Origin of the sequence: Pseudidiomarina aquimaris (genome assembly GCF_003987395.1) — a bacterium.
Classification (GTDB): domain Bacteria; phylum Pseudomonadota; class Gammaproteobacteria; order Enterobacterales; family Alteromonadaceae; genus Pseudidiomarina; species Pseudidiomarina aquimaris.
Map to the genome: position 1 here is coordinate 172,124 of NZ_PIPT01000004.1, position 57,671 is coordinate 229,794.

Consider the following 57,671-nt stretch of genomic DNA (forward strand, 5'->3'; position numbering starts at 1 on the left):
GCCACCAAATGAGCCGCCAATGAGCCCATGTAACCGCATCACTCCCAGTTCTCGCAGCGCATATGCCAGCAGCTCAGCATGGGCTTCCACTGTGGCCGGAACTTCGTCACAATGACTCGCGCCCATGCCACCAAAATAGTCGACGGCAAGTAAGCGGTAGCATTGCAATTCAGCGTCTTCCACCAAGCCTTGCCACCAGCCCCGTCCCGCATGCTGCGGCTCCGCCTGATAAATGTTGCGGCCGCCGGAAATGCCACCCAAGATCAGCACCACAGGAGCATCGTCGCGGCCATAACTCCGCAACGCCAACTCGCCCTGCGGGAGTCTGACAGAGATATCTTGATAAGAAAAAGGCATGTCGACGGACGAACTCAGATTAATGGGCTGTGACAGCGAATGTACTGAGCCAAACAACACTTGTCAATATAGACGGCTATACTTCCAAATAACATTAGGGGCTTGGGACGAAATCAGTTACTGGCAACACACATTTTCTTGTGATAACAACATTTATTAATGATAATAAAACATACGTTTACGAAAAGAAGCCAAAAGGCGGTCCTAATGCCAACATTTGATATAGTTTCAGAGATCGATCGTGTCGAACTAAAAAACGCCGTAGATAATGCCAATCGTGAACTTGATTCGCGCTTTGATTTTCGCGGCGTCGAAGCCCGTATTGAACTCAATGAGTTCACGGTAACTCTGGCGTCCGAGTCAGACTTCCAAGTGCAGCAGCTGTACGATATTTTCGCTAACCACTGTGCCAAACGAAACCTCAGTATGGCGGGTACAGAAACACCGCAAGAGCTCAATCACAGCGGCAAAACCTACAGTACAACTGTCACCTTTAAGCAAGGCATTGACCAGCCTTTAGCGAAGCAAATCGTTAAACTTGTCAAAGATAGTAAGCTGAAAGTTCAGGCCTCAATTCAAGGTGAGAAAGTCCGTGTATCGGGTAAGAAAAGAGATGATCTGCAGCAAACCATGGCGTTGTTGCGTGCGTCGGATATCGAATTACCCTTGCAATTTGAGAACTTTCGCGACTAATACTTAGTTAGTATTCAGCTATTACTCGAAGCGTAGGCGAAAAATGGACTGGCAACGTTTTCTCGATAAGATGCCCGGCCTCACGTACCAAATCATACGTGAGCCGAGCGGTCATTTTCGCTTCACTCACATAAGTGCAAATGTCGAGGAGATGCTTGGGTTCTCGCCGCAACTATTGACCGAAGACGCCCGCCCACTCCTCGACGCTATTCACCCAGAAGATGTCGAAGAAGTCATCGAAGCGAGTATTCTCTCAGCTCAACAACACAGAGAATGGCATCATCCGTTTCGCTTTATCCGCCCTGATGGCAAACAGTTATGGCTTGATGCACACGATAGCGGCGAAGAGCTCGATGATGGAACCTTGGTCTGGACCGGTTATATCGTTGAAGCAACCCATCGCAAACAACTCGAACTTGACCTTATTGCAAGTGAACAACGCTTCCAAACTTTGGTCAAGAATGCCTCGGATATTATTTTCACGTTAGATGCCAATGGCACGATTGGCTATCTTTCGCCTAATTGGCGACGGATTGTTGGCGATGAACAAAGCGATCCACTTTATCAGTCCTATACGACAGTTGTGCATCAAGACGATTTGGCCAACTGTAATGCGTTTATTCAATCGCTACTCAACGATGGTCCTCTGGTTGAAGACCTCGAATTCAGGGTACGTCACAATGATGGCGAATGGCACTGGTATACCTGTCGCGCAGCGAAGGTAGACGGGCGTGAGAATGATAGCGACTATCTGCTCGGTATTGCTCGCGAAATTACTGAACAGCGGGAACAGCGAGAAAAGATGGCGCGCCTTGCCCGACAAGATATGCTCACCAATTTGCCGAACCGAGCCTCCTTTGATGAAGCATTCGAACTAGCGCTGCGTCATTGTGAGCAACGCCAACGTGCGCTCGCTGTTTTATTTATCGACCTCGACAACTTTAAGCCCGTCAATGACCAATACGGCCATAGTGTTGGCGACCAGTTGCTGATTCACGTTGCGCGGCGTATCAAAGCGTGTTTGCGTGATAGTGATTTGGCGTGTCGCATCGGCGGCGATGAATTTTTGGTGTTAACCGAAGCTCACCCTCAGGTGGACAGCGCCAAGTCCACCGCGCTAGCGATTGCCGAGCGGCTGCGCGATGAACTGGCCAAACCCTTTGCCGTCGAGCATCTGCAGTTAGAAATTTCAGCGAGTATTGGCGTCGCCATTTATCCTACCCATGCCACCGGCACAGGAGAGCTCGTGCGTTGCGCCGATCGCGCCATGTATGAAGCCAAACTACAGGGGCGTAACTGCGTTGTCTTCAGCCAATGCTGAGTAAGCCGCCAATCACCAACCACGCTGCCGCAAGTGCGGACAAGATTTGCATGATGCGCGTACCGAGCGACGCTCCCCCATGGTTATGATCATGGCTATGATCATGGCCCGCATGGTCATGTTGCTGAGCGCGCCAGCGTTGATACAGAAGCGCTCCTGTCACCAGCAGGCCGAGCAGATTTAAGTAAAAACCGTAGTTGATTTTAAAGTGATCACGCTCCGTGATATTTTCGATTTGGCTGGCATCAGGTAATAAGTCAAAGGCAGCAAGACCGTAATGCATAAGCAGTGAGGCCACCACCAAGCAGGTAAATAACATCGCAGAAATATACAGCGCCATTTTCCAACCATAGTACTGCGCATTAATCCGTAATACCGGCAACACAACCAAATCAGAAAAGATAAAGGCCATGACGCCGGCAAAAGCAACCCCTTCACCAAATAGCACTGCAGCAAGTGGAATATTGCCCATCGAGCCAATAAAGGTAAAAAAGGCGGCAATAGGACCGATCACCGTTTGCTGTAACACTTGCCCAAAGCTGAGTTCGCTGGCATTAGCGCCTGCACCTTGGAATAGCCAGGTGAAAAACTCCGAGGGTACAAACGCCGAAATAAGGCCCGCCACCGTGAAACCGATGAGGATGTCTTTCCAGACCATTTGCCATTCCATGACATAGCGATTAGCAACCATCTGCCAAAGCTCTGGGTCGGTTAGGTCGCCCCAGTGGCGCACGTCATAACCGTTTTCTTCGCCGTCGTCCTGTTCTTCGTCACGCGCCTCTTTGATTAACTTTTTCGGGCGTGTCAGTTTGACAAATAACCAGGCGAATAAAATGAGTAGGAAGCCGCCTAGATATTCGCCGACGACAAATTGCCAACTCAAGAAAACAGCGATAACAAAGCCTAGCTCAATGACCAAGTTCGTCGAGGCAAGCATAAATGCCATTGCAGCCGAGAACGCCGCACCTTTGTTGAAAAGTGCTCGCGTGGTGGCCAGCGCAGCAAAACTACAGGAACTAGAAATAAAGCCAAAAAAAGTACCCAGCGCAATAGATTTAGCTCCATCGTCACCCATCACTGCGCGCATTTGTCGTCGCGTTACCAAAACCTGAATGACGCTACTGATAAAGTAGCCAAGAATAAACGCCCACAACGCCATCCAAAAAAAACCTAGACTGGTCATTGCGGCACTCTGCCATTGCGCTAAAAAATCATTCATTCCATGGGTCCTTTGAATTTGTCAGCTATCTTATTGTTCCTATTCATTATTGGTATCTCACTGTAAACATAGCATACTATGAACAGACACATGTGCAAGAACCTGCAGCAGACTAGGAGTAGCTATGAACGAGTATTGGCAAGCCCGACGATCAGGCCCTTCCGCGCAACGCCCCGGCGATCGACGCACCCCATGGCAACGTGATCGCGCTCGCGTACTGCATTCTGCTGCCTTTCGGCGTTTGCAATCAAAAACTCAAATCATGAATGTCGGGGAAAATGATTTTTACCGTACACGCCTGACGCATTCACTTGAAGCCGCGCAAATCGGCACATCGCTGATCAATCAGTTGCACCATGTCGGCAGTAGCGAAGAGCGCCAACTGTTACCCGATCTAAACTTGATGGAAACGCTGTGTCTCGCTCATGACATTGGTCACCCACCCTTTGGCCACGGCGGTGAAACCGCCTTGAACTATAAGATGCTCGCGTCCGGAGGCTTCGAGGGCAACGGCCAAACTTTCCGTATTGTTGGCAAACTTGAAGCGTATCATGCCGAGCATGGCATGGATCTGACGCGGCGCTCATTGTTAGGTTTATTAAAATACCCTGTTCTGATGCCAGATTGGCCGGTCCCTGACACGCTCGCGAACCCCGGAAGCCTAGCTGAGTGGCGACCGGCAAAAGCGTTGTTTGCCTGTGACGCAGACTTACTCGACTGGGTGCTTGAGCCGCTCAGCGCAGCCGATCGGCAACGCTTTCAAGAAGTTGAGAAACTTGAACGCTCGCCCTGGCAACGCTCACTCCACAAGAGTTTCGATGCCTCACTCATGGAGCTGGCCGACGACATTGCTTACGGCGTGCATGATCTCGAAGATGCAGTGGTCACAGGCACCTTGTCAGAAAACCAGTGGCATACCCATATCGACCATGTGGTGAGTAGTCTTGATGGTGACTTAAGCACGTTAATGCGCCAGCTTGGGACGCAGCTTTTCTCGCGCGAACACAGCGTACGCAAAGACGCCATAGGTGCCTTAGTGAATATTTTCGTCACCGCCGTGCGTATCAAAGAGGTGTTACCCGACGTCAGCGAAGAACTAATACGTTTCAATGCTGTGCTGCCTGATCCGCAACGCTTTTTGCTTGATAGCCTTAAAGCAGTGGTATTTGAACATGTCATCAATCAACCCTCTATTCAGCAATTACGCTATCGCAGCCAAACCATGCTGCTCAATCTGTTTAGTGCTTTTCACAACGAGCCATTACGGCTTTTACCGCACAACACCCGAGCGCGTTGGCAAGCAGCCTATGAACAAGAGGGTCAAGCCGGCGCCGACCGTATCCTCTGTGATTATATTGCCGGCATGACCGACGATTACGCCGAACGCATGTATAAGAATCTTTTTGTGATCTGAGCCATTGCAAATGCGAATAGTTTGCATTTATAATCTCCCCCGATTTTTCGCGACACGAATTTTGGGGGAAACATGCGTTATTCACTTCTGGCCGGTGCAATCACATTAGCACTCACCAGCACAACAACTTCTGCAGAAGAAGTTGCCACGACGACAGCTGACGCTACTGAAGTCATCCAGATCATTGGTGACAAACAAGCTGCGCGCACCGTGGCAGGCTCAAGTGCCGTGGTGGCACCAGAGCAACTTGAGGTTGAAGTTAATACCGACATCAACCAAGTGCTGAAAACCGTTCCAGGCGTCTACATTCGTGAAGAAGACGGCCAGGGCCTGCGCCCCAACATTGGTATTCGTGCGGCAGCAGGTGGCCGTTCAAGTAAAGTTACCTTGCTCGAAGACGGCGTGATGATTGCGCCAGCACCTTACTCAAACCCAGCGGCTTATTACTTTCCTGAAGCTTACCGTATGCACACCATCGAAGTGCTTAAAGGCGCGCCGTTGCTGCGCTACGGACCACAAACCACCGGTGGTGTCATTAATCTCGTGACCACGCCGATTCCACAACAACGCCAAGGGCAAGTTACCTTGCGTATGGGGGAAAACAACAGCCGCGATATTCATGCTTATTATGGCGGTACAGAGGGTGCTTGGGGCTGGTTGATTGATACCGTGCAACGCGACAGTGATGGCTTTAAAGAAATTGATCGCAGCAACCGCGACGCTGGTCACGATATCGAAGACTACTTGGTCAAGCTGCGTTGGTCCGGCGTTAATCAGAGCTTAACTGCAAAAGCGCAGTACTCTGAGCAAGTTTCGAACGAAACCTACGCAGGGTTAACTGACGTAGACTTTGCACGCAACCCAAACCGCCGTTATGGCTTAACCGCTATCGACCAAATGGATAACCAACACACCGGTCTGAGCCTTACTTACGAAGCCGATTTAGCTGACAACCTGAACCTGTCTGTGGTGGGCTACCGCAATGAATACAAGCGCGATTGGTTCAAAGGCAGTCCAAGCAGCCTCATTAATGCTGCCAACGCTGGCGATACCGAGGCACAAGCCATTCTTGACGGCACTCGCGATGTACAGGACCTTGAGTACACGCACAACAACCGCGCATACGAGTCTTATGGTATTGAAGCGCGTATACAAAGCTCTTGGGGCGACCACCAAGTTGAAGTCGGCGTGCGTGACCATAGCGACCGCATGGATCGCTTCCAACCGGTAGAGGTTTACGATCAGGTCAATGGCAGCTTGGTTTATCAAGAAACTATTCAGCCAACGGGTGGTGATAATCGTCTTGAAGGCGCTGATGCCATGGCATTTTGGCTCGCTGACGCTTGGCAAGCAACAGCCAACTTGAAGGTACAAGCGACCTTGCGCTACGAAGATGTCGATACTTTCCGTGAGCAATTTGCCAGTGTTGATCGCAGTGACGCGCCTAGCGCACGCAGCAGCACAGCGCAAGAATGGTTGCCAGGTCTTTCATTCACGTACGACTTAAATGATTCAGTACAGTTGCTAGCTGGTGTGCATCGTGGCTTTGCCCCTCTCGGTGGCGGCGCAACCGAAACCGATGAACCAGAAACCAGCACCAACTACGAGTTTGGCGCACGTTACCAGGCACAAAGCCTATTTGCTGAAGCCATTTTCTTCCGTAGTGACTTCAATAATCAGGCGGAGAGCTGCTCAGTGGCAAGCCCATGTAGCAATGGTGCTACGTCAGGGAGCTACGTGACAGGTGAAGCACTAGTGCAAGGTATCGAACTGCAATTAGGTAATGAGTGGCAGCTTGAAGGCGCACGCCTCCCAGTCAGTTTCAACTATACCTACACCAGTGCTGAGATTAGCGAGGATAATGCACTGACAGGCGTGCAGGACGGCGATACCTTGGCAGACATTCCAGAGCAAATCTTCAGTGCACAAATCGGTTTGTTGCTGGACAACGGTTGGGACAATCACGCAGTTGTAAAATACATGGACGAGACTTGTGTGAGCGTGGGTTGCCAGCGTGACGATAGTGCCTTTGCCACCACTGAATCGCTGTTTACCGTCGACTGGATCAGCCGCTATCCGTTAAGCGCACAAACCACCGTGTTCTTAAAAGTTGAGAACATCTTTGACGAGCAAGTGATTATTTCACGCTTACCTTACGGCGCACGGCCGAACAAACCACAAACGGTTTCTATTGGTTTGGACTACCGTTTCTAAGCTAGAAAGCCATTGCCGCGCAAGTGAGTTATCGCTTACTCTGCGCGGCTATCCAAGCTAACACCTCATCAAGTGGCTGTGGGCGACAGAATAAATAGCCCTGTAACAGGTCGCTACCATGCGCAATAACAAATTCACGTTCGCCTTCTGTCTCTACGCCTTCGGCAATTGTTTTCACGCCAAGCTCTTTGGCTATCATCAATACCCCTCGGGTTATGGCGGAATTCCGTTGCGCATTGTCGACACCGGAAATAAACGTACGGTCAATTTTGATGACATCCACAGGGAGTTGATTTAAGTAACTTAAGCTAGCAAAGCCGGTACCGAAATCATCGATAGATATTTTCAGGCCGAGCTCACGCAATTTGTGCAAGAGCGCAATCATGTGCGCACTATCGCGTACGAAGACGTTTTCGGTGATCTCGATGACCAACTGTCCCGGTTCAATGGCATAGTCATGCACCGTTGCAGCAACGTTTTCAATAAAATCGTCACGGTAAAACTGCAGCGGTGAAAAGTTGACACTTACACTCTCAAGCCCTGCGCCAATCAGTGCTTTGGTATCACGGCAGGCACGCGCAAAAACCCAATCGGCAATAGCAATAATCTGCCCCGTTGCTTCCGCCAATGGAATAAAATCGTTAGGTGGAATATAACCGCGCTCAGGATGCTTCCAACGCACCAATGCTTCGACCGCTCGTGGTGTTCCATTACGGTCAACAATCGGTTGGTAAAACAGTTCGAACTGCTCTTTTTGAATCGCTTCTTGCAAGTGTGTGCGTAATTCAACTTGCTGCTGCATACCGGCATCAAGATCCGAACTGTACCAGTGCCACGAGCTGCCACCACGACGTTTCGCTTCATACATGGCAACATCGGCACGCTGAATCAGCTCAACCGGGTAATTAAATTCGCCACTGTTATCGGCAATACCTATTGTTGCTGATAACGATACTTCTAAGTCATCAAAGCGATAGGGATTGTTAAACTGCGCCAATAACCGCCCCACTAATAAGGTCACCTGCTCGCGCTCCCGCGCACTCGTAACCACCGCGACAAACTCATCACCACCAAAGCGCGCCAACAGGTCGTTTGGCCCGATTTGCTGCTGCAAGCGTTCAGCTGTTTCAGTGAGAATACGGTCACCTACTGCATGCCCAAGACTGTCATTGATCGGCTTGAAGCCGTCTAGGTCGATAAATAAGACGAAAACCTGCGCTGGATTCTCGCCAGTTTGGGCCAATGCACGGGCAAGGTGGTTTTCCAGCGCATTTCGATTTGGCAGGTGAGTCAGCACATCATGCTGCGCCATAAACGCGAGTGCCTCTTCGCGTTCAACCCGCTCGGTAATATCGCTTTGCAGACCAATAAAGTGGGTTACTTTTTCGCCGTCGCGCACTGGGGAAATCAGCAAATCGTTCCAAAACGGCGTGCCATCTTTACGGTAATTGCGAATGGTGACGCGAACCTCGCTGCGGGTGTGCAGCGCATGGCGGATTTTCTCAACTGCCTCAGGATCGGTTTCTGCGCCCTGCAGAAAGCTACAACTACGGCCCAAAAGTTCGTTGTCTTCGTGATACCCGGTAATTTCTTTGAAAGCTGGGTTCACATAAATAATTGGAAACGCTTTCTGGTTTGCGTCACTAATGATCACGCCATTATTGCTGGACTCCACGCTTCGCTCGAAAATTTTCAGTCGCGACTCATTGCGACGTTGCACGGTCATATCTTTGGCAATACCGTGTATCCCGGTAATTTCACCGTTGATGATAATTGGCATATTGGTTACATCGAGATCACGCAGCTCACCTTTGCGGTTAAAGATTTTGATCTCGTAACGTTGCGGCTTGCCCGTTTTTGTTGCCTCAAAGTGCGCAAGGGTGCGCTCGCGGTCAGGCTCTGCCACCACCATTTCATAGTTTTGTCCGAGCACTTCAAGCTCGTCATAACCAATCAAATCGGCCCCGGCGCGGTTGAGGCTCATAAAATTACCCTCAAGGTCGAGGGTGAACACCGCTTCAGGGTTATAGCTAAACAGTGAGCGATTATGCTGCTCACTACGTTCCCGCTGCACGCGATCATTGTGTTGATCAATCACCAGCGCAACGAGGTCGCGGCTACGCTGCAATAAATCAAGTTCTCGCAAGGTCGGTTCGCGACGCTTACGAAAATAAACAGCAAATGTGCCGATTACATTTTTATGGGCGGGTGACAGCACTGGGTAAGACCAACAGGCACGTAATTTAAATTCAGCGATGATTTCGCGAAAGGCATCAAAGCGTGCATCGTGGGTCATATCAGAGACAATAATTGGCACTCGGCGGTAGGCAGCCGTGCCGCATGCGCCGACGCCGTCCGCGATGGGCAAGCCTTGAAGCTTAGCGACAAATTCAGACGGCAGACTCAGAGCACTGGCAGCATTGAGCTCACGCTTGCGATCATCAACCAACATAACTGAGCACAGGGCGTCATCAATTTGGTCTTCGATCAATGCACAGATATCGGTTAACTTTTCTTCCAGAGACTTATTCTGGGCAAGCGATGCTAAGGTCCGAAATTTTGCTGCAACTAAGCGCGCCAAACGCACGCGTTCGCGATGCCCTATCCACCAACCAAGCGCAAGCGACGCTAAAGCCAAAAGAAGGCCATAGACTAGTAACTGATGTTCCCACGCAAGCTGTTGAAACGCCAAGTGAATTCCTTAATTACGTAAGGCTCGATAACGGTAACGATGCCAAGCTAAACCGAGTATCAAGAGCACCAACCCAATAAACACAGTGCCAACATGCAACATAACTGCCAGACTGACACAGCCGACAAGACCAAGCAAGGGCCATGTTTTTGCGATAAACCGTTGCTCACGCTGCACTTTTAGTGCGGCTAAATTAGTAATTGAATAGTAGATAAGTACGGTAAATGCGCTAAACGTCCAAGCTAAGCGAATTCCACCCAAAGCTGCAATCGCGATCATTACCGCTGCCGTTACCCAGGTCGCCGTGGGCGCTGAAGTCCGCGTGCTATTGAGTGTCGCCCAAGCATGGGGTAAATCGCCCCGCCGTGCCATGGCCAAAACCACCCGCGAAACGCCCAGTATCAAATTCAAGGTGACACCCAACATCGCCAGGATGGCTCCAATAAAAACAAAATCGCGCGCCAGTCCAGGTGCCATTAACTGAGTCAAAATAAAGTCTTCGCCAATGAACAGTGGATTGCGCTGCATCAACGCCCATGCCACCGCACCATAGAGTACAGTCACTACCACCATTGTGGCGATAATTGCGCGCGGGATTACGCGCCGAGGCTCTTGCACCTCTTCCCCCATGGTGGCGATACGTCCATATCCAGTATAGGCAACAAACAACAATCCTGCGGCCGCCAAAAAGTCGCGCAGCGAGAATTCTGCCGAATCACGTACGAAGGCGGCTGGTCGTGGCGCTTGTGCTGACCAAACCACAAAAACAATGAGGCTGGCGATGGCCAGACCCACCAACAAAGCATTCACTTGGTTGGAGCGGCGCAAACCGGCCAGTACCAACGCGGTAAGAAACACAATAAAGCCGATCGCGATACTTGTGACCGCCCATTCTGGCCAACCGAGGTACTGGTTCATCAGCCATGCGCTGGCAAGCGCTGCTGCGGCCGCCGAGGCACTTTTTGCGGCGATAAAAAACCAGCCGGCTACGAACCCTAGGTCATGATTTAAAAATTTATAGCCGTACTCATAAGTGCCGCCGCTCACTGGGTGCACAGCAGCTAATTGAGCACTCGATAGGCCATTACAAAGAGCCACAAAAGCAGCCAGCAAGATGGCGTAGAGCAGCCATTCACCGGCCAAAGCATAACCGAAGCCAATACTCACAAAGGCGCCCGTTCCAACAATTGAGCCTAAACCTAGAATGACCGCGCCAAACAATGCTGTTGAACGCACCAATTGCTGTGTCATGCGACCCCCGGGAAGCGATGTGCTGATAAATGACAGTGCCTTAATAAATAGAGTATCGAGCTGCCGGCAACGCAGCCGACCGATCTAGATAAGCATTTGTTACGTTATAGTAGTCACTTTACAGCAATGATGACAGTCTAAGATGTATCGAATCGGTCTCGTTTGGTTACAAGATGATCTGCGGCTTGATGACAATCCGCTCATCCACCGTGCGGCAGACGAATGTGAGCAGTTGCTTTTCGTCTACTGCGTGAACCCGAAGTGGTTCCAGCATAATCGCTATGGCCTGGTCACCGTTGGCGCTCATCGCTGGCGATTTTTACTCGAGTCGCTCACCGAGCTACGCAAACAACTGCAAGCGTTAGGCCAGGATCTGATTGTGAGCTACCAGAGTCCATTGCATACTCTGGCTGAGCTCTTTGGCCAATTTCCAATCGATGCGCTCTACAGTAGCGAGCATGCGGGGCAGTACGAACGCACTTATCAGCGCTTACTGCAGCAACGCTATCCACTCATCAAGCACCAGCAAGTGAACAACAATACGCTGTTTAACAGCAACCAGTTACCTTTTTCACTTGCCGAGTTACCCGATAGTTTCTCGAAGTTTCGCCGCAAACTCGAGCAGCAAGATCTGCGTCAAGCTATCGCTACGCCGCTGGCGATGCCGCGACAGTTACCACCACCGCCAAACTTCGTTGGGGCGCTGTTAGAACACCATGCGGCGGGTCTGCCAGCGATAACGACCCCGCATCATGCTGAGTTTAACGGCGGAGAGTTGGCGGCTCAGCAACATCTCAACAGCTACTTTGCGAGCACTGCCGCCAGTACCTATAAAGCAACGCGCAATGCACTCGATGAATGGTCGGCGTCGACCAAGTTTTCCGCTTGGCTCGCCAACGGCAGTCTCAGCGCGCGACGCATTCACGCGCAATTGTGCGCCTATGAAGCGCAACAGGGTGCCAACGAAAGCAGTTATTGGATTTTCTTCGAACTACTCTGGCGCGAGTATTTTCATTGGTATGCGCGCCACCACCAGCAACGCCTATTCAAGTTTACGGGGATCCAGGATAAACGCCCACAAACGAGTTTTTATTCATCGCGCTGGCAGCAATGGTGCAGTGGCACCACCGCATACCCCATCGTCAATGCTTGTATGAACCAGCTCAACGCCACTGGTTACATGTCCAATCGAGGCCGCCAGTTAGTCGCGAGTTGCTTTGTGCATGAACTCGAACTCGACTGGCGTTATGGCGCAGCATTTTTTGAGCAACAACTGATCGACTATGACGTCGCTTCAAACTGGGGCAACTGGCAATATCTCGCTGGGGTGGGTGCTGACCCGCGTGGCCATCGGCGTTTTGACCTCGCCAAGCAAACCCAACAGTACGATCCAAAGGGCGAATTTATCGAACGTTGGCAAGGTGATGTAGCTGCGCAACCGGAGTGGATTGATGCCGCCGACTGGCCGATACAGAACTAACGAATGAAGGGCTAATAAATGCAAAATCAGCAGCCGCTCGCCGTCGTTTGGCTCAAGCGCGACTTGAGGCTGCGCGATCACGAGCCTTTGCAACGTGCCATTGCCAGCGGCCACCCAGTGCTGCTGCTCTACTGCTTTGAACCCAGCATTGTTGTTGACGAACATTATTCTGAGCGGCATTGGCGCTTTGTGTGGCAGAGCCTCGAAGCGCTGCAGCAGGGCTTAGAAAAGCGCGTGCCTTTGCCGCTCTTGGTGCGCTACGACGAAGTGCTGGCAAGTCTGCAAGCCATTCAGCAGCAACAACCGATAGCAGCACTCTATAGCCACGAGGAAGTTGGCTTGGAGCTGACCTATAAGCGTGACCAAGAGGTTCAGCAATGGTGTCGCAGCCATACAATTGCTTGGCATGAGAGCCCGACTGGCGCAGTACAACGTGGTAAAACCCAACGCCACGACTGGGACAAACAATGGCAAAATGTGATGCGTGCCCCGCTCGCTCGACCAAACTGGGAGCAGGCGATGGCTTGGCAACCCCATTGGCTCAGTGAACTCGAACAAAGCGCACAAATACCCACCGCTTGGCGCACTGCCGACGAGCACTTTCAGCAGGGCGGGCTATTCGCAGCGCACGCCACGATGGCCAGCTTCTTCTCGACCCGCGGTAAAGATTACCGTTTTGCTATTTCGAAACCAGAGGCCAGTCGCACGGCCTGTTCGCGCCTCTCCGCATATCTCGCTTGGGGTAACCTTAGTTTGCGGGAAGTCTACCAACAGCTCCTCAAACACTGGCAGCAACCCGGTTGGCGCATGTCGTTGCGGGCGTTTGCGTCGCGTTTGCACTGGCACTGCCATTTTATCCAGAAGTTTGAAAGCGAACATGAAATGGAATGGCGTCCCGTGAACCGTGGCTATCAATCCTTTCCTTACCGTAACGACGAGCAAGTAAGCGAGCACTTACATGCATGGCAACAAGGACTCACTGGGTACCCCTTAGTTGATGCCTGCATGCGCTGTTTGCAAGCGACCGGTTACATTAATTTCCGTATGCGCGCCATGCTAGTCAGCTTTCTCTGTCACCATCTCCTCATTGATTGGCGTGAAGGCGTGCACCATTTAGCCCAGCTTTTTCTCGACTTTGAGCCTGGGATTCACTACCCGCAATTTCAAATGCAAGCTGGCGTCACCGGCACCAACACCATACGCATTTATAATCCGGTCAAGCAGAGCGAAGAACATGACCCCGAAGGGAGTTTTATTAAACAATGGTGCCCAGAACTAAGCGAAGTGCCGCCAGAGCTGATCCATAGCCCCTGGCAGTTAAGCATGCTTGAGCAGCAGCTCTACGGCTGCCACCTTGGCCGCGACTATCCATTCCCGATTGTGGATCTCAAAGCAAGCGGTAAACGGGCGCGCGACTTACTGTGGGGCTGGCGTAAAGAAGCGCAGGTGCAAGCCGAAAAAAAACGCATTTTAGCGCGTCATGTGCGCCCCAACCAACGCAAGAGCAACTCTGCTAAACGCAAGCGTAGCGAATAAGCATTGCCTCGACCGGCGAAACACCGCTACTATCGAAGCATAATCACAAAAGCAGCTTCAACATTAGAACTTCAAGGTAGCGTTATGAAAACACTAATAAAAACGCTCGTCGCTCTGGCTTTGACAAGCACTCAAGCAGGCGCTTGGGCGCAGCCAGCCGAGCAAGGGCGTGTCATTGCTAATGCCGACAACTACAGCGTGCTCAGCTATCAAGACCGCATCGGTCCAGAGAACCGCATGCTGACCACCCGATTAACCGAGTTATTGCCACAGCTCATGGCAGAAACTGAGCTCGATATGTGGCTGGTTATCAACCGCGAATATGCGGAGGATCCAGTCTATTACACGCTGGTACCACAACCGACTTTTGCGGCACGGCGCACCACCATGCTGGTGTTTAACCGCTTAGCCGACGGCACCATCGAGCGCCTGTCGGTCAACCGCTATCCATTGGGTGAACCCTATGAGTCGGCCTGGGCTGGCGGCGAACTCGATGCACAGTGGCAAGCTTTGGCTGACCTGATTGCTGACAAAGACCCGCAACGAATTGGCATAAACGTCTCGCGCGATTGGCCCGTCGCTGATGGTCTTAGCCACGGTTTGCACCAGCGTTTACAAGAAGCGTTACCTGAGCCACTCGAACAACGCCTCGTGTCCGCTGAAGATCTCATTGTGCGCTGGGTCGAGACCCGTACAGCAGAAGAAATTGAAATCTACCCTCAGGTGGTAAGCTTGGCACGCGGGGTTATCGCCGAAGCCTTCAGCAACCGTGTGATCACACCCGGTATAACAACCACCCAAGACGTAGCATGGTATATCCGCGAACGCTTTGCCGAACTGCAGTTGCCGGTGTGGTTCATGCCTTATGTAACCCTACAACGTAAGGGCCAAGGCTGTACCGACGAACAGCCTTTCTGTGGACAAAGTGACAAAACCATTCAAAGAGGCGACGTTATTCACACAGATGTGGGTATTTGTTACCTGAAACTGTGTACAGATACCCAAGAGCTGGGCTATGTGCTTAATTTTGGCGAAACCGACGTGCCGGCTGAATTAAAAGCTGCGATGGCGGTGGGCAACAAGTGGCAAGACCATTTAACTGACGCCTTTACGGTGGGTCGCACAGGCAACGAAGTGCTAGAAGCGACTATCGCGAAAACCACCGCGGAAAGCATGATCACCAGCACCTACACCCATCCACTTGGCTTCTACGGGCACGCCCCTGGGCCAACGATTGGCATGTGGGATAACCAAGGTCCCACACCTATCCGTGGCGACTGGCCTTTGTATGCCAATACCGCCTATGCGATTGAAGGAAATGCCAAAGTGCCACTAGCCATGTGGGACGGCCAAAATGTGCAGATTATGCTCGAGCAAAGTGCGCTATTTGACGGTGAGAAGGTGACTTACATAGCGGGTCGCCAGACGCAATGGCATGTGATTCGTTAGTCGTTATTCGTTATTCGTTATTCGTTATTCGTTATTCGTTAATGGAGTAGATTATGGCGCATTCGTTTCAGAGCATATGTGTGTATTGTGGGGCGAATCCGGGATTCAGCCCAGTCTATAAAGATGCCGCTTTGCAACTCGCCGATGAGCTTTGTCGCGCCGGTATCACTCTCGTCTATGGTGGCTCCAGCGTTGGCCTCATGGGTATCCTTGCCGACCGAGTATTAAGTAACGGCGGCAAGGTCATTGGTGTGATTCCCCAAGCCCTCGTTGATAAAGAGCTAGCACATGAGGACCTCACCGAGCTACATATCGTTGCTTCGATGCATGCTCGCAAAGCGAAAATGGCCGAACTCGCTGACGGCTTTATTGCCTTGCCTGGCGGCATGGGCACACTGGAAGAACTGTTCGAAATGCTCACCTGGGCGCAACTGGGTTTTCACCAGAAGAGTTGCGCGGTGCTCAATGTCGACGGCTATTACGAGGGCTTGTTAAGCTTCTTGGAGGGGGCTGTATCGCAAGGTTTTATTCGCGATGAGCATCGCCATTTACTTCTCAACCACGACAACCCAGCGACCTTGCTCGAACTTATGGCGGCTTATGAACCGCCACAACAACCGAAATGGATAACGGCGAGCGAAACTTAATTAGGAGTCCTCATGCGTTTAATTCTTATTATTTTGCTATTCATTAGTAGTGTTGCACATGCACAAGAAGCTCGGCCGATAAGCGATGCCGAACAGTTTGCCGTCACGAGTGCGGTTGAGGATTTCCTTTACGGGGCGTCGGTCAATGACGTGCAAGCCCATGACAAGTTCTGGGCTCCGGAGCTGACCTACACAAGTTCATCTGGTGTCCGCTTCGGCAAAGCGGAACTTATGGAAGGTATGAGCAACGCTAAAATGCTGCCCAAAAGCGAGGTAACCGCGTGGTATACGGCGGAAGATATTGAGCTAAAAGCCTTCGGCCCAAGCATCATTATCAACTTTACTTTGGTTTCGACAGATGTCGCCAGCGGCGCCCGCGAGACATTTTTGAATACGGGAGTGATGGTTGAACGTCAAGGCCAGTGGCAGGCGGTAAACTGGAACGCCACCCGCACCGCCACGCCGAGCACCGAGTAATTACCAATAATTGATCCGCGGCCAGAACACCAGTTCGTCGGCAGTCGGCACGACATAGCCTTCAAACTGGCTGGCTGTCGCGCACGCATGGTTCGGTAAAATTCGCACTTGCTGGCCGACTTCAAGCTTAGGCAGCTTGGCTTTGCTGCCTTTTCTTACCGACACAATGCCATGCTCTTGGCTGGTACTCGAAACAATCAAATCCTGATACGGCGTGCCATCCATTGCACAGACTAGCCCGTAGCCCTGATCGACCTCTTGCTGCGCCGTACCGCGGTCGCGCGATAACGCCATCCAGCCCGCATCGGTCATGATCCAGCCTTTTTCGGGGCGATGCCCAATCACGGTAGCAACTACACTTATCGCAATGTCTTGCAGCTCACATACATGCAAACCAGCCATGACCAGATCTTGGAATACGTACACACCGGCGCGCATTTCAGTAACGCCGGTGAGATCTTCTGCGAAATGCGCAGTAGGCGTTGAGCCGACACTTACGATGGGGCATGGCACCCCCGCCGCTACAAGCTGGTCACGAACCGCCACCGCAGTCGCACGTTCATGCTCAGCGGCCGCCTCTTTGGCAGCCTTATCGGGACAATGGTACGAACCACCTGCATGCATTAAAATTCCACAAAATTCGCCATTTTCGTGCAAATAACGCCCAATTTCGACGATTTTAGGGTCATTCTTACTGAGTCCGGCGCGTTCACCGTCACAGTCAATTTCAATCAGCGCAGGAATCTTATGACCCAATTGCGCAGCAGCTTTAACCACGGCTTGTGCCTGCGCCATACTGTCGACTAACACCCGCAGCGTAACTCCCATCCGCAGCAACTCAACAACGCGCGGCAACTTGTCGGGACTGATACCTACCGCGTAAGTGATATCGGTAAAACCATGCTCGGCAAAATACTCTGCCTCTTTCAACGTCGAAACGGTTATCGGCCCTTTCCCATCAGCAAAAAGTCGACGCACTACGTCAATCGATTTAGCCGTCTTCACATGCGGTCGCAATGTGACGCCGAGCTTATCCATGTGTTTTTGCAGACGCGCAATATTGCGCTCCATTTTCACTGGATCGAGCAATAAATACGGCGTGGTGAGTTCGGCGAGGTTAAGCATGGTGATGATCCTTACAATCTGCCGAGAGTTAGAGCTCTAACTCCGCGTAGGCCGGTTCATGGAGGCTGCTGAGAAAGAGTTTACCCTCGCTCTCGGCAGCTCCAGTAACATGCGCAAAAGCGCCACTTGGGTCTTGCAAGCTGCGCAACACGTTACCATTGCTATCAATGGCAATAAGATGGCTGTAACGCTGGGCTTGCGGACGCATAAAGCTTGGTAACCGCTGAACTATTTTGCGCACAAACGGATAATTCGATAGCGCATCTAAAGAACCACTACGCGGGCTCACTAAGCCCACCCAAAACTTACCGTCGGGTGCATCGTTAATATTGTCTGGAAAGCCCGGAAGGTTTTCCATAATGGCTTCAATTTGGCCATTGTTCTGGTCGCCGATGCCGATACGCAAAATACGGTAACTACCGGTTTCTGCCACTAACACCCAGTTATTGTCATGACTTACCGCAACGCCGTTGGCAAAATGCAGACCGCCGAGCACGGTGTAGGTAAGCCCTGTTTCTGGCACATAGGCAAGTAGCCGACCGTTGCCCGCATGCTCCATAATATCCAATAAACTCGCTTGGTAGGTGCCATATTGGTCCGCCGCAAAACGTGACGAGGCATCCGAGAAATAGACCGTGCCATCCGCGGCAATATCAACGTCATCGGCATAACGTACCGCACGTCCATCAACTTCCGTTACCACCAGCTCGAGACCGGTATCACGGGACCAACGCATCAAGCCCAAATAAGCATCGGCAATCCATAACGTGCCGTCGGGGCCAAATTCTAAGCCAAGTGGGCGCCCACCCGTCGTTGTTAAGATAGAAAAGTCACCGTCATGTTCACGCCGCACGATATCGCCGTTGAGCAAGCCAAATACCGGTCGCCCTTCACTATCCAAGGTAATATCTTCCGGACCTTCAGAATTCACTAGCTGTTGGCGTTCGGCGCTTTGCAAAGCTGTGTTGGGCGCATAGGCACCGACAAAACCCTGATCACGCGGCGCATTCCATGCCCGCGGCTCAATAGCGACAGGCCAAAACAACAGGTAGGCAATTGCGGCAAGCACAATTATAACCGCGCTTGGTGCGAGCGCATGGCGTTTTGACATGATCTTAAATCCCTATTGTTATTCTAATGGGCTTGTTAAAAATTCCATTACACGCTCGGCGGTCTGCGCCGGGCGCTCAACCATTGGCATATGACCAACGCCCTCATAAATCTCTAATTCGGCATTGGGAATACCTTTATACCACACTGCCGCAGCACTCACATCGAGCAACTGATCACGGCTACCCCAGATGATTAAGGTTGGCACCGAAATTTCAGCAAGGCGGCCGTCGAGCTGGTCAAGATTACGAAAGTCTTCAGCGATCTGAATGTATTCGGCTTTGTGCTGTTGATAGCGCTCGGCCATACTCCGCAACACAAACTCTGGAACATAAGGCGGTTCCGCCATGGTCATGGCATAAAACTCCTGAAAGTCGTTCCAGTTATCAATTTCGAAAGGTGACTGACCTTGTTGGAACAGTTTTTCCGCGCGGCTTGCCACAGGTGCGGTTACACCTGCAGGGTCAATGACCACGATGCCAGCGGTGCGTTGCGGATACTGTAAGGCAAAATTGGCGGCAATCAAGCCACCCATCGAATTCCCAATAACCGTCGCACGCTCCACATTTAGGGCATCGAGCAAACGCTGTAAACGTGTTGCTTGGGCGCTAGGGCTATAACTCCATTGTGGGTCAAAGCCGGTTTCACCGTGGCCCGCAAGATCGGGAATAATGATGTTGTAACGCTCATCTATTTGATTGCCAAAGCGCAACCAGAGTTCTTTCGAGGCCGTGTAGCCATGCAAGAGCAACAACGTCGGAGCGTTAGCACTTTCCGCACTGCGGCGGTACAGCGAAAAGGTAATATCACCTAGGTCTACTTGGCCTTTGTCAAAACCATACAGTGCCGCTTCAACACGTTGTGTGCTTTGATAGACCACTTGCCCAGTAAGCGGATGCCACGTAGTGGCGTACAAGAGGATAAAAACCGCTGCTAATCCGATAAGCCACTTTTTCATGATTGTGCTCCGCTTTTAAAGCAATGATCTTGCGGCCGAAAACGCCAAGCCAAGTAACGATAGACAAAACTAAAGCCGGGGAACATTGCCGTGACCTTACCACTTTTGCTCTGATACCAGCTGTGACAACCGCCGGTTTGCCATACGGTACGAGCCATTTCGTGATGAATCTTATCGGTATAGCGCTGCTCTGCCTCAGCGGTGACCGCAACGCTGGTCGCTCCGCGCCGTTCCAATTCGGCTAACACACGCATGATATAAATCATCTGTGATTCAATCACAAAAATTGCGGAAGTATGCCCAATGCCAGTATTCGGCCCCGTAACCAAAAACAAATTCGGAAAATTCGGCATCATGGTGCCTAGATAAGCCCGCGGATAATCTTCCCAAACATCATCCAAACGCACTTCGTCTTGCCCAACCACATTGAAACCTAGCGCGCCATCAGTCGCTTTGAAGCCTGTCGAGTACACAACTAAGTCTAATTCGAGCTCTTGGCCCTGTTGGGTCACGAGTCCTTTTTCGGTGAACTCCCGAATCCCATCATCGCGATCATGTAAGGTAACATGGTCGAGTGCTAACGCTGGGTAGAGCGTATTTGAGACAATAATGCGCTTACATCCAATAGTGTAATCGGGCGTGAGCTTTTGCCGTAAATCTTCATCGGGTATTTGCTTACGTAAGTGTCCTCGCGCCTCGCGTTCGGCAAAAACTTTCAATAAGGTCGACGAGTATTTAAACGCTAGCACCCGCCACTCTAGCGCCCAATAGATAGTTTTGCGTAACAACTGATAGAACGGTTTGATACCCAACAGCTTACGAAACCACGGAGCAAACTTACGATCAGGGCGCGGCATCACCCAATGCGGCGTGCGCTGAAACACGTGCAGCTCGGCAACTTTATCTGCAATCGCAGGAATCACCTGTGCTGCACTTGCGCCACTGCCAATAATCGCGACGCGTTTGCCTGTGTAATCATAACTATGATCCCACGCGTTGGTGTGAAAGCTTTTGCCCTGATAGCGCTCCCGCCCAGGGAAGTCTGGGATCAACGGATTGCTTAATGGTCCTTGCGCACTAATCACTGTACGTGCAAAGAATACGCCGGCACTGGTGGTTATCTGCCACTGTTGCTCATGCTCTAACCAGCGCAACTCGGTCACATTGGTGTTCAGCAATGCTTTGTCGGCCAAACGATGTTTTTCGAGGACCTGCTTAGTATATGACTCCAGTTCAGGTTGCTCAGCAAACATTTGTGACCATGGGTACGGCTCACTGGCCAACGAATAAAGGGGCGACTGCACATCGACTTGGGCGCCAGGGTATGAGTTTTGACACCATGTGCCGCCCATGAAGCTGCGACGTTCCAACATAACGAAGTCCGTCACCCCTCGTTTTAGCAACCGCAATGCTGCGGATTGTCCGCCAAAGCCAGTACCAACAATAATGACTTGGTATGTATGTTGTTTCGTCGCCAATGCTTCGTTTCCAGAAAGTGAAAATATCACTAACAAATTAACGGTTTTATCAATCATATTCTACACTTGTAGTCATTTATAACCGCTAATCTTCAATTCAAAACAATAGCGAGTAGACATGACTGATGACCGCGACAAGCAAATCAGCGAGGCACGGTTCCATAAGCTCTTTGACGATACCCAAGCGATGTCTATTCAAGGCTACCGAGCTGATGGTACTGTGGTTTACTGGAATGCTGCCTCAGAAAAAATTTATGGCTATACGACCGCAGAAGCATTGGGGCAAAGTTTATATGATTTAATTATCCCCAGCGAAATGCGGGATGACGTGCAAAAAGCAGTGGCCTGGATGTTCGAGCATGAGCAAGGGATTCCTTCTGCACGATTGAACCTTAAACATAAAAACGGCACGACGGTTCCTGTCTTTTCTAGCCATACGGTGGTCGCGCTCCCCAATGACGAACCCATCATGTTTTGCATGGATGCCGACATGCGCGCTTTGGAAATTGCTGAAAACCAAGTGCAGCGGCTCTCCTATTTTGACCCACTGACCGATTTGCCAAACCGTCGACTTTTACTTGAGCGTCTGGCGAGCATTCTTCGCCCCAATAACGGTGATAGCCCCGTTGCTGCGCTCATGATCGTTGATATTGATAACTTTCACAGTATTAATGAAAGTCTGGGCTATGCCAGTGGCGATCGTGTGCTCATGCACTGCGCACAATGTCTACAGCAGTTTGCGCCAGCACTCGACGATATTGCCCGACTGGTTAAAGATGAGTTTGTCTTGCTGCTCGCCAGCGCAGGGAACTCGTCGGCAGCGGTTGCAACGAACGCCGAGCAAACCGCCAAGCAGCTAATAGCGGCTCTTGAGGCGCCCTTGCAACTCGACAATAGCACCCACAAGTTAAGTGCTTGTATTGGTATTACACTGTTTGATTGTCCGAGTGAACAGCTCGGTGATGAACTTTTACGGCAAGCCGATATCGCCCTCAAGTCAGCAAAAAAGTCAAACGACGCGCAAATCTGCTTTTTCGATACCGACATGGAAAATGCGGTCAAAGAAAGGCTAAAAATCGCACAAGCTTTGGCGCATGCCGTTGATAAAAAAGAGTTTAAACTGGCGTTTCAACCACAAGTCAACAGGCATGGGCAACTGATTGGTTTTGAGGCTTTACTACGTTGGAGTCACCCAGAATTCGGGGCTATTTCTCCCGAACAGTTCATTCCAATAGCGGAGACAACGAACGCAATTTTGCCCATCGGTGACTGGGTGCTCGAGCAGAGCTGTTTACAGCTAGTGCAATGGGCGTCACAGGCGGATACCAAGCGCCTAAACTTATCAGTGAATGTCAGTTCCGAACAATTTAGGCGGGGCGACTTTGTTTCCCGCGTCCAGCAAATTTTGCTCAATTCAGGAGCCAACCCTAAAAATTTACGCTTGGAGTTAACCGAAAGTTTGATGGCCGAAGACATTGAGTTTGTCGTCAGTCAAATGCACAACTTACGTGAGCTTGGCGTTTCGATTTCATTAGATGACTTTGGCACGGGCTATGCGTCACTTGCATACCTATCACAGCTTCCGCTCGACGAGCTCAAAATTGACCGCGCCTTCGTAAAAGATCTGAACAAGCAGGGTAAAGGTGAGCTCTTAACGGAGACCCTAATCAGCCTTGGTCGCAGTATGAATTTGACAGTTATTGCTGAGGGCGTGGAAACTCACGAGCAATTTGAGCGTCTACAAGAACTAGGTTGTGAGTTTTTCCAAGGCTACCTATTCGGTAAGCCAAGAACTGACATTGAATCTTATCTAAACCAGAAGAGTTAAGCCATGCGTGAATTGACCGCCGTCATTTTAGGGGTTGCCTTGATTATTGCTGCGGCGACCGCCGCCATTGTGGTAAGTGATGCCGTTACCGAGGTAAAGGCGTTGGAGCGAAGCGTTACGGTCAAAGGGCTCTCTGAACGCGAATACCTTGCCGACACCGTGATTTGGCCGATTCAATTTACTAGTGCTAGCAATGACTTAGCGGCGATTTATCAGGAAATTGAAGCCTCTAAAGCAAAAATCGTGGCATTTTTACTACTACAAGGAATTGCTGCCGAAGAAATATCCACATCGGCGCCTAACATTGTGGATAAATCAGCTCAGCGTTATGGTGGTGACGCAAGCGCACCATTCCGTTATACCGCTACGCAAACGATTACCGTTTACTCAGAAAAAGTTGAGGCCGTACGCGAAGTGATGAGCTCACTTTCCGAACTTGGTAAGCAAGGCATCGTGCTCAATACCGACGACTACAATGCTCAGCCCGAATACTTGTTTACCCGTTTGAATGAAATCAAACCCGAAATGATCGAAGAAGCAACTCTTAAAGCACGCGAAGTCGCGCAAAAGTTTGCCGAGGACTCCGACAGCGAGCTAGGCAAGATAAAGCGCGCCAGCCAAGGCCAATTCAGTATCAGCCCGCGTGATCGCCATAACCCGCATTTAAAAACCATTCGGGTGGTGTCGACGATTGACTATTATCTCTCGGATTGAAGTTGCTCGCGTTGTGGCAGACCACTGATCACTAGCGTTGAGAGTATTAATAGAGCCGTCGAGACCGCAAGGCATACCAATAGTCCAAAACTTTGGTAGAGCCAACCTGACAATACTGTGCCCAAAAGACGGCCTGCCGCATTGGCCATATAGTAAAAACCGACATCAAGGGACACGCCGTCAGCGCGCGCATAAGAAACGATTAAATAACTGTGCAAGCTCGAATTAATTGCGAACAACACACCGAAGATGCCAAGTCCGACGATTAAGCTAGCCGCAACTGGCGCTTGTTGCCACAGCGCCATTGCGAGCAACAACGGACTCAAACATAGCAGTGCGCCCCAAAGTATTGCCTGACGCTGCGGTGCAGTTTGCGCGCTACCGGTGAAGCGCGGTGCAACCCCCTGCACTACACCGTAACCGATGACCCAAGCCGCCAGGAAACTGCCAACTTGCCAATGGTCCCAGTTGAGCTGGCTGGCAAGAAACACTGGCAAGGCCACCACAAACCAAACATCGCGCGCTCCAAACAAAAAGAAGCGTGCCGCCGAAAGTCGATTAATGGCCGGACTCTTTGAGACTAGCTCTTTGAATTTTGGTTTGTTTTTGGCGACACCTGCGTCGTTTCGCAAAAACACTAAGCTAAACACCCAGACCACGAGCAGCATCACCGCGAGAGCCAATACCGCCCCTTGAAAACCGAGTACAGTCAGCAGCAGCCCCCCGAGAAAGAAGCCGACACCTTTAAGGGTGTTTTTGGAGCCTGTCAGCAGCGCTACCCATTTATAAAGCTGCCCCTGTTGCTGTTCCGGCACCAATAGCTTGATGGTACTCTTCGCACTCATCTTATTGAGATCTTTGGCTATCCCCGATAACGCTTGCGCCGCCATCACCCAGAGCACAGTGAGCCACGCCGATGGCACCAATAACATCGCAAGGGCCACGACTTGCAGACCTAGCCCGATATTCATCGTGCGATTCAGGCCCCAGCGCGCGCCGAGCCAGCCGCCAAAGAGATTCGTTACTACGCCAAAAAACTCGTAGAACAAAAACAGCATGGCGACTTCAAGCCCGCTGTATCCCAATTGATGGAAATACAACACCACCAACATGCGTAATGCGCCGTCAGTAAGCGTAAATGCCCAATAGTTGCCGGTAACAATAAAATACTGGCGTAATGCGGGCGAAAACCGCGCTAGCATGCGCCGACCTTCGCCACCAATTCTACCGCACGGTTGGCATAACCCCACTCGTTGTCGTACCACGCATACACTTTTACCTGCGAGCCATTAATAACGCGAGTCGACAGCGCGTCAATAATGCTTGAGCGCGGGTCAGTACGGTAATCAATCGATACTAGCGGACGTTTCTCGTAGCCGAGAATACCTTTCAGGTCGCCAGCTGCTGCTTCGGCAAATAGACCATTGACTTCATCGACACTGGTTTCGCGCTCGACTTCAAAGACACAGTCGGTCAAAGAAGCGTTGGCCAACGGTACGCGCACTGCGTGCCCATCAAGCCGCCCTTTTAGTTCGGGGAAAATTTCAATAATCGCAGTAGCTGAACCCGTCGAGGTAGGAATCAAGCTTTCACCGCAGGCACGCGCGCGGCGCAGATCTTTATGCGGAGCATCTAAAATCGTTTGTGTGTTGGTGATCGAGTGAATCGTGGTGATGGAACCATGCTTGATGCCGATTTTTTCATGCAATACTTTCACCACTGGCGCCAAACAGTTGGTTGTACAAGAAGCAGCAGTGACAATGCGATGCTGACTCGGATCGAACAAGTTATCATTGACACCCATGACAATATTCAGCGCACCCACCTCTTTAACCGGCGCCGATACCACCACGCGCTTTACTCCCTGCGCTAAGTAGTCATTCAATACCGCAACTGTTTTCATCTTGCCCGATGCCTCCAGCACAATGTCACAGCCGCTCCAATCGGTCTCAGCAATCGCTTTGTTTTGACTTAGCGAAATCATTTGGTCGTTAATCACCAGTGCATTTGCAGCCGCCTCGACGTGACCACTCCAGCGTCCATGCACCGAATCAAACTCGAGTAAATGAGCAAAGGTCTCAGGATTACCACCTGGATCGTTCAAGTGGACAACCTCAATATCGCTGCGCTCGCTGGCAAGCCGCAGCGCCAAGCGACCAATACGGCCTAAACCATTAATGCCTAATTTGATTGTCATAGTATTTCCTTAGCTGAGGCTAAATTATGCCGTCTTAATTAAAGGTGTTTTCGCGTTGAGCGTTAACTGAATGACGTTACGCATCCAATCGGGTAAACCCGGATTCAAACGGTAGTAAACCCAGCGCGCATCCTTACGATCACTCAGTAGGCCATACTCGCGTAATTGCGCCAAATGCCTTGAAACTTTTGGTTGCGACATTCCAGTAGCAGCTACTAAATCGCAAACACAGAGTTCACCGTGCTGAGCCAGCAAAAGAGTCATCCGCAAACGCAATGGATCAGCCATTATTTTGAAAAAATCTTGGGGCTCGTCGTACAGGTTTGGACGCTCGGAGTCGCGCTGCAGAATCGTCAGAAACATGTGGATGCGCTCTGTGAGCTCAGTTGCAGTCTCTTCGAATGCTATGGCTTTCTCACTCTTTGCTGGATCAGGAAGATCCCAAGCGATAAAGTTTTGTTCCGCGAAAAGATCGCAGCATTCTTCACGGGCTCGCTCACAGAGGCTGATGACATAATCAAACGAGTCACTTCCTAGACTCGCTATCGATTTTGAACAAAGGTTCACAGTCGAAATAGCACGCTTTTTTAAAGCTTTAAGCGCTTCTGGATGAGGTGAGCTGGGAGCAAAACCAGCACTCTTCACCTCTATTTCTCGGCCACTCATGTCACGTAACATGGCTTCAGCCATGAGTGAGCGCGCTGAATTTCCTGAGCATACAAATAAAACGCGTTTTTTCATGATTTCATCATATATATGGAAAACCATATACATGTTAAATCGTATAAATTATATGTTCAAGACGATTCCTCGCAAAATTTTGCGTTCTCTATTACATTTACATGAAGCTCAACAGTATGTTGAACAACCAGTTTGAATAAGGAATCGCATGGAACGCAGTATGCATCAACGGCCGGAGTTTTGGCGGGTCGCCCAACGCACTTGTATTATTGCCGCAGCGGTCGACATCGCATTTTTTGGCATCTTTCTCTACCTCAATTCGCCAATTCTCGCTTGGGTCAACGTCGTTAGCGTAGTGATGTACGCGGTTGCCTACTACGCCTACGGTAAACGTATGAACGGCCTTGGGACCTTTTTAGTGTGGACTGAAGTGATAGTGCATGCGACTTTAGGTACAGTTCTTATCGGCTGGGATAGCGGCTTCCACTACTATCTATTGATGTTTATTCCGGCCCTAGCCGTTACCATGCGCGGCACAGCCGCAGTTGTTGCGCTTGTAGCTTTGTGGGCGTTTTACCTTGCGCTCTATTTTCTCGATTTCTGGCAGCCACCCTTGCAACCTATTGGTGCAAATGCCTTGCTCGGCATCCATATTTTTAATGTGGCTGTGGTATTTGCAATGTTTAGCTATCTTGGCTTCTTTTATGCCAAGTCCATCACCAGCGCAAACCGCAAGCTCAACCGTTTAGCGAGCGTTGACGAATTAACCCAGCTTTATAATCGCCGCCAAGCACGAGCATTAGCCGAAACCGAGCTATCACGAGCCGACCGCACTAGTTTGCCCGTCGCACTGATACTCCTCGATATCGACCATTTCAAGCTTATCAACGACGTCTACGGTCACGATAAAGGGGATCATGTGCTCGAATATATTGCGAAAATCATGAAAGGCGAGTTACGTCAGCATGACATCATTGGACGCTGGGGTGGTGAAGAGTTCATGATTTTACTGCCTGAAACGGACCTTGCGCACGCCGAATATATTGGTGAGCGACTGCGCAGTGCTATCTCATCTTATGCTTGGGGTACTGATTTAGGCCACGACCTGCAAGTCACTGCAAGTATCGGCATCAGTCAGCATAAAGAAAATGAAACGCTGAACCGCTTACTCAAACGCGCGGATACGGCCCTCTATATGAGCAAGTCAGAGGGCCGGAATAGGGTCACTGCGATCCATGAAATTCCAAAGCACCTGGTCACAAATTAAAGTTAACGAAAAGGCTAGGTAAAATCATGGCAAAGTTGTGGCATTTTATTGACACCTTCTTGAATCTCGACTTGACTGCTTAAGGTGTCCCACAAGGACTGCAACCGTGTTTATGGAGGAAGTTATGAAAAAGATTACCGCTAAGTTAGCGACCTTATCTTTGGTTGTCGGAAGCGTTTCTGCACCCGTAGCGTTGGCATCCGAAAGCCCTGTATATGACTATTTTTCAGCTTACTATCAGCTCGTCGAAGTGGACGAAAACGAAACGGGCATCGATGCAGAACCCGATGGCTTCGGGATTGAGTTCTCTAAGCAGTTCAACGATTTCATGTACGTCATCGCCAGCTATGACGACGTCAGTGGCGACTACCAAGTTGGCACTTTCAACTACGACGTCGATACGCAGCTTTTGATGGCCGGCGTAGGCTTCAAATACAGTGCGTCGCGCTACACCGACCTGTTCTTTGAACCATCTGTTGTCTACGCAGAGGCGGACGTCGCTGGCTTTGATGATGACGACACCGGCTTTGGCGCCAAGGCAGGCTTCACCCATGCCTTCAATCCAGCGTTTCACCTAAAAGGCTACCTACGCCACGTCAACGTGCTTGATGAAGACACCAACAGTTACGGGGCCGAAGCACGCATTCTGTTCAGCGATTCGGTGCACGGCATCCTTGCCGCTGAGGCCAACTCCGATGAAAAACTGTATCGCGCCGGCGTCAGCTTTAGGTTTTAAAGAGAGCGAATATATTTACTGAGATGAAACGAAGCCATGAATACTTCTTCTGTGCGAATCTTTGTGGCTTCGTTTTTTAAATACGTAGGGAATGCTTTTGGGTTAAGCACCCATACAGAAGGTCGATTCACACGACTTTGAACATACCACCCCGGAAATAAAACCACCCCACGAACCGGTAAGTCTTTACCTGTCGACTCCTTTAACAACTCTTTTAGCCAATAAGATGCAGCTTTAACTTGCTCGACAGGGTCACGAGATAAAGGCTTTCCAAAAGCGGTTACCTGTGAGCCATCGTAATGAAGTTCAGATCTACCTTTCGTGTTCTTAGACATGGTTTTTGTTTCTATCACATAGATCCCACTCTCATGAATAACCACGTGATCCAAATTAAAGTTTTCAGCCTGAATATCATGAAAGACTTGCGCTCCTTCGGCGCGCAATCCCTCTAAAAATTGACCAACAGCACGCTCCCCGCGTAAGCCTTTCTTGATGACATCTGCTGTGCGGATTGCTTTTAACATAAACAATAAGCAAATAACCAATCCGACTAAAAGTAAAATACCTGAAAAAATAGGATTAGGTACACTGCTGCTCCACCAATAGACAAGGTCTGTCACAAATACCCCAAAAAGCATCATCAATACTGAAAAAGGGAACAAAAGCCTATCCATAACAACGTTGATGAGTCGTTCATACAAAGATTGACCAGGAACATTCCATGGATTTGCCTTGATTGGTGAAACCTTAGCGCCCTTTAATTTACCCACAGCCCTTACCTTGATGTTTTAATATTTGTTAAAGTGTAATCAATAAAAATAATTTAGTGAACTTAACAAATGATAGAACGAGAAGCATGAGAATCAAACAAACTGAAATTCAGCTAAATCCGCGGAGTCGCGGTTTTCACTTGATAACGAGTGAGATTGAGCAAGCTATAGCCGAGCTTGCGAGCACAAAGGTGGGCCTTTTACATGTATTCATTAAACACACGTCGGCGTCGCTGACGATCAACGAGAATGCCGACCCTACTGTGCGGCAAGACTTTGAAAGCCATTTTAATGAGATGGTGCCCGAAGATGCGCCCTATTATGTCCATACCTATGAAGGCCCCGATGACATGCCAGCTCATCTTAAAGCGAGTTTGTTAGGGAGTAGCGTGTCGATTCCGGTGACCGATGGACGCTTGAATATGGGAACTTGGCAGGGCGTTTATTTATGTGAGCACCGTGACCACGGTGGCTCGCGGCGGCTCGTGCTTACTTTGCACTACGAAGCATAAAAGTGTCCATTATAACTTTAATAGACAATAAAAGGCTTGTTTTGTCCATTAATTATGCTTTAATTGACACATTGCATTCGAATTGTGTCCAATAAGATGACGAACACTACCATAAACGAAGAGTTAAATCGCATTCTTGCCTGCCTACGCGATATTGGACAGCCTGTCGCTATTGGTGAACTGCAAGACCGACTCGACGTCGCTATACATCCCAAGACCCTGCAGCGGAGGCTCAAGAAACTCATTGAACGTGGTGAGGTGATCGCCAGTGGAACGAAGAAAGGCCGCAAATACCGCTTAGCGACGATGTACCAGAACTTTCCTATTGATACCGTAGAACAATGCGCCATTGCTGAAGCGAAAGGCAAACAAAGCTACTCTAAACACCCTATTTTCTCATCGGAAGCCCTAAACAAACTTACCTATTTGGACACACCGGCCTATTCCCGCACTAAACGTAGTTATCAGCGAGCGCTTCTTGAAAGTTACACACCCAATAAAACTTTTTACCTGCCGCTAGAGGCACGCAATCAGCTGCATCAGTTGGGTAAACGCTTTGATAAATCACTTGCGGCGGGAACCTATGCTCGTGAAATCGGACAAAGATTGCTTATCGATTTGTCTTATAACTCGAGTCGTTTGGAGGGCAACACTTATTCGAAACTGGATACGCAAAAACTGATCGAGCAGGGGCTATCTGCCGAAGGTAAGGTTCATGAAGAAACGGTGATGATCGTCAATCATAAAGAGGCGATACGATTTCTGATTGAAAATGCTGAGGACATCACACTTACACCTTTCACCGTTCGGAATATTCACTTTCTGCTGGCACAAGATCTACTTGCCAATCGACAAGCATGTGGCAAAGAACGAGAAATTGAGGTTGCTATTAGCAGATCATCCTACCTTCCGCTCAACAACCCTCATCAAATTCGCGAGACGCTAGCATTCCTATTACTAAAAGCCGATCAAATCGACGACCCGTTTGAGCAGGGATTTTTCTTGCTAACGCATCTATCATATTTGCAAGCATTTGAAGACGTGAACAAACGCACAGCTCGGCTCGCCTGCAACATCCCTTTTATTAAGCACAACTTGTGCCCATTGAGCTTTACCGATGTACCACAAGAAGATTATTTCAAAGCACTCGTGTTGTTTTACGAAACCAATGAGCTATTGCCCGCTGTCGAGCTTTTCGTATGGGCATACGCGAAATCGTGTGAGCAATATACCGTCGTTAAGAAAGCATTGGGCGAAATAGATGCTCATCGAATTCGGTACCGCAGCGCAAGAAAAGAAGCCATGGGGCAAATCATCAGACGCGGCTTAGAGAATGAGCAAGTAGCGGCCTTTCTGCGCGACTACTGCCAAGCCCACCAAATTGAGCAGCCCGATAAGTTCATTGCGATGACGACCAGTGATCTCGAACAACTGCATGAAGGCGGGATAATTGGCTTGGGTATAACCGAGGCGATGTTTAAAGATTGGAAAGAAAAAGCCGACCCACAGAAAAAGTAGGTCGGCTTTTACATCAAACCTCAAAGATTAGCTGTCGAGGTCAAAGCGATCCAAACGCATCACTTTCACCCACGCATCAACAAAGTCATTGACGAACTTCTCATCTGAGTCGCTCAGTGCGTAGACTTCGGCAATGGCGCGTAGCTCTGAGTTAGAACCAAAAATAAGATCCACAGGAGTTGCGGTCCATTTCAGTTCGCCCGTTGCACGGTCATAACCTTCATAAACGCCTTCGCTGTCACCTTGCTTCCACTCGTTGTCCATGCTCAGCAAGTTCACGAAGAAGTCATTGCTTAACTGGCCTGGGCGGTCAGTAAACACGCCGTGTTGTGCGTCGTCATAGTTGGCGCCGAGACTACGCATACCGCCTACCAGTACCGTCAACTCAGGCACGGTTAGGGTCAGCAAGTCCGCTTTGTCGACGAGCATTTCCGCTGGTGACATACGGCTATCTGCGCTGTAGTAGTTGCGGAAGCCATCAGCGGTTGGCTCTAAGAATGCGAACGATTGTACGTCGGTCATTTCTTGCGTTGCGTCGGTACGACCTGGCGCAAATGGCACAGCGATGTCATAGCCGGCATCTGCCGCAGCTTTTTCAATCGCCGCTGCACCGCCTAAGACGATGACGTCGGCAAGAGATACTTGCTTGTCACCACGCTGTGCGTCGTTGAAGTCCGCTTGCACGCCTTTGAGTACGTTCAGTACACGCGCCAGCTCTTCTGGATCGTTAGCTTCCCATTGGTTCTGCGGCGCAAGTGCGATACGTGCACCGTTCACACCACCACGCATGTCAGTGCCACGGAAGCTTGACGCTGCCGCCCAGGCAGTGCGCACCAATTCAGCAACGCTCAAGTCGGTGTCAAGAATTGACTCTTTAATCGCCGCAGCATCGCTGTCATTGATTAAAGTGAAATCAACCGCAGGAATTGGGTCTTGCCACAACAGCGGTTCAGCTGGTGAGGTGTCCACGATATAACGAGCGCGTGGGCCCATGTCGCGGTGGGTTAACTTAAACCAAGCTTTGGCAAACGCTAGCTCAAACTCTTCCGGGTTTTCTTGGAAGCGCTTGGCGATTTTGCGGTATTCAGGGTCAAACTTCAGCGACAAGTCAGTAGTGAACATGATTGGCGCGTGACGCTTACCTTGAATGTGCGCATCAGGAACTAAGTTAGAGGCTTGGCCGTCAACTGGGATCCACTGAATTGCACCTGCCGGGCTGCGAGTTTGCTCCCACTCAAAGCCGAACAAGTTGTCGAGGTACTGGGTGGTCCAAGCAATTGGATTCACCGACCATGCACCTTCAAGACCCGAAGTAATGGTGTCTTCTGAGTGGCCTTTACCACATTTGTTTTTCCAGCCGAAACCTTGCTCTTCAACTGGAGCAGCAGCAGGTTCCGCACCCAAACACTCGTCTGGTTTGTGCGCACCGTGCGCTTTACCGAAGGTGTGACCGCCGGCAATCAAAGCTACCGTTTCTTCGTCATTCATCGCCATACGACCAAAGGTGTCGCGAATGTCTTTAGCTGCTAACAACGGATCAGGATTACCGTTAGGACCTTCAGGATTTACGTAAATCAAGCCCATTTGTACTGCCGCTAATGGCCGTTCGAGCTCGCGGTCACCGCTGTAACGCTTGTCTTCAAGCCATTGCTTTTCTGGTCCCCAGTAAACGTTGTCTGGTTCCCACTCGTCTTCACGACCACCGGCAAAACCGTAAGTTTTAAAACCCATTGATTCGAGGGCAACGTTACCCGTCAATACCATCAAATCAGCCCACGAAACGCTGCGACCGTACTTTTGTTTGATTGGCCACAACAAGCGACGGGCTTTGTCCAAGCTCACGTTATCTGGCCAGCTGTTCAACGGTTCAAAACGTTGTTGACCGCCACCCGCGCCACCGCGGCCATCGTTTACGCGATAGGTACCGGCACCGTGCCACGCCATGCGAATAAAGAACGGACCATAATGACCGTAGTCAGCTGGCCACCAGTCTTGTGAATCGGTCATCAGGGCTTCGATATCAGCTTTCAGTTGATCCAAGTCAACTTGTTTAAAAGCTTCAGCGTAGTCAAAGTCGTCGTAGGGGTTTGAGGCTTGGTTATGATCACGGAGTGGCGTTAAATCGAGTTGATCAGGCCACCAAAACATTTTGGTTTTTGCTTCCTGAGCGGTTGCACCTACCGATGCTACGCCCATGGAAAACGCAAGTGCCAACGCTGACACTAGGGGTAACGTTTTCTTAATCATTGGTATCACCTTTGCTGTTTGCAACTAAAGTAATTTAGAAGATGTCGATATAGCAGAAGTACTATAGTCGACATTTGCCAGATTAGGATCTGCAAAGGCTATTGAAAAAACAGATTAGGCTAATCGAAAACCCTACAAGCCATATGGTTTAAGGGCTGGCTTAGTCTCCAACATCGAAGGCCACTGCATCGCCGCCCTCCTGCTTCACTAGGTACAACTGCTTGTCGGCGCGTTTGATTAAATCGCTAGGGAGCTCGTTGGCACGGATTCGAGTCACGCCAAAACTTACCGTAAGTATGCCATGCAAGCGACGTCCGAAATGGTGCTCAATGCCGAGGTTATGAATAGCCTGACGCAATTCATCTAAACGTTCACGAGCTTGCGCCAAGGAGTCTGCTTGCAGCAGCAACGCAAACTCTTCACCGCCGTAACGATAGGCCCGGCTCTCGGGCAATTCTCGGAAGGCTTTGGCAAAGGCAATCAAAGCTCGGTCACCGGCTTCGTGGCCGTAGTTGTCATTGAATGGTTTGAAGTCGTCGATATCGGCCATCACGAAGTAACAACTGCCGTCCGCAGTTGCGATGGCATTCGCAACGTCGGTTTGGAAAGCGCGACGGTTGAGCAGCCCCGTCAGACCGTCGATATGCACCAGTTCGTCAAGTTTGCGATTAGCTTTACGCAACTCTTTAGTACGCTCAGCAACGCGCTGCTCAAGTTCAAAATTAGTTCGTACAAAACGTCTTGCCATCACACGAAAAGCGTTTAAAACTTGGCTGATTTCACCATAACTACGAACCTCACTTTCACTCTGCTTCTCGATTTCATCGTAATTCTTCTCATCCATGAGCGCGGCAAGCGAGGCAAGCCGACGCAATGGTATGGAAACTTGATGACGTACAAAAATAATTGTAGTTAAAAGCACTCCAAGCACTAACAGCGAACCGATGAGTGCTATAACCATTGGCAAAAATAAAGCCTCACTGGTAATCAGTTCTTTTGGATATACAGCAAAATACCACCAATCCGGCGTCCCCAAGTGCTGCACGAGAACTAAGTAATCATCATCAATATCATCCCAGACTTCTTGCTTAAACGATTGAGGGTTCGTGAGTAGACGGGCGGCAATTTTTTGATAGAGTGGGTCGTCGTAGTTTTCCGGCGTCAATGTATCACGTTGCTCGCTCAACGCATCTGAAAGTGTCGAGCTGGTGATTAACGCACCTTGGCTATTCAACACATAGTTACTAATATCCGCATCTACAGTACGACTCAGGTCTTGAGTCAGTTGTGCTAGGCTGACATCAAAACTAGCGTTCACAAGATGCTTGCCATTGAGATCTACTGGTCGTTGATAGGTAATCGTCCAAAAGCCACCCGAATGGTCTTTATATAGCCCGGTCCAATTCGGCGCACGCTCAGGGTTCTCACTTTGCAGTGTCGACTTTAAGGTGGAGAAGTCGGTCATGACTAAATCCGCTGCGGCGAGTCGACCCCATGCTTGCTCGCGAGAGTACAGCGCAAGCGCATTTTCGGGTAGCGACAAATGAGTATTGGTCACTTGACCTTCCCATGCCGGCCCTAAGTCATTCAGCGTGCGGACACTGATCACCAAACGCGCCCGCAACTCATCAGTAAGCGGCGTTGGTCGCGGGCCAACGAATACACTCATCCCTTTGAAGTAATGATCACCTGCTTTTACCCCAGTAAATAATGATTCTTTAAGCCGCCAAACTCCTGGCGAGGTTTCTTCAAACCAATCAGAAAAATAGCTTTGCAAGTCTTGTTCATAACGCAGGTTTTGGTAGCGGGTAAGAAACTCTTCTGCCAGTAGGTCGCCACGCCTCTCAATGGCCTGCAATTGATATTGATTGGTGGTTAGTTTTGTGGCTACTTCACGTTGAATTCGTTCAACCACAGCTTGCTTTGCAGAGGGGTATGTTTGCCAAAAGGTGATGAACAGTGTTAGCAACAGAATACTCACGGAAACAACGACCACGTGCCACAATAGACGTGTCGTTAGCTTTTTCCTTGGTTGCTGGCGGCGTTCTTGCATCTATTGCCTTGCTTCCGTTTTGTCGTCAATGTGAGCCAACTTATAGTGGCCCCGCTGATTAAGTTTAACGTCGTACATCAGTTTGTCAGCCCTGCGAATTAATTCTTCAGCTGTCGACTCTATCGATCCATGATATATGACAATACCAATTGAGGCGCCGATAAATAATTCATGTCCCCGCAAATAAATCGGTAGTGAAGCCGCTTCAATCAACCGCTGTGCGGCACCTGTTACGCTATCGAGCGAGTGCGTTTCGAGTACAACTAAAAACTCATCACCCCCCCAACGACAAAGCACATCGTCTATTCGCAATACATCTTTAAACCGTGTAGCAACTTCAACAAGAAGCTTATCGCCTATCTCATGACCATAGGTATCATTCACCTGCTTAAACCGATCTAAATCGATAAACATGACCGCCAGCATGCTCTTTTTCTTCGCTTGTACCGCTACAGCTTTACCCAGATATTTGTAGAGATAAGCACGATTCGGTAGCAACGTAAGGCGATCTGTCTCTGCCTCACTCTGCAGTCTGTGAAGACGTTCATGTTCTGCTGTAACGTCTTCAACAGTACCTGTGATTCGTGCAGGTCGTCCTGAATCATCGCGCTCAACTACGAAACCTCGATCGAGGATCCAGATCGCATCCCCATGAGCGTCAACCATGCGGTACTCGTTTTCGAAAGTGTCATCACCTGGACGCGAATTCTCCATAAAGCGCTCGAGCTTTTCCATCAAATCATCACGATCATCTGGATGAATATTATCCAGCCAAGTACTATGGAGGTGCTTACCATCTGCGTGAGTAAAACCAAATAAGTTGTACCACTCTTCAGAAAAGTAAGCCTGATTGTCCTTAGCTCGCCAATCCCATACGCCACCACGAGTCGCCTGCAGAGCGTAGCGCCATCGTTCCTCTAACTCCACCATTTTGCTTTGTTTAAGGCGCAATTCATGGGTCAAATGCTCTGCTGTCTGGGTCGCTCGATCACGCGTCATCTGCAATGTTCTTACGTACGCAGCCAGCACCGCCGAGATAACTAAACCCAATAAAACAAATATCAGCGGGCGTTCCAAATTTAGCACTGAGAGCTCATCTTGATGGTTGAAGTCTAGTAACCAAGTGCGACCGCCAAATGAAAAGGGAACCGAAGCATGCAAATAATTAGGCTCTGATTTAAAAGCGCGATCGGATTCATACATGAGTGTTTGATAAGCGATTTCTGGGCTGTCAAAAATAGACAAGTGGATAGAGGCGCCATCATCTCGTTCCCAATTTTGAATGATGCCGTTGATCAGATCCGTCATCCGAAATGGACTATAGGCCCAGCCAAGAAGTACTTTGTAAGGGTCAGCCTGCATCTCGATGTTATTGGAGTCGAAAACTGGGACGTACATGAGTGTTCCAGCCTGCTTTTTACTTCCCATTTCTTGCAATAGCTCAACACGACCACTTAACGCTGCCTTGCGAGTTAATGTAGCTCGATGCATCGCATCACGACGCGTAGCTTCGGAGTACATGTCATAACCAAATGCGCGTTGATTACGCTCGTCAAACGGTTCCAAATAAAGAATTGCAGTGTATATGTCTCGAGGAGTTTGCGGATGCACACTAAAGTCGGGAAAACCCTCGTCACGCACCTGCTGAACAAAGTTGTCTAAAGCATCAGGATTGACGTAAGCAGCGAAACCAATTCCTTGCACTTCGGTAATAAGACCATTTTGCTGCAGCTTCTCGGTATAGGTACGCCATGCACTACGGTCGACCCCAGGAGTCGTTTCATAGAATCCAGCAGCACCGCGCAACATGAGTTCATAGGTGCGCAGACGCTCCGAAAGCGCAACTTCTACTTGTTCAATATTGAATAAAAAGCTTTCTTTTGCGCGACTGACTTCAAGAGAGAAGCTCAAATAGGCCGCGCCAATGCTGGCCAGCACCCCACCCATAAGAGCAACCGACGGAACCCATTTTGATTTATTCAAGCTTCTGTTCCCTAAGTTCGACGTGCCTTAATTGTGTTCATTATGTAAACTTTACCACAAATAAGTTCAATACCCACTTTGTACTAATGGATAAAACTATGCCACTCAACGTAATCAAACACCCACTTGTACAGCATAAGCTTGGACTCCTGCGCGAAGCCAAGCTTTCGACCAAAAGTTTTCGTGAACTCGCCAATGAACTTGGCACGTTGCTCACTTACGAAGCAACGCAAGACTTTAAACTTGAAGACTGCGAAATTGACGGCTGGGATGGCACCAAGATTACCGTTAAGCGCTTAGCCGGTAAAAAAGTTACAGTAGTACCAATTTTGCGGGCTGGCATTGGCATGCTGGATGGTGTGCTGGAACTGCTACCTGGCGCAAAGGTGAGTGTCGTTGGGCTATATCGTAATGAACAAACATTGGAACCGGTGACTTACTTTGAGAAATTCGCCGGTGAAATAGATCAGCGCACCGCACTGGTGATTGACCCTATGCTGGCGACCGGTGGCACCATGGTCGCAACGCTCGATATGCTGAAAGAAAAAGGCTGTCGTGATATTCGAGTGTTGGTGCTGGTAGCCGCTCCTGAAGGCGTCGAGCGCGTGACGTCGGCGCACCCTGATATCCCTATTTACACCGCAGCTTTAGATGACCATTTGAATGAGCAGGGCTACATCGTTCCGGGACTTGGTGATGCCGGTGATAAGATCTTTGGCACCCGTTAACTTGATCTTTCATCGGGGTTAGCGTCTACACTATAGGTACATTCTGTAAAAAGGAGGTACTTATGAAACGCACTGCTTCTGCACATTGGCAAGGTGGTTTGAAGGACGGTAAAGGCACAGTCTCCACCGAGAGTGGCGTGCTCGACCAACAGCAATACTCATTTGGTACCCGTTTCGAAGACGGCAAAGGCACGAATCCTGAGGAATTGATTGGTGCGGCACATGCCGGCTGTTTCTCTATGGCACTGTCGATGGTGCTTGGCGAGCATGACATGGTCGCCGATAGCATCGATACCAAAGCGACAGTACATCTTGAAGAGAAGGACGGTGGCTTCGCGGTGCCGAAAGTTCACTTAGAACTTCGCGCGTCTATTCCTGGCGCCGACGTCGACAAGTTTTTGGAAGCGGCCGAAGCCGCGAAAGAAAACTGTCCGATCTCGAAATTATTTAATGCCGAGATTACGCTCGACGCCAAATTAGAGTCTTAACGCTTAAAGCGCTTACCGGTGATCATTGGCCGTATCAATTCGATGCGGCCACGCCAGCCGGTAATAAGAACCGCAGCGACGTGAATAATTGCTGCCGCATAGAGCAAGTTAGCCAGCCATTCGTGAATTTCTTCAAGGGTGCTGTTGCCGAAGAACTGATCGATTTCTTCCATCATAAAGCCGGTCGTGCCGAGTCCGAGGAAGAGTAAGATAACAGCGAACACCATAAGCCAACCGAGCGGATTATGCCCCGAGTCGATAGGGGTTCGGCGTTGTTTTAAGTGCTGCAGATGTTCTTGGAGCGCCTGTTTAGACAGCTCAATCGTTTCGAAGTTACCGTAACTTTTGTCGACAAAGCCCCAGATGATTCGTACTGCAATTGCTGTGGCTGCCGTATAGCCGAGCCATTGATGCCATTGGCTGCCCGCTTCAAGAATGAAGTAGTTGGCGATAAAAATGGCTACCAAGAGCCAATGAATGATGCGGATCAGCGGATGCCAGATCCGCACCTGTTGTGGGCTCTTAGTGGGCTTCACGCTTGACCACTTCGCCGTTCACTGGGTTGAAGTAGATCTCAACTTTGTTGCCGTCCGCATCGGTGCCATAGATTTCATAGCAGTTGCCTTCGGTCACTTTAAATTCGTTGATTTGATAGCCTTCGCTCACCAAATTCTGCTGGAATTGCGCTTGGTCTTGCCAATCGCTCATCGGCGCGCTGGTGCATTGGGTGACCTCTGCGGTCGGGCTACATGCTGCAACTGTTGCGATAGCCGCTGCGGTAAATGCTAGTTTTAAAGCGTTCATAGTGAACTCCTTTTGGTTGTCTGATTGTTAGCGTAGACGAGTTTTCTTACCGTTTCCTTAAGCTGGCGTCTCAGTATAGTTAATCCCGATGTTTATTGATCTTCATCGGGGGTGGTCACGTTACTTCGCAACAATTCAATCAGTTGCGACAACGGCATTGGCTTAGCAAAGTAAAACCCTTGCAGCCGGTCGACACCTAAAGCTTTAAAAAGCTCAACCTGCTCAGCCGTTTCAACCCCTTCAACCACCACCACTTTGTCGAGTTGTTGACACATTTCAATCATCTTGCTGAGCAAGTTACGTTGTTTACCCTCTGCTTCCACGCCTAAGGTAAACGCCCGGTCGATCTTGATGATATCCGCCGGTTGTCGAGTTAAATAAGCTAAGCTTGAGAAGCCTGTGCCGAAATCATCAATCGCCACATGTAAGCCGTGCTCACGCAATTGCCGCAGCCGCTCTTCCGTTTGACCCGCCTCTGACATCACCGCTTCGGTAAGTTCAATAGTGAGCTGTTGCGGACTCAGTTTATGACGCTTGATCTGACTTACTAAATCGTTTACAAAATTTGCGCGTGCCAACTGGTGTGGTGAAACATTGACCGCCACCGTCAATTTTTGCAGCTCGGCGTTTTCACTAAGATCGCGAATGACTTTTTGTAGCATTTGCTCCCCCAACTGAATCACTTGCCCGGTTTGCTCGGCAATAGGGATAAACAAGGCCGGCGAAATAAAGCTGCCATCTTTACGCCAACGGACTAAACTTTCAACGCTGACAATGCGCCCCGTTTCGGCACTGAAAATGGGCTGATAATAGGCCTCTAACTGATCTTGGTTCATAGCAACCTGCAACTGCGTGCGAATCGCCACCAATTGCTCATGACTATCTTGCATGTCCGATTGATAAATAGCGTATTGGTTGCCTCCCGCAGCTTTGGCTTTGTCCATCGCAATGTCAGCGAACTGCACCAATTGCTCGGTGTCGATTTGTGCTTGGGTAGCCACTGCGATGCCGATACTCGCGGTAAGATGTACCGACAAATCCTCAACGGCAAAGACCTCTGCAACGGCCTTAATAACGGCCGCGGCGTCTTTTTTTAATTGATGCGCAGTTGTATCGCGGTAATAGACGATAAACTCGTCATTACTGAAACGCGCAAAAACATCAGCGCCTTGCGCCGCACTCCGAATGCGCTGGGCGGTGAGCTTTAAAACATGGTCCCCCATGCGGTGGCCAAGGCCATCATTAATCGAGTTGAATTTGTCGAGATTGACAAACAGCACAGCGCGCCGACAACCCTCGCAATCGATCATCATCGATTGCGTATCTTGATTGAATGCATCACGGCGCAAATAGCCCGTAAGCTCATCGTAACGCGCCATACTGGCGAGCTTTTTACTCTCAGCACGTAAGCGTTTGGTGGTATCTGCGGCAAGAATATAGATGAACGCGAAAGCACCTGTGAGCCAGAGCAACATTTGCTGTAAACGCGTTGCTTCGTGTAACGGTGTATAGTCAATTAATACACTATAAAAATCGTGCTCAATACCCGTGATAAGGGTCACTTTGTCATTGACCGAATGGGGATACGTTTGCTGTAGTCGATGTAAAGTATAGGTACCGTCGGTACTTCCCTGCATGGCAACGAGGACTTCAGGATTGAACGCCATAAAGGTTTTGATTGCGCTTAAATAGTCCAAGTATTCGGCAGCCACGAGCCCATTTAGGTTTAACAACGCGACAAGTTGTTTGGCATCCGTTTTGCTCTTCAGCGGCACCGCCATCATGACAATTGGCGTCTGCGTATTCAGCGAACTACCATTTGCGGCAATGCGTGTTGTCTCACTTGGCTGTGCTAGCCAGTTCTTAATACCCTCGCTGGTGCGCATATGCAACTGCCAGAAAGGCTCAGCAAAAGCTGAAGTAACAATAGGGCGCTGTTGCTCGTCTAGGATGAGCATCCCCTCAATAATTTCGTAGTCAGTAATGTAGGCGGGCATGTCGGTTGCAAGCAACTCATCTGTTGCATAAGTATCCGCTCGCTCGACACGTTGCTTGATGCGCTCAAGTGCTTTTATCTGATCAATAAATCGTGAGTCGATCATATTGCCGATTAACTGAATTTTCGTTAGTGCGTTTTTTGTTTCAAGGTACACAATACGCGCGCTCATGGCGTACCAAACCAACACGCCGAGCAAAATAATAAAACTTAATAGCCGCAGTGTGGCCCAGCTTGCGTCTATTTTTAAATATGGATAATTATGTCGAATCGTTAGTGCTAGGAAAAATGTGAGTAGCATCACCGACGCTAACGCCAACGTAAATGGATTACTAAATCGTGCCGCTTCTGGTGCCGGCAAAACTCCCCAGACCACCAACTGTAAAATGATAAAAGCCGTGATTCCAAGTGACGTTAAAATAGGACCTACGAATTGCAACTGTTTCGGCGTACGCCAACGAAATAAGCCATACAGAATTAAAAACGCCACAGCTGAGACGATGAGCATGTAATCAGAAATCACATTCATGAGCATGCTGGCCGGCGTTATGACGATATCTAGAAAACCTAACAAAGTGATGGCGGCGAAGAACAACAGAATGCCGAAGTAGGCTAAATTCGCGGCTGATTGTGTGAAGTATTTAGTCATACCGTTTAATTTCAGAAGCTTGTAGAGTTCAGTATAGAGATTTTTGCAGCATTGTTCTAAGTTAGCTTTGATTTGCTGCAAAAAAATGGGTTGTTCAGTTGGAGTTGTCATGACGGAAGCCACACAAATTCGCTTGTTGAAAACTGCCATGATTCTTGGCGTGGTGCTGCTTATTTGCGGGCATATAGTTTTGGCGGTTACGTTCGCCAGTGATGACATTGGCCATCGCGGTTTTATTTTGGGGGCGGCAATGAGCGCAATCGGCGTGGTGTTGTCGTTGCCGACCAAGATTTATTTGACCATTTTGCTGATGGATTATACCGAGCGGACCGACAAGCGTTTTACCCGCTCTGCCGATGGCCAAGCCCGGGCGGGGGAGACGGAGTTTAAAGAGTGACCCTTGAAATCCTAGGTTTCGGGGTCATGTTTTGCGTAATACTTTAAGTTAGGAGTCCGTGTGGTACCACTGTCGATTTTAGATCTTGCGCCTATTGTTCAGGGGTCTTCTGCAGCCGAGTCGTTGCAGCGCTCTGGTGACTTAGCCATGCATGCCGAGCGTTGGGGCTTTAAGCGCTTTTGGATGGCCGAGCATCACAACATGACTGGCATTGCGAGTGCCGCTACAGCTGTGGCGTTGGCGCATATTGGCAGTGTGACATCGACGATTCGGATTGGTGCGGGCGGCATTATGCTGCCGAATCACGCACCTTTAGTTGCCGCGGAGCAGTTTGGCACCTTGCAGGCATTGTATGGTGACCGCGTGGATTTGGGTTTAGGCCGAGCACCTGGTACCGACGGCGCGACCTTGCGTGCTTTGCGCCGTGACTACAATTCGGCTTCGAGCTTCCCCGACGACGTACGAGAATTGTTGGGCTATTTGGATGACGCTGCTGACGACGCTTTCATTCGCGCTGTGCCTGGGCAGGGCTCGCATGTGCCGGTGTGGATTTTGGGGTCGAGTTTGTATGGCGCGCAGCTGGCAGCAGCTTTAGGGCTGCCCTACGCTTTCGCCTCACATTTCGCGCCCGACCATTTGCACGCCGCCTTGGATGTGTATCGTCGCGAATTTAAAGCCTCGAAGTACCTGTCGAAGCCTTATGCCATGGCTGCCGTCAACGTTTTCGCCGCCGATACTGAAGCAGAGGCTGCGCGCCTGATGAGTTCAATGCAGCTACAATTTGTCGCTTTACGCCGAGGCAACCCCGGACCTCTGCCCGCGCCCGTGGATGACATTCATTCCGTCGTTGATCCGGTGTCCTTAGCCGGTGCCAATCACGCCTTGAAATACACCGCATGGGGCGTCCCTGAAGACGTTCACGCCTATTTACGCGACTTTGTAAGCGCCACCGGCGTCGACGAACTCATGCTCACCTGCCACGCCTACGACCACCGCGCCCGTCTGCGCAGCCTCGAAATCGCCGCCGACCTCTGACATCCCCCTCCGTCATCTCGCACTTGCATAAGAGAGGGCAGCCCTCTCTTATGCGGGCCAATAAAACAGGCCGGCGGTGCGGCCGAGGGTGCGCGCCATGCTGTAAAAGTCGGCGGGACGGCCTGTGGCGCCGTAGCATACTAACAGCGGCATTAGGTGTTCCTCACGCGGGTGACAGAAGCGTGCTTCGGGCGCGTCAGCCCAATTAATTAAGCGCTGTTTGCGGTCTTCTTCTGTGATGTCGGTGCGCGTAAGCGTGTCTTTAAGCCAGTTCTCAAACGCTAAATTACGCTTCTCTGTTTCTGGGTCTTGCGGCGCGAAAAACGCCTTCATATTGTGAAATGAAAAGCCGGAGCCCAAGATCAACAAACCTTCGTGGTCTATTGCGGCCAAGGCTTTGCCCAAGGCAATGTGCTGCTGCGGATCCAAATTGTGCAATAGCGACACTTGTATTACTGGAATATCGCCAGCGGGATACATTAACTTCAATGGTACAAAAACACCGTGATCTAGGCTGCGCTGGTCATCAGCGGTTGCCGCAATGTCGTGCTCCTCCAGCGTTGTGAGAACCTGCCGCGCTAAGGCAGGGTGGCCTTTCGCAGGGTATTGAATTTCGTACGATTCAGGCGAAAAACCATAATAATCGTATAACAATCCGGGGTTCGCCGCGGTGGTTACCGTTGGCGTCTCGGCCTCCCAGTGTGCGCTGACAACCAAGATAGCTTTAGGTTTTTCAAGTTGCTCGCTGATGCCCTGCAGTTGGGCCACCAATTCTTGGTGTTGAGGATCGCCAAGCAGGGGCAAAGGGCCCCCGCCGTGCGACACAAACAGAACTTGATGTTGTGCCATGATGATCTCCTTTACTTACTTTTGGGTGATTTTTGCGGCAATTGCATTGTCGAGCGAGAGACGTCCGCCACCCAGAGCCGTAAGGGCAGCAGTTGCTGCCAATAAGCTTAGCGCAAATTCATAGCCGTTATTGGCCATGAACAAACCGTTGCTGGCATGCACGCTGAAAATCGCGACCACCATGGTGAACGCTGAAACCAACGCGGCTGGACGTGTGAGTAGACCTAAGATCAACGCCAAGCCACCAAAGAACTCAGCTGCGCCAGCTAGCAATGCCATTAGAAAGCCTGGCTCCAAGCCGATGCTTGCCATCCACTGACCAGTTCCTTCGAGCCCGTAGCCACCGAACCAGCCAAATAACTTCTGCGCACCGTGTGCAGTCAGGATGATACCAACAGGTACGCGTAAGAGAAGTGCGCCGATGCCTGCGTCTGATTTAAAGATGGTGTGTAATTTTGAATTGTTCATAAAAATGCCTCCATTAAGTTGATGGAGGTACTTTACTACTTGCTTTTAGGTAGATTAATAGTGTATTTCGTGCTTTATTATCCACATTGAGTAGTTAATAACGAGAGTTAGACATGGATAGACTGCAAGCAATGCGCATATTTGTGACCGTCGTGAATGAGGGATCTTTCGTGCAAGCTGCAGAAAAGCTTGAGGTTTCGCCGCAATTAGTGAGCAAGTCGCTAAACCAACTCGAAGAACACCTCGGCGTGCGCTTGCTCAACCGCACCACGCGCCGCCAGCACCTTACCGAGGCCGGCAGCGCTTACTTTGCGCGGGCGCAGCAAGTTCTAGCCGACATTGACGACATGGAGTTACAACTCTCCGGCCTGCAACAAAGCGCCCGCGGCGTGTTGCGTATCAGTGCACCAGTGTCGTTCGCCATTCGCCATTTAGCGCCGCTGTTGGTGAGCTTCCAAGAAGCTTACCCTGAGGTCGTAGTAGATCTGCAGCTCAATGACCGCAAAGTGGATATTGTCGAAGAAGGTTTTGATATCGCACTGCGCATCGGTAAGTTGGAGTCCTCATCGTTGATTGCTAAGCGCCTCGCCCCCGTGCGTTTGGTCTATTGCGCCGCTCCACAATACATAGCTGAACAAGGCGAACCGCATGACCTCGCCGCATTGCGCGACCATCGTTACCTCCACTACAGCTACATGGACGAGTCATTCGTGCCGGCCGCCGCGCAGGTGATGCGCAGCAACAACGGTGACGTACTCGTTGCCGCTGCTTGCGAAGGTGCGGGAATCGCGTTGCAACCGACCTTTATCGCCTGCGAAGCTCTGCGCACCGGTCGCTTGCAAACCATCTTACGTTCCTACGAACCAGAGCCTATCGCACTCTACGCCATCTTCGCCCACCGCCAATTCATGGCCAGCAAAGTCCGCGCCTTCCTCGACTTCGTCGATGGCTATTTCGGCGACCCCCCTTATTGGGATGACTATTAAAGAGAGGGCAGCCCTCTCTTAGCGTTATTTGCTATTTATATCGATTAATGTATATTTTTCATACACAAAAGGATATAAAAGATGCGATTAAACGATTCGAAAGATATAGCTGAAGCGGTGCGAAAGGCGCGCAAGGCCTTGCGGTGGTCGCAAAGCGAGCTGGCGGAGAAAGTTGGTACGACGCAGGCGGTGATCTCGCGATTTGAGGGCAGAGGTGAGGCACGGATCGACACACTTCTCAAAATTACCGAAGCACTCGACCTACAACTAGTGATACTGCAGAAGCGAGAAAGTCCGCTATGGGATGATTAGCGCGTAGGCTATTATTCGTCGTCTGTACGCGCCAGCACCTCGAATTCACCGGTGCCCGACTCGACCACAACAACCTCAATCGGCTGGCAACAGATCTGGCAATCCACGATTTGCTGCTGCCCCACGTCATTCACTGGGTCAATTTCAATACTATTTACCACCATGCAGTACGGGCAACTAAATTCAGCTTCGTGCGTTAATGACATACAACCTCCGAAGAAAAATGTCCCTAGCTCCAATATGCGCAGCGGCAACGGTTAGATCAAAGAGGGCTGCCCTCTCTAATGCAAGCAAAATACTGCTTACTCACTCACAAAATAATAAACGCGCGCGATCAGCGAACCCTCGAATTCGTACACCGCAATGCTCGACTGCGCACGGCGCTCATCTCCAGCGAGCCACGAGGCCTCTTCAATCACCGACACACGCGACCCTAGCACCTGCACATCTACCAATCGACTGCGGCACGAAGCACACGAAGCAAAGTAACTGTCCATCGCCTTTACCAATGCCACGCGGCCAGCGGTTTCCACCGCCACCGAATCACCCTTCACCGTCAGCCATTGCACGTCGTCTGTGACCATACGCGCCATGGCTGCGGAGTCTTGTGCGTTGAATGCCGCCACGTAGTCTTCGACTAGCGCCGCATGGTCGACTTCATTCGCAGCCACCGAAGTACAAAGCAAAAAAAGAACTCCAAGAAGTAAGCGCATCACGCCTCCCGCACATACCGAAAACGTGGCACTTGCGCGCCATCAACGACGACGCTCTCCACAAACATAGCCAAGGGGCGCACCCAGAGCGCACGCTCACCATATAAAGGCCGATACAACACCAACTCTTCTTCGGTTTCAGAGTGCCGCACCACGTCTAGCACCTCGTATTCGGGGCCTTTGTAGTGCTGATAGATGCCGGTTTTTAGATGGTTCATGAGTGCGACAACAATTCCGCAAGCTGATCAGGGCGCAAAGGGCGACTGAAGATGTAGCCTTGAACTTCATCGCAGCCCAGCTCTTGCAGGGAGCGCCACTGTTCTTCTGTTTCGACACCTTCGGCGACAGTGGCCATTTTTAAGCTCTTGGCAAGTGCGATAATGCCGCGCACGATTGCGACATCGGTGGCATTTTCAATCGTCAGGTCGTCGATAAATGACTTATCAATTTTCAACTTATCAAAGCCAAAACGTTTCAAATAGCTAATCGACGAGTAGCCGGTACCGAAGTCATCTAAAGCGACGCGAAATCCAGCCTCACGCAACGCGCTAATAGTGATAAGCGCCTGCTCAGGATTCTGCAATGCAACGGCTTCGGTCAGCTCTAATTCAATCGTCCCGGGCGCGATACGCTCCTCTTCTGCGATCGCCTGCAAGTTTTCCACCAAGTCAGGCTCATCAAAGCGACTCGCCGACAAGTTCACCGAAATCACAACCTCATGCAGCCCTTCATCTTGCCAAATTCGCGCCTGCCGAGCCGCCTCACGAAACACCCACTTATCGATTTCACCGATCAAGCCACTACGCTCAGCCAACGGGATAAACTGGCCTGGCGACACTTCACCTAGCTCAGTTGAGTGCCAACGCAATAACGCTTCTACTCCAAGAATCCGACGGTCTTTCATGGCCACTTGCGGTTGAAAAGCCAGAGAAAACTCCTGACGCTCCATAGCAAAGTTCAAGGCACTCAGTAATGCAAGCTGCTCTGACGCCCCAGCATGAAGCTTGTCACTGTAGACTTGGAAATTATTGCGGCCCTTCTTCTTCGCCTCATACATTGCGACTTCAGCATGCTGCAAAACTTCATCGGCGCTGGTGCTATTATTTGCAAAACCCACCAAGCCAATGGAAGCCGTTACCATAGTATGTTGCTCGCCAAGACGCATCGGGGCGCGCACCGTGTTCAACACTTTAACCGCCCATTCGCCTGCCGCACGAATATCACTGTTTTCGAGCAGCATGGCAAAGACATCACCAGACATTCGATAAACCTTACAGTCATGCTGTGCTAAACGTTGCAGCCGCTCGGCGACAATACAGAGCACACGGTTCCCCGCTTCAATTCCCAGCGCGTCGTTAATCAGCTTGAAGTTATCGAGGTTGATATAAAGTAACGCTGATAAACCTGTCTGCGCTTCGCCTCCTAACGCGGCAAAGTTGGCTTGGTAAGAACTACGATTCGGCAAGCCGGTCATTTGATCAAAAAACGAAAGCTGATGAATCTTCTTCTCGTTTTCAATCGACTTGGTCACGTCATTTTTGAACGAAATATATTTAACATTATTTCCGTGGCGGTCTTTCAGCGGAAACACGGTAGTCATTTCGACCACTTCATCACCATTTTTGTGCTTATTAATAAGCTCACCCGACCATGGCTTTCCATTTAAAATGTTGCGCCATAAATCAGCAAAAACACTCTTTGGTGTGCGTCCTGAACCGGTAACTTTCGGGTCCTGACCAATGAGCTCTTCAGGAGAATAGCCACTCGACGCAAAATACGCCTTATTGGCATATTCAATCCGAGCATCAATGTCAGTAATAAAAATAGGATTCGGGTTTTGCTCTACCGCCAAGCTCAGTAGGTTCACTTGTTGCTCTTGTTCCAACCTGACACACCAGGTCAAAATCGACTCCAACCAAACTGTAAGGGTTTGCGTGTCACGCGCGCTGAAATGACGACCAGGATCCAGTAGAACAATGGTTTTTTGGCTGCCTTCGTCAGACTTGGACTGCACCGCAAGCACGTGCACCTCACCAGCATTTGCGCAGAAGTTGCCACGCCGACTTAGCTTAGTTAAATCAACATAGTCCAACGCATTATTGGCATCGCCACTGTCCACCAATAGTTCGAGTGCATCATTCGTAACCGAATACAATGCAGCCCCTGCCGACGGCACCACATACCGCGCATGCTCAACTGCATAGGCTAAAAAGCGCGCGTCATTATGCTCAGATGCAATATTAGATAGCTCTAACAAGCTCTCATTTAGGCGAGCTTGATGAGCGAGGTCCTCCGCTTGCTTTTGCGTCGTCGCGACTTCCTCGGCAAGCTCCAAGTGAGGCCGTGTAACAGCTTCGACAAAGATCGCGCGATACAAAAATACATAGGCCAGAATCTTATAAACATGACCAAAGAAATTGTAGGTGTCGGTCACTTCTTGATAAAGCGTAAAGAAGATCTCGCTCGCCGCCATTAACAGCGACGAGACGACCAATGCACTGATGTTTGCAGTTGTTTTGGGGCCTCGCAAACCCACACTGAACAACATCGCCGCAAGTAAAAAGAGGCCTACGAGTACATATTCGCTAGCAATCTTGAATCCGGTCAGCCCCTGCCCTTCAATATAAGTTGACGGCAACTGCCCCTGAAAGAAAATCATGAAAAGGCTGCCTGCCACCGCCAGCACAACCACGCCAGCCAGCAACACATAATCCCAACGCATTCGCATACGCCACCAGGGCGCTACCGCAAGCACCAAAAGCGCCAGCGCCGAGAATAAACGCGCCACGAGCCAAAAGTTGATAGCTTTTTCCGGCCCCGCCGGTGAAATGAAACTCGGCATTCCCGCATACGAAAATGTGTGCACAAAATCAAAGATAGCAACGGCAAGCATCAAACAGGAGAACACCAGCAAGTTGCCATTTTTGATAAACGTTCGGGTATTCCAGCCGACGGAAAAAATTAGCACCGCCACCGCAATCGCGATGATTTCGAGTACATTATGAGCGCTAATAAAAAGGTGAGGACCACTTAACCAATCGACATCTTTGAATAGATACATCGGTACCAACGCTAACATTGCGCAGACGAAACCAAGACTCGCTTGTTTAAAGTCATTACAGTGTGTCGGATGGACCAGTTTTTCCATCTACAAAAGCCTTGTAGGTGCGTCAGTTATCAAATAGTGCGTCAGTTTATGGCGTTGCGCAAGTTTTAGCCCTAGTTTTTGTAAGGTCTTCGGGTGCCATTGTACAGAAAAGCCTTTATAGTGAGGACTATTCGCACAACAAAAGAAGCCGTCGACGGATGGACGACAACATCATCTACTACAACCGCAACGCAGAACAACTCGCTGACCAGTATGACAGCCTTGATTTTGAATCGGTGCATGGCGACTGGTTTGACGAATTACCGAGCGCCGGTATGGCACTCGATGTCGGCGCTGGTTCAGGTCGTGACGCGCGCTTTTTAGCGTGTCATGGCTTTGAGGTCGTCGCTGTCGAACCTGCCGACGCACTGCGCGAACGCGCGCAACAGTATGATGTCACTCAGACTGAAGGTTGTAACCCTATCCATTGGCTGGACGACAGCCTGCCCGAACTCAACCGTGTACAGAAACTGCAGACCAAGTTCGACCTCATTTTGCTCAGCGCCGTTTGGATGCACATCGCGCCATCAAAGCGCCAACGCGCGTTCCGCAAACTCAGCTCGCTGTTAAAGCCCAACGGCAAAATGGTCGTCTCGCTGCGCCACGGCGCCAGCCCCGATGAACGTACCATGCACCCTGTATCCGCCGACGAACTCGCCGGTTATGCGCAGCAGCAAGGGCTGAGTTTTCGGGTTCTGCGGCCAAAAGCCGACCAACTGCAACGACCGGATGTGGAATGGGAGACGGTGCTGCTTGCCTTGCCCGATGACGGCACAGGTGCTTTTCCATTGCTGCGTAACATTGTCGTAAACGACGCCAAGGCCTCTACTTATAAGGTTGCGTTATTGCGCACCTTACTGCGCATCGCCGAAGGCCACCCCGGTGCAGTGATGACGCAAACAGATACTCACGTCGAACTACCGATGGGCTTGGTCGCTTGGTATTGGCTTAAGCTCTACAAGCCACTGCTCGACCACTACCAACTGCAACAAAGTAGCAGTAATCGCGGACTTGGCTTCGTTAAGGAAAATGGTTGGGGCCAACTTTCCGACATGACGGCCAACGATTTTTATATCGGCGCTTGTTATTTTGACCCGACGCAAGCAAGCAACATCTACCGCACGCTAAAGGATATAGCGTCCACGATTAAAAACATGCCGGCGAAATACATCACCTTGCCAGGCACTCAAACTGAAGTATTCGGCGTTGAACTTGCACGTACACAAAAACCGCAGGGGTCCTTGGTGCTTGATTACCAATTCCTCAAATCTCTCGGTACATTTTACGTGCCGCGTGCGATCTGGGACGCTCTCTCACGTTTCAGCGTTTGGATAGAACCGGCGTTGATTAGCGAGTGGAGTCAATTGATGGCGTCGTACCAACGCAACCAATCACGATTCACTCTTGCTGATTATTTGAATGCCCTGCGTTGGGAAAACCCTGAACGCAGCACTAACCGCGTGCGCAAACGAGTCGACGATTTATTGGCACAACAGGGTGTTGACTGTTGTTGGTCTGGCAACGCTTTAAGGCGTCAGCGTTATGCAGTTGATCATGCATTCCCCTTTGCCCGCTGGCCAAACAATGATTTGTGGAACTTATTACCGACGCGTACCGAGATCAATTCCAAGAAATCAGATAAACTCCCCACCCAGCAGACCTTGGTGCAGGCGCGTGTCCTCATCGTCGATTGGTGGCGAACAGGTTGGCACGAGCATCGTGACGAGTTTTTTACGCAAGCCAATTTAGCTTTGCCTAACTTAGCACCTGACAACAAAAATTATGATGACGTATTCGAGGCACTAACCCTGCAACGCGAACGCATCAAACAGACGCAACAACTGCAAGACTGGCATTTGACGCGCTAAACTCGGAGCCCCTGCAATGGCCCGCGCCCACGCTTTACACATTCTCGTTAAGACTCAAGCCGAAGCCGCCGAGCTAAAGAAGCAGCTCGCCGCAGGCAAAAAGTTCGGGGATCTCGCGCGCAAGCACTCACTCTGCCCATCCGGCAAAAAAGGTGGCGACCTAGGCGAATTCCGCCGCGGTCAGATGGTGCCAGCTTTCGATAAAGTCGTCTTCGGCAAGCCCACGCTTGAGGTGCATGGGCCCGTGAAGACTAAGTTTGGGTGGCATTTGATTAAGGTGCTGAGTCGAGGGTGACTCGCAGCTTCCCTAATCTAACTTCCGCACTTAATTTGAAGCTTCTAGATAAAGTTCAAAAGACTATTTCTTGTATAGGCCAATAAGCCTGACAAAATGTTAAGGGCGTTGCTAAATTACATTTCCCATAAACATGAGATTTGAAGTAGCAATCACAATAATTTATCATCAACTAGCATTTAACAATTAACAACAAGCATCGAGTCTAAGCCTAAGTGGATGCGAGACGAAAATGAAGAAGACGGAACTCATCGCAGTCGACCTTTTTGCTGGTGCTGGCGGCTTCTCTTTAGCTGCCATTTTGGCAGGATTCTCAATCGATTTCTCAATAGAAAATGACAAGTTCGCTGTCCAGACATACAAAAGTAACATACTCCGTATGAAAGGCGGCGAGGATACTCTCGTATTCGACCGAAGCATATTGGAATGCTGCCCAAAAACAATCAAAGAACAACGATTTAAAAGTAAATCTTGCGACCTCCTGCTAGGAGGGCCCCCTTGTCAAGGCTTTTCAGCACATAGAATTCTCGATGCTGGAGTCGGAGATCCACGAAATGAGTTGATTCTAGCCTACTTTGACTTCGTTCGAGAACTTCAACCTCGGGTGTTTCTTATGGAGAACGTCCCTGGCATTCTTTGGGAAAGACATGAACCTTACATTAAGAAATTTTATAGTGAAGCCAAAAAGGCCGGATATCACTTATATGATCCAGCCCTCCTTGACGCACGAGATTTCGGTTTACCTCAAAGAAGAAAGCGAGTATTTATTCTTGGTGTCAAAAGCTCGGAATATGAGCCTGATTTCGTCTGGCCACCTGAGTCAACGCACTGTGATCCCAAAAAACCGGTAAAAGGGAAATCTTTGTGGAAAACATGTGCAGAAGTATTCCGCCCGACCAACCAGAAAGATATAAACGACATCCACATGAATCATGGTGAAGAACTAATTGAAGCCTTTAAGCGCACCCCTCCTAATGGTGGGAGCAGAAAGGACTCAGGTCGCATTCTATCATGTCACAAAAATCATGATGGACACAAAGACGTTTATGGTCGCATCGATCCATCGCAACCGGCGCCTACGATGACTACTGCATGTATTAATCCGTCAAAAGGTCGATTCGTTCACCCGACAGAGCATCATGGTATAACTCTCCGCCATGCGGCGCGAATACAAACCTTCCCAGATAACTTTACTTTTTGGGGTGGATTAACTGCGGCGGGCCGCCAAATAGGGAATGCGGTTCCTGTTGAACTTGGTAAGCACTTGATACAACATATTAAAAATAACCTTCTAACTCCTACTTCTTTGAACGAGGCTAATCGAGTGTGCGAATATTCGTATAAAAATAAAATAGAAGCGCTATGATTGAAACTCTGTCATTTCGCACTCAAGCTCGCACGGTTGACCATTTAGGCCGAGAGCAAATTGCTGACTGTCCCACAGCAATTTCAGAATTATGGAAAAACGCATATGATGCCTATGCTCGCAACGTAAGTCTGCATATCTTCGATGATCCGGAGCCGGTCGCCGCTATATTTGATGACGGCCATGGAATGAGCTTCGAAGAGTTCGAAAACCGCTGGCTGATTGTAGGAACAACCTCTAAATTTGATAAATCAGTTGAGAGTAAAGCAGATCGCAATGGACTCCCCAAACGGACTAAACAGGGTCAAAAAGGAATCGGCAGACTCTCTTCTGCAAATTTAGGCCCTCTCCTACTTCTTGTAACCAAACGAAAAGAACATAATTTTGTCGCCGCTTTAATAGACTGGCGAATTTTCGAAAATCCTTACTTGGTTTTGTCTGATATCGAAGTACCAGTTATTAAATTTAAAGAGCCCGGGCAGCTTTTTGAATTTTTGCCAGAGTTGTTTGAGCGGTTGATGGACAATCTTTGGGGAAACCCAAATGACTCAAAACGTACAGAGCGACTCAAACTCGCTTGGGAAACATTCGATAGAGTGAGTTTAGAAGAAACACCAAAGAACGAGAAGCCATCTCAGGTCATCGCGAATACTATAATTAATGCCCATTTTGCTGAACACCAAATCGAGCCATGGTCTGTTTGGAGCGGAGAAAGCCAGCACGGTACTGCATTATTAGTGTCTGACATCAACCATGACTTACGAGCGCAGCTCGGGACTATCGAACCCAACTCTAGTATAAAGTCTATTCGAGAACAGTTTTTTGCAACTTTATCCGCTTTTACTGACCCATTTGTCGAGGCAACTGCAAACGAAAAGAATGCCTTTGACCCGCAATTCTCCTACGAAGTCATAACGTGGACAAATAGAGTCCCCAACTCAATTATTGAAGATGAGCAAGATGCTATTAATCGCTCTATTACAGACGAAATGGAACATGTCTTAAGCGGAAATATTGACGGTGACGGCGTGTTTCACGGGCATATCAAAGCCTTTGGCGAATGGCAAAAGTTAGGAACTGACTATAAGATTTATCCGCCAAAAGATTTTAGGATCCCAAAAGGCCCTACTACTTACATCGGTCCTTTTAGCTTACATGTGGCAACATTTGAGCTTAAGCGCGACAATTCAACCCTCTCTGATGCAGACCACTCTAGATTTCTAGCCCTAGCCGAACAGCATTCGGGGTTTCTCGTATTTAGAAATGGATTGAGGGTTCTACCATACGGTCGGACGGACAATGATTTTTTCCAAATTGAGACACGCCGGAGTATCTCTGCAGGTCGTGAGTTCTGGAATGCTCGCAGGATGTTCGGTCGGGTAGCTATTTCTCGCGAGAATAATCCAAACTTGAAAGATAAAGCTGGACGAGAAGGCTTTATCGACAACCAAAGTGCGAAAGCTCTACGTATTCTTGTTGCGAACATTCTACGACGGGCTGCATATGAATACTTTGGGCAAGCATCTGAACTTCGCAGAAAAATATTGCCGGACATTCAAGAGAAAAATGCGAAAGCCAAAGCTGAAATAGAAAGAAAAAATCTTTCAAAGAAAAATGCGCTGAAGTTCCGAAGTAGATTAAAAGCTAATCTACCAAAGCTCATTGAATTAACAGAGACTACTCGCAACGTTATTTCTGGTTTTGAAATCAACAACCAGCAAGATATTGAGCGCCTTCAATCGTTGATAAACGATATTAGTGCGCAGCTTAGCGACCTGCACATAACAGGCGCCCCTGCAAAACTAGGTTCTAGTGAGGATGATTATAGGACTTATCGCAACAGCTTTTCTCTGGTTCAGGATTTCGTTAGAGAACTAGAAGATCGGAGGGCAATAGCAATACAAGCGATTAATCCTGATAAGCCCGAGGATATAGCACAGAAACAACTGAATAGTTTTGCTGGCCAGCTGCAAGCCAAGTTGCGTAATTGGAAGAGGGAAATAGAGGCGATACAGGGAACTGAGCGCGAAAGAGTCAAAAAACTATTTGAAGAACGAACTAAAGTATTTCACTCTTTAGCCATGCCCTTAGTCGAGCAGGTGAAGATGGGGAAATTAGAGCTCGATTCAGCTCTTAAAGAAATGAAGAAAATTCAAACCATTCTCGATATAGAAAATGAAGATACATTCCAATCATATCTCGATACATTGGAGATAATGAGTGAAAACATCAATATTGAGCTCATTGCAAGCCAAGGGGCAAGTGAAAACGTGGCTCTCCGTGACGAAATTAATCGGCTTAATGAAGTCGCACAACTTGGGGTAACAGTTGAAATTGTAGGCCATGAACTCAGTAGCCATGAGCGGATGATTCGTGAGGGACTTCGTCAGGTCAAAAGTGGAGGACATGAGCACGGCACAAGATTGATTGAAGAGGGATTTGAAGCCCTCAGTGAACAGCTTGAATTCCTCGCTCCACTCAAAGTATCAGGAAGCCGGATAAGAAGAAAAATTTCTGGTGAAGAGATATTTCGTTACTTAGAGCAATTTTTCCATAGAGTCCTTCGTTCGCGGCAAATCAGAATTAATGCCTCGGATGATTTTCAAAAATTGTCGTTGTATGAGCAACCATCCAGAATTTTACCTGTTTTTATAAACTTAGTTAATAACAGTGTTTATTGGTTGGTCAATTCGCATATCGAAAATCCAGTCATTGCACTTTCAGTAATTAATAACAAAGTTGTTGTATCAGATAATGGGCCTGGTATCGATCAACTCGACCAAGAAAGCCTTTTTAAAATTTTCTTTAGTAGAAAAAGTAGTCGGGGAAGAGGAATTGGTCTTTACCTTTGTCGGGCAAATCTTATGGCCGGTGGGCACGTTATAGAGTATGCAACCGAACGTAGCTACAGATATCTTTCGGGAGCCAACTTCGTAATAGACTTTAAAGGAGCTTCCTTTGACTGACTTTTCAAAACTAGTAAAAGAAGCGTTCATTGACCCCCTAAGGTCAGTATTAATTGTCGATGATGAGTATCCAACTTGGGAGGAAGTCTTAAACTCCCACTTTGATAAAACGACTCAAAACGAAGGCCTTGAAGCCCGTTCTCAAGCCAAACCATGGAGGGTGCAACCAGAAGGTCCAAAGAAGGTAATAGATGAGTTTAGAAAGGTAAAACCGGGATTCGTAATTGATATTCATGACGCTTTAGCTTCTAGCTCCGGCACCAAAGACGAAGCTGAGCCCGGACGAGAATCACCAATCGAACTTGCTAACCATCTTCATCAATCAGATCTTCTTATCCTTGACTATAACCTTGAGGGGGCTAGTTCTGGCGGTAAGACAGCGAGAGAGCTACTAAGGACAACGTTAACCAATAATCACTTCAATCTAATTATAGTTCACACAGGTGAGGCTGATTTAGAGACTGTTATGTCTGAGTGTTTAATTTCTCTCATGCAGAGTTGTACTTCTACATTTGCAGATGGGGTAATTAACAGTCTCAATGAATTAGATGGTAAATTAGATGATTTAGAAATTGCGGAGGAATTTGATCGAAGGCAGTTAGAGCATTGCTTCACAATGACTGAGTATCTAGCCATTCGCCACCCAAGTATCAATGAAAGCGAGCTAACAAGACAG

Annotated in this window: 50 protein-coding genes (2 of these 50 running past the window's edge); 26 read left to right on the forward strand and 24 right to left on the reverse strand. The window is 49.6% G+C overall.

Going from position 1 to position 57,671, the window contains the following annotated elements; genetic code table 11:
• On the reverse strand, positions 1-357 hold the start of the coding sequence (locus CWE21_RS06660) for an alpha/beta fold hydrolase (RefSeq protein WP_126833671.1). Its footprint begins 555 nt before the window's first position; 357 of the gene's 912 nt are visible here — the first part of the coding sequence; its start codon is at positions 355-357; the stop codon falls past the left edge of the window.
• A gap of 207 nt (positions 358-564) precedes the next feature.
• Between CWE21_RS06660 and CWE21_RS06665 the strand changes: the two genes are divergently transcribed.
• The gene (locus CWE21_RS06665) at positions 565-1,050 is read left to right on the forward strand and encodes a YajQ family cyclic di-GMP-binding protein (protein ID WP_126833672.1); all 486 of its coding nucleotides are present in this window, start codon (positions 565-567) and stop codon (positions 1,048-1,050) included.
• A gap of 43 nt (positions 1,051-1,093) precedes the next feature.
• Positions 1,094-2,371: a GGDEF domain-containing protein gene (locus tag CWE21_RS06670; RefSeq protein WP_126833673.1), complete on the forward strand. Its 1,278-nt coding sequence runs from the start codon at positions 1,094-1,096 to the stop codon at positions 2,369-2,371.
• Here the strand turns inward: CWE21_RS06670 and CWE21_RS06675 are convergent.
• Entirely contained in the window at positions 2,358-3,590 is a 1,233-nt protein-coding gene (locus CWE21_RS06675; protein WP_126833674.1) for a permease, read from the reverse strand. The genes CWE21_RS06670 and CWE21_RS06675 overlap by 14 nt on opposite strands.
• A 124-nt stretch (positions 3,591-3,714) precedes the next feature.
• Between CWE21_RS06675 and CWE21_RS06680 the strand changes: the two genes are divergently transcribed.
• A complete protein-coding gene (locus CWE21_RS06680) occupies positions 3,715-5,004 on the forward strand; it encodes an anti-phage deoxyguanosine triphosphatase (RefSeq protein ID WP_126833675.1) in 1,290 nt (429 codons plus the stop codon).
• Positions 5,005-5,076: 72 nt separating this feature from the next.
• A complete protein-coding gene (locus CWE21_RS06685) occupies positions 5,077-7,218 on the forward strand; it encodes a TonB-dependent receptor family protein (protein WP_126833676.1) in 2,142 nt (713 codons plus the stop codon).
• A 28-nt stretch (positions 7,219-7,246) separates the two neighbouring features.
• On the opposite strand, the gene CWE21_RS06690 is transcribed toward CWE21_RS06685, so the two are convergent.
• Together CWE21_RS06690 and CWE21_RS06695 are read right to left on the reverse strand one after the other, a co-directional pair.
• Positions 7,247-9,910: an EAL domain-containing protein gene (locus tag CWE21_RS06690; RefSeq protein WP_126833677.1), complete on the reverse strand. Its 2,664-nt coding sequence runs from the start codon at positions 9,908-9,910 to the stop codon at positions 7,247-7,249.
• A 9-nt stretch (positions 9,911-9,919) separates the two neighbouring features.
• Entirely contained in the window at positions 9,920-11,161 is a 1,242-nt protein-coding gene (locus tag CWE21_RS06695; RefSeq protein WP_126833678.1) for an APC family permease, read from the reverse strand.
• 142 nt (positions 11,162-11,303) lie between these two features.
• Here CWE21_RS06695 and CWE21_RS06700 point away from each other — a divergent pair, with 142 nt between their 5' ends.
• The 5 genes from CWE21_RS06700 (at position 11,304) to CWE21_RS06720 (ending at position 16,750) form a co-directional block, all read left to right on the forward strand.
• The gene (locus tag CWE21_RS06700; protein WP_126833679.1) at positions 11,304-12,641 is read left to right on the forward strand and encodes a DASH family cryptochrome; all 1,338 of its coding nucleotides are present in this window, start codon (positions 11,304-11,306) and stop codon (positions 12,639-12,641) included.
• 18 nt (positions 12,642-12,659) lie between these two features.
• The gene (locus CWE21_RS06705) at positions 12,660-14,177 is read left to right on the forward strand and encodes a cryptochrome/deoxyribodipyrimidine photo-lyase family protein (protein WP_126833680.1); all 1,518 of its coding nucleotides are present in this window, start codon (positions 12,660-12,662) and stop codon (positions 14,175-14,177) included.
• Positions 14,178-14,261: 84 nt separating this feature from the next.
• The gene (locus CWE21_RS06710) at positions 14,262-15,626 is read left to right on the forward strand and encodes a M24 family metallopeptidase (RefSeq protein WP_126833681.1); all 1,365 of its coding nucleotides are present in this window, start codon (positions 14,262-14,264) and stop codon (positions 15,624-15,626) included.
• Between the two features lie 53 nt (positions 15,627-15,679).
• Positions 15,680-16,273: an LOG family protein gene (locus CWE21_RS06715; protein ID WP_126833682.1), complete on the forward strand. Its 594-nt coding sequence runs from the start codon at positions 15,680-15,682 to the stop codon at positions 16,271-16,273.
• Positions 16,274-16,285: 12 nt separating this feature from the next.
• Positions 16,286-16,750: a nuclear transport factor 2 family protein gene (locus tag CWE21_RS06720; protein WP_126833683.1), complete on the forward strand. Its 465-nt coding sequence runs from the start codon at positions 16,286-16,288 to the stop codon at positions 16,748-16,750.
• On the opposite strand, the gene CWE21_RS06725 is transcribed toward CWE21_RS06720, so the two are convergent.
• Genes CWE21_RS06725 through CWE21_RS06740 form a run of 4 tightly spaced genes read right to left on the reverse strand, consistent with a single transcriptional unit; the run spans position 16,751 to position 21,478 of the window.
• Complete coding sequence (locus CWE21_RS06725; protein WP_126833684.1) at positions 16,751-17,875, reverse strand: alanine racemase; 1,125 nt, start codon at positions 17,873-17,875, stop codon at positions 16,751-16,753.
• A gap of 28 nt (positions 17,876-17,903) precedes the next feature.
• Positions 17,904-18,986 carry an SMP-30/gluconolactonase/LRE family protein gene (locus CWE21_RS06730; RefSeq protein ID WP_126833685.1) on the reverse strand — a complete coding sequence of 361 codons (1,083 nt, stop codon included), beginning with the start codon at positions 18,984-18,986 and terminating at the stop codon, positions 17,904-17,906.
• 18 nt (positions 18,987-19,004) lie between these two features.
• A complete protein-coding gene (locus tag CWE21_RS06735; RefSeq protein ID WP_126833686.1) occupies positions 19,005-19,943 on the reverse strand; it encodes an alpha/beta fold hydrolase in 939 nt (312 codons plus the stop codon).
• Positions 19,940-21,478: a flavin-containing monooxygenase gene (locus tag CWE21_RS06740; RefSeq protein ID WP_126833687.1), complete on the reverse strand. Its 1,539-nt coding sequence runs from the start codon at positions 21,476-21,478 to the stop codon at positions 19,940-19,942. Before CWE21_RS06740 ends, CWE21_RS06735 begins: the two co-directional genes overlap by 4 nt.
• Positions 21,479-21,539: 61 nt before the next feature.
• Here CWE21_RS06740 and CWE21_RS06745 point away from each other — a divergent pair, with 61 nt between their 5' ends.
• Positions 21,540-23,249, forward strand: coding sequence for a putative bifunctional diguanylate cyclase/phosphodiesterase (locus CWE21_RS06745; RefSeq protein WP_126833688.1), 1,710 nt, complete (start codon positions 21,540-21,542; stop codon positions 23,247-23,249).
• A 3-nt stretch (positions 23,250-23,252) separates the two neighbouring features.
• Positions 23,253-23,963 (forward strand): SIMPL domain-containing protein, encoded by a 711-nt coding sequence (locus CWE21_RS06750; protein ID WP_126833689.1) that lies wholly within the window; start codon positions 23,253-23,255, stop codon positions 23,961-23,963.
• Here CWE21_RS06750 and arsJ read toward each other — a convergent pair.
• From arsJ to CWE21_RS13550, 3 genes are read right to left on the reverse strand one after another with little or no spacing between them, the layout of a single operon-like run.
• On the reverse strand, positions 23,948-25,165 hold the full coding sequence (gene arsJ, locus CWE21_RS06755; RefSeq protein WP_126833690.1) for an organoarsenical effux MFS transporter ArsJ: 1,218 nt from the start codon (positions 25,163-25,165) through the stop codon (positions 23,948-23,950). The two genes, CWE21_RS06750 and arsJ, sit on opposite strands and share 16 nt — an antisense overlap.
• Positions 25,159-26,160 carry an ArsJ-associated glyceraldehyde-3-phosphate dehydrogenase gene (locus CWE21_RS06760; RefSeq protein ID WP_126833691.1) on the reverse strand — a complete coding sequence of 334 codons (1,002 nt, stop codon included), beginning with the start codon at positions 26,158-26,160 and terminating at the stop codon, positions 25,159-25,161. Before CWE21_RS06760 ends, arsJ begins: the two co-directional genes overlap by 7 nt.
• A 24-nt stretch (positions 26,161-26,184) precedes the next feature.
• Positions 26,185-26,901, reverse strand: a complete 717-nt coding sequence (locus CWE21_RS13550; RefSeq protein WP_126833692.1) for a metalloregulator ArsR/SmtB family transcription factor — start codon at positions 26,899-26,901, stop codon at positions 26,185-26,187.
• 148 nt (positions 26,902-27,049) lie between these two features.
• Here CWE21_RS13550 and CWE21_RS06770 point away from each other — a divergent pair, with 148 nt between their 5' ends.
• Both CWE21_RS06770 and CWE21_RS06775 read left to right on the forward strand, forming a co-directional pair.
• Positions 27,050-28,108, forward strand: coding sequence for a GGDEF domain-containing protein (locus CWE21_RS06770; RefSeq protein ID WP_126833693.1), 1,059 nt, complete (start codon positions 27,050-27,052; stop codon positions 28,106-28,108).
• 124 nt (positions 28,109-28,232) lie between these two features.
• Positions 28,233-28,844, forward strand: a complete 612-nt coding sequence (locus CWE21_RS06775; protein ID WP_157982739.1) for an outer membrane beta-barrel protein — start codon at positions 28,233-28,235, stop codon at positions 28,842-28,844.
• Here the strand turns inward: CWE21_RS06775 and CWE21_RS06780 are convergent.
• Complete coding sequence (locus tag CWE21_RS06780; RefSeq protein WP_126833695.1) at positions 28,841-29,614, reverse strand: nuclease-related domain-containing protein; 774 nt, start codon at positions 29,612-29,614, stop codon at positions 28,841-28,843. The genes CWE21_RS06775 and CWE21_RS06780 overlap by 4 nt on opposite strands.
• Before the next feature lie 86 nt (positions 29,615-29,700).
• On the opposite strand from CWE21_RS06780, the gene CWE21_RS06785 reads away from it, so the two are divergent.
• On the forward strand, positions 29,701-30,126 hold the full coding sequence (locus CWE21_RS06785; RefSeq protein WP_126833696.1) for a secondary thiamine-phosphate synthase enzyme YjbQ: 426 nt from the start codon (positions 29,701-29,703) through the stop codon (positions 30,124-30,126).
• Between the two features lie 96 nt (positions 30,127-30,222).
• On the forward strand, positions 30,223-31,644 hold the full coding sequence (locus tag CWE21_RS06790; protein ID WP_126833697.1) for a Fic family protein: 1,422 nt from the start codon (positions 30,223-30,225) through the stop codon (positions 31,642-31,644).
• 27 nt (positions 31,645-31,671) lie between these two features.
• Here CWE21_RS06790 and katG read toward each other — a convergent pair whose 3' ends face one another.
• The 3 genes from katG to CWE21_RS06805 form a co-directional block, all read right to left on the reverse strand.
• Positions 31,672-33,891 (reverse strand): catalase/peroxidase HPI, encoded by a 2,220-nt coding sequence (gene katG, locus CWE21_RS06795; RefSeq protein ID WP_126833698.1) that lies wholly within the window; start codon positions 33,889-33,891, stop codon positions 31,672-31,674.
• Between the two features lie 160 nt (positions 33,892-34,051).
• Positions 34,052-35,944 carry a diguanylate cyclase domain-containing protein gene (locus tag CWE21_RS06800; protein ID WP_126833699.1) on the reverse strand — a complete coding sequence of 631 codons (1,893 nt, stop codon included), beginning with the start codon at positions 35,942-35,944 and terminating at the stop codon, positions 34,052-34,054.
• Positions 35,945-37,927 carry a GGDEF domain-containing protein gene (locus tag CWE21_RS06805; protein ID WP_126833700.1) on the reverse strand — a complete coding sequence of 661 codons (1,983 nt, stop codon included), beginning with the start codon at positions 37,925-37,927 and terminating at the stop codon, positions 35,945-35,947. It abuts the gene before it with no gap.
• 98 nt (positions 37,928-38,025) lie between these two features.
• Between CWE21_RS06805 and upp the strand changes: the two genes are divergently transcribed.
• Positions 38,026-38,655, forward strand: a complete 630-nt coding sequence (upp, locus tag CWE21_RS06810) for a uracil phosphoribosyltransferase (protein ID WP_126833701.1) — start codon at positions 38,026-38,028, stop codon at positions 38,653-38,655.
• A 62-nt stretch (positions 38,656-38,717) separates the two neighbouring features.
• Entirely contained in the window at positions 38,718-39,143 is a 426-nt protein-coding gene (locus CWE21_RS06815) for an OsmC family protein (protein WP_126833702.1), read from the forward strand.
• Here the strand turns inward: CWE21_RS06815 and CWE21_RS06820 are convergent.
• From CWE21_RS06820 to CWE21_RS06830, 3 genes are all read right to left on the reverse strand, one after another.
• Positions 39,140-39,679, reverse strand: a complete 540-nt coding sequence (locus CWE21_RS06820; protein WP_126833703.1) for a cytochrome b/b6 domain-containing protein — start codon at positions 39,677-39,679, stop codon at positions 39,140-39,142. The genes CWE21_RS06815 and CWE21_RS06820 overlap by 4 nt on opposite strands.
• Positions 39,666-39,947 carry a PepSY domain-containing protein gene (locus CWE21_RS06825; RefSeq protein ID WP_126833704.1) on the reverse strand — a complete coding sequence of 94 codons (282 nt, stop codon included), beginning with the start codon at positions 39,945-39,947 and terminating at the stop codon, positions 39,666-39,668. The genes CWE21_RS06820 and CWE21_RS06825 overlap by 14 nt, the downstream gene beginning before the upstream one ends.
• A 92-nt stretch (positions 39,948-40,039) precedes the next feature.
• Positions 40,040-42,703: a GGDEF and EAL domain-containing protein gene (locus CWE21_RS06830; protein WP_198675080.1), complete on the reverse strand. Its 2,664-nt coding sequence runs from the start codon at positions 42,701-42,703 to the stop codon at positions 40,040-40,042.
• Between CWE21_RS06830 and CWE21_RS06835 the strand changes: the two genes are divergently transcribed.
• Positions 42,702-42,989 carry a hypothetical protein gene (locus CWE21_RS06835; RefSeq protein ID WP_126833706.1) on the forward strand — a complete coding sequence of 96 codons (288 nt, stop codon included), beginning with the start codon at positions 42,702-42,704 and terminating at the stop codon, positions 42,987-42,989. The two genes, CWE21_RS06830 and CWE21_RS06835, sit on opposite strands and share 2 nt — an antisense overlap.
• Before the next feature lie 60 nt (positions 42,990-43,049).
• Positions 43,050-44,024 (forward strand): LLM class flavin-dependent oxidoreductase, encoded by a 975-nt coding sequence (locus CWE21_RS06840; protein WP_126833707.1) that lies wholly within the window; start codon positions 43,050-43,052, stop codon positions 44,022-44,024.
• 48 nt (positions 44,025-44,072) lie between these two features.
• On the opposite strand, the gene CWE21_RS06845 is transcribed toward CWE21_RS06840, so the two are convergent.
• Complete coding sequence (locus CWE21_RS06845; protein ID WP_126833708.1) at positions 44,073-44,873, reverse strand: DODA-type extradiol aromatic ring-opening family dioxygenase; 801 nt, start codon at positions 44,871-44,873, stop codon at positions 44,073-44,075.
• Positions 44,874-44,888: 15 nt separating this feature from the next.
• On the reverse strand, positions 44,889-45,341 hold the full coding sequence (locus CWE21_RS06850) for a DoxX family protein (RefSeq protein ID WP_126833709.1): 453 nt from the start codon (positions 45,339-45,341) through the stop codon (positions 44,889-44,891).
• Between the two features lie 113 nt (positions 45,342-45,454).
• Between CWE21_RS06850 and CWE21_RS06855 the strand changes: the two genes are divergently transcribed.
• A complete protein-coding gene (locus tag CWE21_RS06855; RefSeq protein ID WP_126833710.1) occupies positions 45,455-46,327 on the forward strand; it encodes a LysR family transcriptional regulator in 873 nt (290 codons plus the stop codon).
• Positions 46,328-46,408: 81 nt separating this feature from the next.
• A complete protein-coding gene (locus tag CWE21_RS06860) occupies positions 46,409-46,639 on the forward strand; it encodes a helix-turn-helix domain-containing protein (RefSeq protein ID WP_126833711.1) in 231 nt (76 codons plus the stop codon).
• Positions 46,640-46,650: 11 nt separating this feature from the next.
• Here the strand turns inward: CWE21_RS06860 and CWE21_RS06865 are convergent, their stop codons facing one another.
• The 4 genes from CWE21_RS06865 to CWE21_RS06880 all read right to left on the reverse strand — a co-directional run bounded on the left by CWE21_RS06865 (position 46,651) and on the right by CWE21_RS06880 (position 50,500).
• A complete protein-coding gene (locus CWE21_RS06865; RefSeq protein ID WP_126833712.1) occupies positions 46,651-46,845 on the reverse strand; it encodes a zinc ribbon domain-containing protein in 195 nt (64 codons plus the stop codon).
• 96 nt (positions 46,846-46,941) lie between these two features.
• Positions 46,942-47,352 (reverse strand): SgcJ/EcaC family oxidoreductase, encoded by a 411-nt coding sequence (locus CWE21_RS06870; protein ID WP_126833713.1) that lies wholly within the window; start codon positions 47,350-47,352, stop codon positions 46,942-46,944.
• On the reverse strand, positions 47,352-47,570 hold the full coding sequence (locus tag CWE21_RS06875) for a DUF1653 domain-containing protein (RefSeq protein ID WP_126833714.1): 219 nt from the start codon (positions 47,568-47,570) through the stop codon (positions 47,352-47,354). Before CWE21_RS06875 ends, CWE21_RS06870 begins: the two co-directional genes overlap by 1 nt.
• Complete coding sequence (locus CWE21_RS06880; RefSeq protein WP_126833715.1) at positions 47,567-50,500, reverse strand: bifunctional diguanylate cyclase/phosphodiesterase; 2,934 nt, start codon at positions 50,498-50,500, stop codon at positions 47,567-47,569. Before CWE21_RS06880 ends, CWE21_RS06875 begins: the two co-directional genes overlap by 4 nt.
• Positions 50,501-50,658: 158 nt before the next feature.
• Between CWE21_RS06880 and CWE21_RS06885 the strand changes: the two genes are divergently transcribed.
• The 5 genes from CWE21_RS06885 to CWE21_RS06905 all read left to right on the forward strand — a co-directional run.
• Complete coding sequence (locus CWE21_RS06885; protein WP_126833716.1) at positions 50,659-52,368, forward strand: class I SAM-dependent methyltransferase; 1,710 nt, start codon at positions 50,659-50,661, stop codon at positions 52,366-52,368.
• 16 nt (positions 52,369-52,384) lie between these two features.
• Positions 52,385-52,663 (forward strand): peptidylprolyl isomerase PpiC, encoded by a 279-nt coding sequence (ppiC, locus tag CWE21_RS06890; protein ID WP_126833717.1) that lies wholly within the window; start codon positions 52,385-52,387, stop codon positions 52,661-52,663.
• A gap of 232 nt (positions 52,664-52,895) precedes the next feature.
• Positions 52,896-54,029 (forward strand): DNA cytosine methyltransferase, encoded by a 1,134-nt coding sequence (locus tag CWE21_RS06895; protein ID WP_126833718.1) that lies wholly within the window; start codon positions 52,896-52,898, stop codon positions 54,027-54,029.
• Positions 54,026-56,995, forward strand: coding sequence for an ATP-binding protein (locus CWE21_RS06900; protein ID WP_126833719.1), 2,970 nt, complete (start codon positions 54,026-54,028; stop codon positions 56,993-56,995). Before CWE21_RS06895 ends, CWE21_RS06900 begins: the two co-directional genes overlap by 4 nt.
• Positions 56,988-57,671: the start of a response regulator receiver domain gene (locus CWE21_RS06905; protein WP_126833720.1), read on the forward strand. The gene runs 1,167 nt beyond the window's last position; 684 of the gene's 1,851 nt are visible here — the first part of the coding sequence; its start codon is at positions 56,988-56,990; its stop codon lies off the right edge, out of view. The genes CWE21_RS06900 and CWE21_RS06905 overlap by 8 nt, the downstream gene beginning before the upstream one ends.

What these genes read in the sequence shown, in the direction of transcription:
- CWE21_RS06665 (WP_126833672.1), top strand. Translation starts at nt 565, where the DNA reads ATGCCAACATTTGATATAGTTTCAGAGATCGATCGTGTCGAACTAAAA.
- CWE21_RS06670 (WP_126833673.1), top strand. Translation starts at nt 1,094, where the DNA reads ATGGACTGGCAACGTTTTCTCGATAAGATGCCCGGCCTCACGTACCAA.
- CWE21_RS06675 (WP_126833674.1), bottom strand. Translation starts at nt 3,590, where the DNA reads ATGAATGATTTTTTAGCGCAATGGCAGAGTGCCGCAATGACCAGTCTA.
- CWE21_RS06680 (WP_126833675.1), top strand. Translation starts at nt 3,715, where the DNA reads ATGAACGAGTATTGGCAAGCCCGACGATCAGGCCCTTCCGCGCAACGC.
- CWE21_RS06685 (WP_126833676.1), top strand. Translation starts at nt 5,077, where the DNA reads ATGCGTTATTCACTTCTGGCCGGTGCAATCACATTAGCACTCACCAGC.
- CWE21_RS06695 (WP_126833678.1), bottom strand. Translation starts at nt 11,161, where the DNA reads ATGACACAGCAATTGGTGCGTTCAACAGCATTGTTTGGCGCGGTCATT.
- CWE21_RS06700 (WP_126833679.1), top strand. Translation starts at nt 11,304, where the DNA reads ATGTATCGAATCGGTCTCGTTTGGTTACAAGATGATCTGCGGCTTGAT.
- CWE21_RS06705 (WP_126833680.1), top strand. Translation starts at nt 12,660, where the DNA reads ATGCAAAATCAGCAGCCGCTCGCCGTCGTTTGGCTCAAGCGCGACTTG.
- CWE21_RS06710 (WP_126833681.1), top strand. Translation starts at nt 14,262, where the DNA reads ATGAAAACACTAATAAAAACGCTCGTCGCTCTGGCTTTGACAAGCACT.
- CWE21_RS06715 (WP_126833682.1), top strand. Translation starts at nt 15,680, where the DNA reads ATGGCGCATTCGTTTCAGAGCATATGTGTGTATTGTGGGGCGAATCCG.
- CWE21_RS06720 (WP_126833683.1), top strand. Translation starts at nt 16,286, where the DNA reads ATGCGTTTAATTCTTATTATTTTGCTATTCATTAGTAGTGTTGCACAT.
- CWE21_RS06725 (WP_126833684.1), bottom strand. Translation starts at nt 17,875, where the DNA reads ATGCTTAACCTCGCCGAACTCACCACGCCGTATTTATTGCTCGATCCA.
- CWE21_RS06730 (WP_126833685.1), bottom strand. Translation starts at nt 18,986, where the DNA reads ATGTCAAAACGCCATGCGCTCGCACCAAGCGCGGTTATAATTGTGCTT.
- CWE21_RS06735 (WP_126833686.1), bottom strand. Translation starts at nt 19,943, where the DNA reads ATGAAAAAGTGGCTTATCGGATTAGCAGCGGTTTTTATCCTCTTGTAC.
- CWE21_RS06740 (WP_126833687.1), bottom strand. Translation starts at nt 21,478, where the DNA reads ATGATTGATAAAACCGTTAATTTGTTAGTGATATTTTCACTTTCTGGA.
- CWE21_RS06745 (WP_126833688.1), top strand. Translation starts at nt 21,540, where the DNA reads ATGACTGATGACCGCGACAAGCAAATCAGCGAGGCACGGTTCCATAAG.
- CWE21_RS06750 (WP_126833689.1), top strand. Translation starts at nt 23,253, where the DNA reads ATGCGTGAATTGACCGCCGTCATTTTAGGGGTTGCCTTGATTATTGCT.
- arsJ (WP_126833690.1), bottom strand. Translation starts at nt 25,165, where the DNA reads ATGCTAGCGCGGTTTTCGCCCGCATTACGCCAGTATTTTATTGTTACC.
- CWE21_RS06760 (WP_126833691.1), bottom strand. Translation starts at nt 26,160, where the DNA reads ATGACAATCAAATTAGGCATTAATGGTTTAGGCCGTATTGGTCGCTTG.
- CWE21_RS13550 (WP_126833692.1), bottom strand. Translation starts at nt 26,901, where the DNA reads ATGAAAAAACGCGTTTTATTTGTATGCTCAGGAAATTCAGCGCGCTCA.
- CWE21_RS06770 (WP_126833693.1), top strand. Translation starts at nt 27,050, where the DNA reads ATGGAACGCAGTATGCATCAACGGCCGGAGTTTTGGCGGGTCGCCCAA.
- CWE21_RS06775 (WP_157982739.1), top strand. Translation starts at nt 28,233, where the DNA reads ATGAAAAAGATTACCGCTAAGTTAGCGACCTTATCTTTGGTTGTCGGA.
- CWE21_RS06785 (WP_126833696.1), top strand. Translation starts at nt 29,701, where the DNA reads ATGAGAATCAAACAAACTGAAATTCAGCTAAATCCGCGGAGTCGCGGT.
- CWE21_RS06790 (WP_126833697.1), top strand. Translation starts at nt 30,223, where the DNA reads ATGACGAACACTACCATAAACGAAGAGTTAAATCGCATTCTTGCCTGC.
- katG (WP_126833698.1), bottom strand. Translation starts at nt 33,891, where the DNA reads ATGATTAAGAAAACGTTACCCCTAGTGTCAGCGTTGGCACTTGCGTTT.
- CWE21_RS06800 (WP_126833699.1), bottom strand. Translation starts at nt 35,944, where the DNA reads ATGCAAGAACGCCGCCAGCAACCAAGGAAAAAGCTAACGACACGTCTA.
- upp (WP_126833701.1), top strand. Translation starts at nt 38,026, where the DNA reads ATGCCACTCAACGTAATCAAACACCCACTTGTACAGCATAAGCTTGGA.
- CWE21_RS06815 (WP_126833702.1), top strand. Translation starts at nt 38,718, where the DNA reads ATGAAACGCACTGCTTCTGCACATTGGCAAGGTGGTTTGAAGGACGGT.
- CWE21_RS06825 (WP_126833704.1), bottom strand. Translation starts at nt 39,947, where the DNA reads ATGAACGCTTTAAAACTAGCATTTACCGCAGCGGCTATCGCAACAGTT.
- CWE21_RS06835 (WP_126833706.1), top strand. Translation starts at nt 42,702, where the DNA reads ATGACGGAAGCCACACAAATTCGCTTGTTGAAAACTGCCATGATTCTT.
- CWE21_RS06830 (WP_198675080.1), bottom strand. Translation starts at nt 42,703, where the DNA reads ATGACAACTCCAACTGAACAACCCATTTTTTTGCAGCAAATCAAAGCT.
- CWE21_RS06845 (WP_126833708.1), bottom strand. Translation starts at nt 44,873, where the DNA reads ATGGCACAACATCAAGTTCTGTTTGTGTCGCACGGCGGGGGCCCTTTG.
- CWE21_RS06850 (WP_126833709.1), bottom strand. Translation starts at nt 45,341, where the DNA reads ATGAACAATTCAAAATTACACACCATCTTTAAATCAGACGCAGGCATC.
- CWE21_RS06855 (WP_126833710.1), top strand. Translation starts at nt 45,455, where the DNA reads ATGGATAGACTGCAAGCAATGCGCATATTTGTGACCGTCGTGAATGAG.
- CWE21_RS06860 (WP_126833711.1), top strand. Translation starts at nt 46,409, where the DNA reads ATGCGATTAAACGATTCGAAAGATATAGCTGAAGCGGTGCGAAAGGCG.
- CWE21_RS06865 (WP_126833712.1), bottom strand. Translation starts at nt 46,845, where the DNA reads ATGTCATTAACGCACGAAGCTGAATTTAGTTGCCCGTACTGCATGGTG.
- CWE21_RS06870 (WP_126833713.1), bottom strand. Translation starts at nt 47,352, where the DNA reads ATGCGCTTACTTCTTGGAGTTCTTTTTTTGCTTTGTACTTCGGTGGCT.
- CWE21_RS06875 (WP_126833714.1), bottom strand. Translation starts at nt 47,570, where the DNA reads ATGAACCATCTAAAAACCGGCATCTATCAGCACTACAAAGGCCCCGAA.
- CWE21_RS06880 (WP_126833715.1), bottom strand. Translation starts at nt 50,500, where the DNA reads ATGGAAAAACTGGTCCATCCGACACACTGTAATGACTTTAAACAAGCG.
- CWE21_RS06885 (WP_126833716.1), top strand. Translation starts at nt 50,659, where the DNA reads ATGGACGACAACATCATCTACTACAACCGCAACGCAGAACAACTCGCT.
- ppiC (WP_126833717.1), top strand. Translation starts at nt 52,385, where the DNA reads ATGGCCCGCGCCCACGCTTTACACATTCTCGTTAAGACTCAAGCCGAA.
- CWE21_RS06895 (WP_126833718.1), top strand. Translation starts at nt 52,896, where the DNA reads ATGAAGAAGACGGAACTCATCGCAGTCGACCTTTTTGCTGGTGCTGGC.
- CWE21_RS06900 (WP_126833719.1), top strand. Translation starts at nt 54,026, where the DNA reads ATGATTGAAACTCTGTCATTTCGCACTCAAGCTCGCACGGTTGACCAT.